At 65.9% G+C, this 55141-nt stretch carries 57 protein-coding genes (1 of these 57 cut by a window edge); 31 read left to right on the plus strand and 26 right to left on the minus strand.

Features of this window, described 5'->3' with window-relative positions:
- On the plus strand, positions 1–364 hold a 364-nt coding region (locus DKT77_RS12790; RefSeq protein WP_238547666.1), incomplete at its 5' end, for a cobalamin biosynthesis protein.
- Positions 365–380: 16 nt separating this feature from the next.
- Here DKT77_RS12790 and glmS read toward each other — a convergent pair.
- The 5 genes from glmS to regB form a co-directional block, all read right to left on the minus strand.
- Positions 381–2201 (minus strand): glutamine--fructose-6-phosphate transaminase (isomerizing), encoded by a 1821-nt coding sequence (gene glmS / locus DKT77_RS12795; protein ID WP_109810047.1) that lies wholly within the window; start codon positions 2199–2201, stop codon positions 381–383.
- Positions 2202–2205: 4 nt separating this feature from the next.
- Positions 2206–3570 carry a bifunctional UDP-N-acetylglucosamine diphosphorylase/glucosamine-1-phosphate N-acetyltransferase GlmU gene (gene glmU / locus DKT77_RS12800; RefSeq protein WP_109812096.1) on the minus strand — a complete coding sequence of 455 codons (1365 nt, stop codon included), beginning with the start codon at positions 3568–3570 and terminating at the stop codon, positions 2206–2208.
- A gap of 116 nt (positions 3571–3686) precedes the next feature.
- Positions 3687–4628 carry a YihY/virulence factor BrkB family protein gene (locus tag DKT77_RS12805; protein ID WP_109812097.1) on the minus strand — a complete coding sequence of 314 codons (942 nt, stop codon included), beginning with the start codon at positions 4626–4628 and terminating at the stop codon, positions 3687–3689.
- Between the two features lie 74 nt (positions 4629–4702).
- Positions 4703–6397: a PAS-domain containing protein gene (locus DKT77_RS12810; RefSeq protein WP_109812098.1), complete on the minus strand. Its 1695-nt coding sequence runs from the start codon at positions 6395–6397 to the stop codon at positions 4703–4705.
- Positions 6398–6484: 87 nt separating this feature from the next.
- Complete coding sequence (gene regB, locus DKT77_RS12815) at positions 6485–7879, minus strand: sensor histidine kinase RegB (RefSeq protein WP_109812099.1); 1395 nt, start codon at positions 7877–7879, stop codon at positions 6485–6487.
- A gap of 134 nt (positions 7880–8013) precedes the next feature.
- On the opposite strand from regB, the gene DKT77_RS12820 reads away from it, so the two are divergent.
- Together DKT77_RS12820 and DKT77_RS12825 are read left to right on the plus strand one after the other, a co-directional pair.
- On the plus strand, positions 8014–8631 hold the full coding sequence (locus tag DKT77_RS12820) for an SCO family protein (protein ID WP_109812100.1): 618 nt from the start codon (positions 8014–8016) through the stop codon (positions 8629–8631).
- A gap of 69 nt (positions 8632–8700) precedes the next feature.
- Positions 8701–9255 (plus strand): ActR/PrrA/RegA family redox response regulator transcription factor, encoded by a 555-nt coding sequence (locus tag DKT77_RS12825; RefSeq protein ID WP_109812101.1) that lies wholly within the window; start codon positions 8701–8703, stop codon positions 9253–9255.
- A gap of 4 nt (positions 9256–9259) precedes the next feature.
- On the opposite strand, the gene DKT77_RS12830 is transcribed toward DKT77_RS12825, so the two are convergent.
- Positions 9260–10138 (minus strand): LysR family transcriptional regulator, encoded by an 879-nt coding sequence (locus DKT77_RS12830; protein ID WP_109812102.1) that lies wholly within the window; start codon positions 10136–10138, stop codon positions 9260–9262.
- A gap of 107 nt (positions 10139–10245) precedes the next feature.
- Between DKT77_RS12830 and DKT77_RS21025 the strand changes: the two genes are divergently transcribed.
- Positions 10246–10404 (plus strand): hypothetical protein, encoded by a 159-nt coding sequence (locus DKT77_RS21025; protein ID WP_238547873.1) that lies wholly within the window; start codon positions 10246–10248, stop codon positions 10402–10404.
- On the opposite strand, the gene DKT77_RS12835 is transcribed toward DKT77_RS21025, so the two are convergent.
- Together DKT77_RS12835 and DKT77_RS12840 are read right to left on the minus strand one after the other, a co-directional pair.
- Positions 10387–10983: an HD domain-containing protein gene (locus tag DKT77_RS12835; protein ID WP_109812103.1), complete on the minus strand. Its 597-nt coding sequence runs from the start codon at positions 10981–10983 to the stop codon at positions 10387–10389. The genes DKT77_RS21025 and DKT77_RS12835 overlap by 18 nt on opposite strands.
- A 19-nt stretch (positions 10984–11002) precedes the next feature.
- Positions 11003–12226 carry an argininosuccinate synthase gene (locus DKT77_RS12840; RefSeq protein WP_109812104.1) on the minus strand — a complete coding sequence of 408 codons (1224 nt, stop codon included), beginning with the start codon at positions 12224–12226 and terminating at the stop codon, positions 11003–11005.
- Between the two features lie 164 nt (positions 12227–12390).
- On the opposite strand from DKT77_RS12840, the gene DKT77_RS12845 reads away from it, so the two are divergent.
- The 4 genes from DKT77_RS12845 (at position 12391) to ilvA (ending at position 15717) form a co-directional block, all read left to right on the plus strand.
- Positions 12391–12831: an acyl-CoA thioesterase gene (locus tag DKT77_RS12845; RefSeq protein ID WP_238547874.1), complete on the plus strand. Its 441-nt coding sequence runs from the start codon at positions 12391–12393 to the stop codon at positions 12829–12831.
- A gap of 101 nt (positions 12832–12932) precedes the next feature.
- Entirely contained in the window at positions 12933–13865 is a 933-nt protein-coding gene (locus DKT77_RS12850) for a hypothetical protein (RefSeq protein ID WP_109812106.1), read from the plus strand.
- 76 nt (positions 13866–13941) lie between these two features.
- Positions 13942–14406 (plus strand): hypothetical protein, encoded by a 465-nt coding sequence (locus DKT77_RS12855; RefSeq protein ID WP_109812107.1) that lies wholly within the window; start codon positions 13942–13944, stop codon positions 14404–14406.
- A gap of 63 nt (positions 14407–14469) precedes the next feature.
- Positions 14470–15717 carry a threonine ammonia-lyase IlvA gene (gene ilvA, locus DKT77_RS12860; RefSeq protein ID WP_109812108.1) on the plus strand — a complete coding sequence of 416 codons (1248 nt, stop codon included), beginning with the start codon at positions 14470–14472 and terminating at the stop codon, positions 15715–15717.
- On the opposite strand, the gene DKT77_RS12865 is transcribed toward ilvA, so the two are convergent.
- Positions 15714–16043: an Hpt domain-containing protein gene (locus DKT77_RS12865; protein WP_109812109.1), complete on the minus strand. Its 330-nt coding sequence runs from the start codon at positions 16041–16043 to the stop codon at positions 15714–15716. The two genes, ilvA and DKT77_RS12865, sit on opposite strands and share 4 nt — an antisense overlap.
- Positions 16044–16198: 155 nt before the next feature.
- On the opposite strand from DKT77_RS12865, the gene DKT77_RS12870 reads away from it, so the two are divergent.
- The gene (locus DKT77_RS12870; RefSeq protein WP_109812110.1) at positions 16199–17485 is read left to right on the plus strand and encodes a PP2C family protein-serine/threonine phosphatase; all 1287 of its coding nucleotides are present in this window, start codon (positions 16199–16201) and stop codon (positions 17483–17485) included.
- A 287-nt stretch (positions 17486–17772) separates the two neighbouring features.
- On the opposite strand, the gene DKT77_RS12875 is transcribed toward DKT77_RS12870, so the two are convergent.
- From DKT77_RS12875 to DKT77_RS12885, 3 genes are all read right to left on the minus strand, one after another.
- Positions 17773–18369 carry a cupin domain-containing protein gene (locus DKT77_RS12875; protein ID WP_109812111.1) on the minus strand — a complete coding sequence of 199 codons (597 nt, stop codon included), beginning with the start codon at positions 18367–18369 and terminating at the stop codon, positions 17773–17775.
- Positions 18366–18995, minus strand: a complete 630-nt coding sequence (locus DKT77_RS12880; RefSeq protein WP_109812112.1) for a VOC family protein — start codon at positions 18993–18995, stop codon at positions 18366–18368. The genes DKT77_RS12875 and DKT77_RS12880 overlap by 4 nt, the downstream gene beginning before the upstream one ends.
- A 308-nt stretch (positions 18996–19303) precedes the next feature.
- Positions 19304–19744, minus strand: coding sequence for an NUDIX domain-containing protein (locus DKT77_RS12885; RefSeq protein ID WP_109812113.1), 441 nt, complete (start codon positions 19742–19744; stop codon positions 19304–19306).
- Positions 19745–19813: 69 nt separating this feature from the next.
- On the opposite strand from DKT77_RS12885, the gene hslO reads away from it, so the two are divergent.
- The 9 genes from hslO (at position 19814) to DKT77_RS12930 (ending at position 29838) form a co-directional block, all read left to right on the plus strand.
- Positions 19814–20827 carry an Hsp33 family molecular chaperone HslO gene (gene hslO, locus DKT77_RS12890; protein WP_109812114.1) on the plus strand — a complete coding sequence of 338 codons (1014 nt, stop codon included), beginning with the start codon at positions 19814–19816 and terminating at the stop codon, positions 20825–20827.
- On the plus strand, positions 20808–21428 hold the full coding sequence (locus tag DKT77_RS12895; protein ID WP_109812115.1) for a CoA pyrophosphatase: 621 nt from the start codon (positions 20808–20810) through the stop codon (positions 21426–21428). The genes hslO and DKT77_RS12895 overlap by 20 nt, the downstream gene beginning before the upstream one ends.
- A complete protein-coding gene (locus tag DKT77_RS12900) occupies positions 21425–22576 on the plus strand; it encodes a CCA tRNA nucleotidyltransferase (RefSeq protein ID WP_109812116.1) in 1152 nt (383 codons plus the stop codon). The genes DKT77_RS12895 and DKT77_RS12900 overlap by 4 nt, the downstream gene beginning before the upstream one ends.
- Before the next feature lie 73 nt (positions 22577–22649).
- Positions 22650–23315 (plus strand): VPLPA-CTERM sorting domain-containing protein, encoded by a 666-nt coding sequence (locus DKT77_RS12905; protein WP_109812117.1) that lies wholly within the window; start codon positions 22650–22652, stop codon positions 23313–23315.
- Between the two features lie 113 nt (positions 23316–23428).
- Positions 23429–25279: an ABC transporter ATP-binding protein gene (locus tag DKT77_RS12910; RefSeq protein WP_109812118.1), complete on the plus strand. Its 1851-nt coding sequence runs from the start codon at positions 23429–23431 to the stop codon at positions 25277–25279.
- Positions 25276–27147: an ABC transporter ATP-binding protein gene (locus DKT77_RS12915; protein WP_109812119.1), complete on the plus strand. Its 1872-nt coding sequence runs from the start codon at positions 25276–25278 to the stop codon at positions 27145–27147. Before DKT77_RS12910 ends, DKT77_RS12915 begins: the two co-directional genes overlap by 4 nt.
- 41 nt (positions 27148–27188) lie before the next feature.
- The gene (locus DKT77_RS12920) at positions 27189–28412 is read left to right on the plus strand and encodes a class I SAM-dependent RNA methyltransferase (RefSeq protein WP_109812120.1); all 1224 of its coding nucleotides are present in this window, start codon (positions 27189–27191) and stop codon (positions 28410–28412) included.
- A gap of 67 nt (positions 28413–28479) precedes the next feature.
- Complete coding sequence (locus DKT77_RS12925; RefSeq protein ID WP_109812121.1) at positions 28480–29268, plus strand: ion transporter; 789 nt, start codon at positions 28480–28482, stop codon at positions 29266–29268.
- Between the two features lie 66 nt (positions 29269–29334).
- Positions 29335–29838, plus strand: coding sequence for a L,D-transpeptidase family protein (locus DKT77_RS12930; protein WP_109812122.1), 504 nt, complete (start codon positions 29335–29337; stop codon positions 29836–29838).
- A 47-nt stretch (positions 29839–29885) separates the two neighbouring features.
- Here DKT77_RS12930 and DKT77_RS12935 read toward each other — a convergent pair whose 3' ends face one another.
- Positions 29886–30410 (minus strand): CAP domain-containing protein, encoded by a 525-nt coding sequence (locus DKT77_RS12935; protein WP_109812123.1) that lies wholly within the window; start codon positions 30408–30410, stop codon positions 29886–29888.
- Between the two features lie 144 nt (positions 30411–30554).
- On the opposite strand from DKT77_RS12935, the gene DKT77_RS12940 reads away from it, so the two are divergent.
- Positions 30555–31154 (plus strand): L,D-transpeptidase, encoded by a 600-nt coding sequence (locus DKT77_RS12940; protein ID WP_109812177.1) that lies wholly within the window; start codon positions 30555–30557, stop codon positions 31152–31154.
- 148 nt (positions 31155–31302) lie between these two features.
- A complete protein-coding gene (locus tag DKT77_RS12945) occupies positions 31303–31482 on the plus strand; it encodes a hypothetical protein (protein WP_109812124.1) in 180 nt (59 codons plus the stop codon).
- A 133-nt stretch (positions 31483–31615) separates the two neighbouring features.
- Here the strand turns inward: DKT77_RS12945 and hemH are convergent, their stop codons facing one another.
- Both hemH and DKT77_RS12955 read right to left on the minus strand, forming a co-directional pair.
- Positions 31616–32659 (minus strand): ferrochelatase, encoded by a 1044-nt coding sequence (gene hemH, locus DKT77_RS12950; protein ID WP_109812178.1) that lies wholly within the window; start codon positions 32657–32659, stop codon positions 31616–31618.
- Positions 32660–32767: 108 nt separating this feature from the next.
- A complete protein-coding gene (locus tag DKT77_RS12955) occupies positions 32768–33613 on the minus strand; it encodes a methyltransferase domain-containing protein (protein ID WP_109812125.1) in 846 nt (281 codons plus the stop codon).
- Positions 33614–33650: 37 nt separating this feature from the next.
- Here DKT77_RS12955 and DKT77_RS12960 point away from each other — a divergent pair, with 37 nt between their 5' ends.
- From DKT77_RS12960 to DKT77_RS12970, 3 genes are read left to right on the plus strand one after another with little or no spacing between them, the layout of a single operon-like run.
- On the plus strand, positions 33651–34376 hold the full coding sequence (locus DKT77_RS12960) for a ComF family protein (protein ID WP_109812126.1): 726 nt from the start codon (positions 33651–33653) through the stop codon (positions 34374–34376).
- A gap of 34 nt (positions 34377–34410) precedes the next feature.
- Complete coding sequence (grxC, locus tag DKT77_RS12965; RefSeq protein ID WP_109812127.1) at positions 34411–34668, plus strand: glutaredoxin 3; 258 nt, start codon at positions 34411–34413, stop codon at positions 34666–34668.
- 1 nt (position 34669) lies between these two features.
- A complete protein-coding gene (locus DKT77_RS12970) occupies positions 34670–35518 on the plus strand; it encodes a carbon-nitrogen hydrolase family protein (RefSeq protein ID WP_109812128.1) in 849 nt (282 codons plus the stop codon).
- 119 nt (positions 35519–35637) lie between these two features.
- Here DKT77_RS12970 and ubiG read toward each other — a convergent pair whose 3' ends face one another.
- Entirely contained in the window at positions 35638–36402 is a 765-nt protein-coding gene (gene ubiG / locus DKT77_RS12975) for a bifunctional 2-polyprenyl-6-hydroxyphenol methylase/3-demethylubiquinol 3-O-methyltransferase UbiG (protein ID WP_109812129.1), read from the minus strand.
- A 65-nt stretch (positions 36403–36467) separates the two neighbouring features.
- Here ubiG and pip point away from each other — a divergent pair, with 65 nt between their 5' ends.
- The 5 genes from pip to infB all read left to right on the plus strand — a co-directional run bounded on the left by pip (position 36468) and on the right by infB (position 43033).
- Complete coding sequence (gene pip, locus DKT77_RS12980; protein ID WP_109812130.1) at positions 36468–37457, plus strand: prolyl aminopeptidase; 990 nt, start codon at positions 36468–36470, stop codon at positions 37455–37457.
- A 186-nt stretch (positions 37458–37643) separates the two neighbouring features.
- Positions 37644–38258, plus strand: a complete 615-nt coding sequence (gene rimP, locus DKT77_RS12985; protein ID WP_109812131.1) for a ribosome maturation factor RimP — start codon at positions 37644–37646, stop codon at positions 38256–38258.
- A gap of 1 nt (position 38259) precedes the next feature.
- Positions 38260–39885, plus strand: coding sequence for a transcription termination factor NusA (gene nusA, locus DKT77_RS12990; protein WP_109812132.1), 1626 nt, complete (start codon positions 38260–38262; stop codon positions 39883–39885).
- A 23-nt stretch (positions 39886–39908) separates the two neighbouring features.
- Positions 39909–40544 carry an RNA-binding protein gene (locus DKT77_RS12995; RefSeq protein ID WP_109812133.1) on the plus strand — a complete coding sequence of 212 codons (636 nt, stop codon included), beginning with the start codon at positions 39909–39911 and terminating at the stop codon, positions 40542–40544.
- Positions 40541–43033: a translation initiation factor IF-2 gene (gene infB / locus DKT77_RS13000; protein ID WP_109812134.1), complete on the plus strand. Its 2493-nt coding sequence runs from the start codon at positions 40541–40543 to the stop codon at positions 43031–43033. Before DKT77_RS12995 ends, infB begins: the two co-directional genes overlap by 4 nt.
- Positions 43034–43267: 234 nt before the next feature.
- On the opposite strand, the gene DKT77_RS21360 is transcribed toward infB, so the two are convergent.
- The 4 genes from DKT77_RS21360 to DKT77_RS13015 all read right to left on the minus strand — a co-directional run bounded on the left by DKT77_RS21360 (position 43268) and on the right by DKT77_RS13015 (position 46188).
- Positions 43268–43396 (minus strand): hypothetical protein, encoded by a 129-nt coding sequence (locus tag DKT77_RS21360; RefSeq protein ID WP_274520084.1) that lies wholly within the window; start codon positions 43394–43396, stop codon positions 43268–43270.
- 185 nt (positions 43397–43581) lie between these two features.
- Positions 43582–43980, minus strand: a complete 399-nt coding sequence (locus tag DKT77_RS13005) for a (deoxy)nucleoside triphosphate pyrophosphohydrolase (RefSeq protein ID WP_109812135.1) — start codon at positions 43978–43980, stop codon at positions 43582–43584.
- A complete protein-coding gene (argJ, locus tag DKT77_RS13010) occupies positions 43977–45275 on the minus strand; it encodes a bifunctional glutamate N-acetyltransferase/amino-acid acetyltransferase ArgJ (RefSeq protein ID WP_420798316.1) in 1299 nt (432 codons plus the stop codon). Before argJ ends, DKT77_RS13005 begins: the two co-directional genes overlap by 4 nt.
- Before the next feature lie 58 nt (positions 45276–45333).
- Complete coding sequence (locus DKT77_RS13015) at positions 45334–46188, minus strand: peptidylprolyl isomerase (RefSeq protein ID WP_109812136.1); 855 nt, start codon at positions 46186–46188, stop codon at positions 45334–45336.
- A 182-nt stretch (positions 46189–46370) separates the two neighbouring features.
- On the opposite strand from DKT77_RS13015, the gene secA reads away from it, so the two are divergent.
- Positions 46371–49094 (plus strand): preprotein translocase subunit SecA, encoded by a 2724-nt coding sequence (gene secA, locus DKT77_RS13020; RefSeq protein WP_109812137.1) that lies wholly within the window; start codon positions 46371–46373, stop codon positions 49092–49094.
- Positions 49087–49713: a hypothetical protein gene (locus DKT77_RS13025; RefSeq protein WP_109812138.1), complete on the plus strand. Its 627-nt coding sequence runs from the start codon at positions 49087–49089 to the stop codon at positions 49711–49713. Before secA ends, DKT77_RS13025 begins: the two co-directional genes overlap by 8 nt.
- On the opposite strand, the gene DKT77_RS13030 is transcribed toward DKT77_RS13025, so the two are convergent.
- From DKT77_RS13030 to fliF, 6 genes are all read right to left on the minus strand, one after another.
- Positions 49710–50183 carry an RNA pyrophosphohydrolase gene (locus DKT77_RS13030; RefSeq protein WP_109812139.1) on the minus strand — a complete coding sequence of 158 codons (474 nt, stop codon included), beginning with the start codon at positions 50181–50183 and terminating at the stop codon, positions 49710–49712. The genes DKT77_RS13025 and DKT77_RS13030 overlap by 4 nt on opposite strands.
- A gap of 3 nt (positions 50184–50186) precedes the next feature.
- Positions 50187–51221 carry a LacI family DNA-binding transcriptional regulator gene (locus DKT77_RS13035; RefSeq protein WP_109812140.1) on the minus strand — a complete coding sequence of 345 codons (1035 nt, stop codon included), beginning with the start codon at positions 51219–51221 and terminating at the stop codon, positions 50187–50189.
- A 376-nt stretch (positions 51222–51597) separates the two neighbouring features.
- Positions 51598–52284 carry a flagellar type III secretion system pore protein FliP gene (gene fliP / locus DKT77_RS13040; protein WP_109812180.1) on the minus strand — a complete coding sequence of 229 codons (687 nt, stop codon included), beginning with the start codon at positions 52282–52284 and terminating at the stop codon, positions 51598–51600.
- Between the two features lie 79 nt (positions 52285–52363).
- On the minus strand, positions 52364–52663 hold the full coding sequence (locus tag DKT77_RS13045; RefSeq protein WP_109812141.1) for a FliM/FliN family flagellar motor switch protein: 300 nt from the start codon (positions 52661–52663) through the stop codon (positions 52364–52366).
- A complete protein-coding gene (locus tag DKT77_RS13050; RefSeq protein ID WP_109812142.1) occupies positions 52656–53267 on the minus strand; it encodes a flagellar biosynthesis protein in 612 nt (203 codons plus the stop codon). Before DKT77_RS13050 ends, DKT77_RS13045 begins: the two co-directional genes overlap by 8 nt.
- Positions 53264–54958: a flagellar basal-body MS-ring/collar protein FliF gene (gene fliF, locus DKT77_RS13055; protein WP_238547875.1), complete on the minus strand. Its 1695-nt coding sequence runs from the start codon at positions 54956–54958 to the stop codon at positions 53264–53266. The genes DKT77_RS13050 and fliF overlap by 4 nt, the downstream gene beginning before the upstream one ends.
- 116 nt (positions 54959–55074) lie before the next feature.
- Here fliF and DKT77_RS13060 point away from each other — a divergent pair, with 116 nt between their 5' ends.
- A protein-coding gene (locus DKT77_RS13060) for a flagellar basal body-associated FliL family protein (RefSeq protein ID WP_109812143.1) crosses the window boundary here: on the plus strand, positions 55075–55141 show its start. 419 nt of this gene lie beyond the right edge of the window; the window shows 67 of its 486 coding nt (coding positions 1–67); its start codon is at positions 55075–55077; its stop codon lies beyond the right edge, outside the window.

The raw sequence follows: 55141 nt of genomic DNA on the forward strand, positions 1-55141 counted from the left end.
GTTCGGTTTTTTTGCTGCGCGTTTGGATGATGTTCTGAACTGGTTTCCTTCGCGTCTGAGTGCGCTGGTTCTGAGTGCGGGGTTCCGGCGCGGGCCCGACATGGCCGCGCTGCGGCGCGATGCCGGGCTGCACCGGTCGCCGAATGCCGGCTGGCCCGAGGCGGCGATGGCACAGGGGCTGGGCGTGGCGCTGTCGGGTCCGCGCAGCTATGACGGGCGGATGCGGGACTTTCCCTTCGTCTGGCCGCGGGGCGCGCGCAGCCCCGGCCCGGCCGAGATCGACCGCGCCGCCGACGCGCTGTGGCGGGGCTGGAAGGTGCTGGCCGCCGCCGTGCTGCTGCTGGCCGTGCCCGCTCTGTTCTGAGCGCGGCGCCGGCCGGTCACTCCACCGTGACGGATTTCGCGAGATTGCGGGGCTGGTCCACGTCCGTGCCCTTGGCCACCGCCGTGTGATAGGCCAGAAGCTGCACCGGCACGGCATAGGCGATGGGCGCGAAGACCGGGTCCACCTGCGGCATCCGCAGCCATTTCCAGACCCCGTCGCTGGCGCGTTCCAGCCCCGGCCCGTCCGAGACCAGCAGCACCTTGCCGCCGCGCGCCATCACCTCCTGCATGTTCGACACGGTCTTGTCGAACAGCCGGTCCATCGGTGCCAGCACCACGACCGGCACGTTGGGATCGATCAGCGCGATGGGGCCGTGCTTCAGCTCGCCGCTGGCATAGCCCTCGGCATGGATGTAGCTGATTTCCTTCAGCTTCAGCGCGCCTTCCAGCGCCATCGGGAACAGCGCGCCGCGCCCCAGGAACAGCACGTCCTGCGCTTCGGCAAGCTCGGCCGCGATGCCCGCGATGTCCGAGGCCAGCGACAGCGCCTGGTTGACCGCGCCCGGCACCGCGCGCAGCGCCGCCATCACCTGCGCCATCCGGTCCTCCGTCAGCGTGCCGCGATCGGCCGCCGCGCGCACCGCCATCGCCGCCAGAACGGTCAACTGGCAGGTGAACGCCTTGGTGGAGGCCACGCCGATCTCCACCCCCGCGCGGGTCGGCAGGACCACGTCGCTTTCCCGCGCGATGGAGCTTTCGGGCACGTTCACCACCGAGGCGACCTTCACCCCCTGCCCGGCGACATGGCGCAGCGCGGCCAGGGTGTCGGCCGTCTCGCCCGACTGGCTGACGAACACCGCGAGGCTGCCCTCGGGCATCGGCGGTTCGCGGTAGCGGAACTCGGACGCGATATCGACCTCGACCGGCAGGCGGGCCAGCTGCTCGAACCAGTATTTCGCGGTCAGGCAGGCGTAGTAGGCCGTCCCGCAGGCCACCATCGTGATGCGCGACACGGCGGAGAAATCCAGCCCCTCGGGCAGGGTCACGCCCGGCGTGCCCTCGCGCAGGTATTCGGCCAGCGTGTCCCCGATGGCCAGCGGCTGTTCGCCGATCTCCTTGGCCATGAAGTACTTGTGGCCACCCTTGTCCACGAAGCTGGTGTCGGGCGCGAGGGTGCGCATCTCGCGCGCCACCGGGGTTCCGGCGGTATCCGTGATCTCGACGCCGTCGCGCGTCAGCACGGCGAAATCCCCTTCCTCGAGATAGGTCAGCCGGTTGGTCAGCGGCGCCAGCGCGATCGCGTCCGAGCCGACGAACATCTCGCCCTCGCCATGCCCGATCGCCAGCGGCGAGCCGCGCCGCGCCGCGACGATCAGGTCGGGATGCCCGTCGAACAGGAAGCACAGCGCGAACGCCCCGTCGAGCCGGTCCACCGTGCGCCGCGCGGCGGCGACCGGATCGAGGCCCTGCGCCATGTGGTGCTGCGCCAGGAGCGCGACGGTTTCGGTGTCGGTGTCGGTGCTCGAGGTCAGGCCGACCGCCGCGAGTTCGGCCCGCAGGTCGCGGAAGTTCTCGATGATGCCGTTGTGCACGACCGCCACCGGCCCGGCCCGGTGCGGGTGCGCGTTGCCCACCGTGGGCGCGCCATGCGTCGCCCAGCGGGTGTGGCCGATGCCGATCTTGCCGGGCAGCGGATCGTGCACCAGAAGGTCCGACAGTTCGACCAGCTTGCCCGCGGCGCGGCGGCGGTCCAGCCGGCTGTCCTGCAGCGTGGCGATGCCCGCGCTGTCATAGCCGCGGTATTCCATGCGCCGCAGCGCCTCGACCAGCATGGGGGCGACTTCGTGCTGCCCCAGAACGCCCACGATTCCGCACATGTCCCTACTCCGCCTTGCGGGCCAGGCCCGCCTTGATTGCCAGCAGCCGCGCGCGCAGCTTCACCGCCAGGCCCGGCTTGTTCTGCTGGCGCGCCCGTGCCAGCGCCAGCGCCTCGGCCGGCACGTCCGCGGTGATGACCGACCCGGACGCGGTCATCGCCCGGTCGCCCACGCTGACCGGCGCGACCAGCATCGTGTTCGAGCCGATGAAGGCCTCCGTCCCGACCACGGTCCGGTGCTTGAGAACGCCGTCATAGTTGCAGGTGATCGTGCCCGCGCCGATATTCGTGCCCGCGCCGATCTCGGCATCGCCGACATAGGACAGGTGGTTGACCTTCACCCCGTCTCCCAGCGCGGCGTTCTTGGTTTCCACGAAATTGCCGATCCGCGCGCCCGCGCCCAGCCTCGTGCCGGGCCGCAGCCGGGCATAGGGGCCGGCCACCGCGCCCGCGCCCACCTGTGCCCCTTCGAGATGCGAGAACGCCCGGATGCGCGCGCCCTCCGCCACCCGCACGCCGGGCCCGAACACCACGTTGGGTTCCACCACCACGTCGCGGCCGAACACGGTATCGGCGGCAAGGAACACGGTGTCCGGCGCGACCAGCGTGACGCCCGCCGCCATCACCTCGGCCCGGCGCCGGGCCTGGAACACCGCCTCGGCCCCGGCCAGTTCGGCGCGGGTGTTGATGCCCAGCGTCTCGGCCTCGTCGCAGGTGACCGCGCCGCAGCGCAGGCCGCGCGCATTGGCGATCTGCACGATGTCGGTCAGGTAGTACTCGCCCGCCGCGTTGTCGTTGCCGACCGCCGCCACCAGGTCGAACAGCGTGGCGGCGCGCGCCATGACGACGCCCGAATTGCACAGCCGCACGGCGCGCTCCGTCTCGGTCGCGTCCTTGAATTCCACGATCCGGTCCAGCCGGTCGCCATCGGTGATCAGGCGACCGTAGCGGCCCGGCTCCCGCGCCTCGAACCCCAGCACGACCACGTCGTTTCCGGCCGCGCGCGCCTCGGCCATGCGGCGCAGGGTCTGCGGGGCGATGAAGGGGGTGTCGCCGTACAGCACGACCGCGTCGCCGCCGAAATCCGCGAGCGCCGGACGGGCCTGCGCGACGGCATGGCCGGTCCCGAGTTGCCGGTCCTGGCGCACCGTGACCGCGCCCGGCGCGATGGCGCCGACCGCCGCTTCGACCCGCGCCGCGCCGTGGCCCGTCACCACGACCACCCGCTCGGGATCAAGCGCCGCCCCGGCACCAAGCGCATGCGCCAGAAGCGGCTGCGCCCCAACCTCGTGCAGAACCTTCGGAAGACCCGACAACATCCGGCTCCCCTGCCCCGCAGCAAGAACGATCAATGCCGTCCCTAGTGTCATGTCCTGCCTGCCCCGGTAACTTTCCGAGCGTTCTAAGCAGGTGGCTGCGCGGCGCAAGGGCCGGCGGGGTCACGTTGTCTTACCGATCGTTTCAGCCAGGTTGCCTGAAGGCCGGGTCAGAGGCCGGTGGACGCCGCCGCCACCGACGCCGCGTCGCGCAACCCGCTACCGCTGCCCGCCGCCGTATCCCCCGACACCGCCCCGGTCGCGGTTTCGCCTGCGGCTTCGGCCTGGCGGGTGCGGAACAGCTCGGCGTTCAGAGTGGCGCCCAACAGCACGACGAAGATCGTGATGTAGAGGAACATCAGGAGTGCGATGACCGCCCCGATGGACCCGTAGATCTGGTTGTAGTTGCCGAAATTCGCCAGGTAGTAGGTGAAGGCCCACGACCCGGCCGCCCAGACCAGCACTGTCAGCACCGCACCGGGATTGAGCCAGCGCACCTTCGCGCCGGCGCAGTTGGGCGCGAACCGGTAGAGAACCCAGATACCCGACAGCACGACCGCCAGCGCGATCAGCCAGCGCGCCACTTCCAGCGCGAAGCCGGTATAGGGCCCCAGCGGCAGGAACGCGACCACGACGGGCAGCACCAGCATGGTCAGGATCGCCACCGTCACAACCAGGATCAGCGCGAGTGTGATCATCACCGCGACGCCCGCTGCCCGCACCCCGCCCCGGATCGGCGCATCATAGACCGTGTTCACCGCCTTTATGACCGCATCCGTGCCGCGCCTGGCCGACCACAGCGCCGCAAGCGTGGAGATCGCAGTTGCCCAGCCAAGGGTGGAACTGTTGGTCCGCACCAGCCGCGTCACCTGGGTTTCAATCAGCGCGAATGCATCGGGCGGCATGAAGTCCTGCAGCAGGATCAACCCTTCCTGAACGGTTTCGGGCCGCGCGAGAAACCCCAGCAGCGCGATCACCGCCGCAAGGCCCGGAAACAGCGAGAGCATCGCAAAGAACGCCCCCCCCGCCGCCACAAGCGATAGGTTAGCCCGATCGATCCGGCGTTTCATGCCGAGGGCGTGCTGGAATGTCGTCTTCAAGTGCTGCTTCATGCGGCGTGCCCGATCGCTTCATCTTCACAGCACGTTAACGGGATTTGTCCGCGAGTGCGAGGGCGGCGTCCGGATCAGGACGCAATGGCGCGCCGACGAGGCGGGTTCGGCGCATCTTCCGGGCAGGCCTTGCCGCTTTGCGTTGCACCCACGCCCGGCTCTGCAGATACGTCAGTGGCTTCGTCGATGGTGCGCGGCGCAACCTGTGCGGCTCCACGGGAAAAAGTGACCATCGTGGCCCCACCCGCGATTCTGCGCACATCACAGACCAGCGGCGTTCCGTCCAGAAGCTCGAGCGGTTCGGACCATCCCATACGGTCAGAGGCGCGCAGCACCCGCGCACGGATGGCCGCCCAGTCGGGGCCCGGCTTGGAGCGCGCCTCCCAATGGCCGGTGGCAGCGGTGATCCCGGTTTCGGTGGCGAAAGCCGAGTGGGGCAGATCCCAAAGCGCCGCATAGGCACGGTTGGCAAGCGTGAGAGTTCCGGTGGGCGAGAAGGCGGCGATCGGCATTTCCAGGGTGTCCACCACGGACTGGCTGAGTTCGATCTCGGACCTGTAGGTCCGCGTCATCGACACCTCCGATGAAATGTCCTCGAACAGGTAGGCGACCGCACCGTCAGGATGCGGCCGCCCACTGACGCGGAAGGTCTGGCCATTCGACAGGTACCAGGTTTCCTCGAACGTGCCGTCGGCGGCTCCGGCCTCAAGCTGGGCAATCTGCATCCGCCAGCTTTTGTAGTCCTTCGGTTCGGGGATCTTCTGGGCATCTCGCAGCGCATCGAGAAAGGCATGCAGCGTCGGTCGCGCGCTCAGATGCTCCGCAGGCAGGCCGGTCAGATCGACCAACGCCGGGTTGAACAGCGCCAGACGTCGCTTCTGATCGAAGATGGCAAGACCGATGCGCAGATGCGCGAAAGTCTTGGTCAGGGTTTGCATGAATTCCGTCAGCGCGTTCTCGGCGCGCACCAGCTTGTCGATGGGCAGCGCGAAATACAGCGTCTCGATCTCGCCCGGCAACGCGATCAGGTCGAACCACAGCGCGCCCCGGCGGCCGTGCTCCACGGCGACGCTGACCCGCTGCTGCGGCACCGACGCTTCGGCGTCTGCGGGAACCGAGGCGACATGCGAGAACACGTCCGGCGGCGGCCAGCCGATCAGCGACTCCGCGCCGGCGATGGAACTGGCGAGGCTCATGTAGGTGCCGTTTGCCCAGATGATCGTGCCATCATTGCGCCGCTTCCACGTCGGGATCGGCGAGCGTTCGGCGATCGACCGCAAGGTGAACAGCTCCGCCCGCAAGGCGGCAAGGCTGTAATGCGCAACCATCTCCGACCGGCTGTCGCGCAGCGGGTCGGTCACGGCAATACGGATATGTCCTGCCCGGTTCTCGGCGATCAGGCGAAGGCTGTCCGGATCGTCCGGCATTTCGGCAATCTCGAAACGGTCGCCCGTCGCGAAACCCTCCAGCCGCTCCGCCAGTCCTTCGAACCGCTGGCAGAATGCGATAACCAGCCGCGCCAAGTCATCCGCATGGGCCGGATCACGCGGCAACTGGTTGCGCGCCGCCGGGGTCGCGTCGATCAGGGTACCTCCGTTGAACAGGAAGACGACATCCTCGTCGCGCTGCTCGGACAAGGCGGCACCAGGCTGGCCGTGCCGCACCGCCGGGCGGCGCATCAGCACCAGCATGGCGATGGCGGTCACGAGGCTGCTGATCGCGCCCGCCGCGACGGCTGCCCAAATCCCCAGCAATCCGAACTGGTCCAAGGTAAACTCCGCTATTGCCCCGGCCCGTTGTCACCCATTTGGATTAACACTTGATTAAACCATGTGAACAACCCGTGAACCTCACTGTCAGGGCAGGATCGGCTGGTTCAGCCCCAAGGCCCCGATCTTGCCGTCCCGCGCCGTGGAAATGCGCTCTCGCGGCCACGTGACCTGGACCACCGCGCCGGATCGCACCGGCTCTTCCTCGCTCGTCAGGAAAGGATCGCTTCCGTTGGAAAAACGCACCGACGCACCCGACCGCTCCAGCAGCGTCTTGGCGATGAACAGTCCCAGCCCCATGCCTTCGTATTCCGGCCGCTTCGCCTTTTCCTCGTCCGAACGGCGACGCCGCAGGAAAGGGTCGCCCAGCCGCCCGATCACCTGCGGCGGATACCCGGGCCCGTCATCGCTGATCGTGATCAAGATCGAGGCCGCGTTCCACGATGCGTCGATCCAGACATTGCCACCCGCGAAATCCACGGCGTTCTGAACCAGATTGCGCAGCCCGTGGATCACCTCGGGCTGACGCTTGATCAACGGCTGCTCCGTCTCTCCGTCGGCATCGGGTGCCACAAGATAATGGATGTCCTTGCCCCGCAGCGTGTGCGGTTCGGCCGCCTCGCGGATCACCGTGTCGAGCGGCGCGTGCTGCATGTGCTTGTCGTCCTTGCCGACCCGCCCCATGGACCGAAGGATGTCTCGGCATCGGTCCGCCTGGTCGCGGATCAGGCAGGCGTCCTCGCGCTGGTCAGGGTCCTCCAGTTCGCTCGCCAGTTCCGAACTGACCAGTTTGATCGTCGCCAGCGGCGTACCAAGCTCATGCGCCGCCGCCGCGACCACTCCGCCCAGATCGGTCAGCTTCTGCTCGCGTACCAGTGCCATCTGCGTGGCCAGCAGGGCATCCGACATGGAATGGATCTCGATACTGATGCGCCGTGCATAGCCCGCGATGAACCCCAGCCCGATCACGATCGCAATCCAGAACCCGAACAGGAAGTCATGCGGCATCTGCATGATGAACCCCTCGCGGGTGCGCAATGGAACGTGGAAAAGCGCAACCGCGGTCAGCAGCACGAACGCCGCCCCGCCCAGAAGGATCGTCGATTTCAGCCGCAGCACCGAAGCCGAGATCGTGACAGGAGCCAGCACCAGAAGGGCGAACGGGTTGTTCAGCCCGCCGGTCAGATAGAGAAGGAAACACAGTTGCGCGATGTCGAACAGCAGCATCGACACCACTTCAGCCTCGTTCAGCCGCTTGTTCTCGGGAAAGGCGAAGATCGCGATCAGGTTCGCCGCGACCGCCGCCGTCACAGCCAGGAAGCAGAACCCGAGCGGCAGGCTGAGCGAGAACGCGCTTTGCGCCACAGTGATCGCGACGACCTGTCCGCAGATCGCGATCCAGCGCAGCACGATCAGCGTGCGCAGCCGGATCCAGTGGCTGCGCGAGGCGGTCTTGAACATGTCCATGCCGGTTTCGGCCATCTCGTCTGCACCTCTGTTCTGGCCGGCGTCGGCGCAGCCCGCTGCCGTGGCATCACCGCCAATTGATTGATACGCCGCCGGGGCATAGATGCAACCTGCCAAAGTCAAAGCCCGACAGACCCGAAGGTGCCCACATGATCCGTTTCCTTGCCATTCTCGCCGCCGTGACCGCCGCCGTTCTGCTGGGCATCGGCCTTGCCATTTCCATGCGCGGTCCGCAGCAGGACGCCTTCGCGCAGTGTCGCGCGGGGCAGGTGGCGGGCGGCGACATCGGTGGCCCGTTCGAACTGGTCAACGCGGAGGGAGAGACGGTGACGGATGCCGACGTGATTACCGAACCGTCACTGGTTTATTTCGGCTATACCTTCTGCCCGGACGTTTGCCCGCTCGACGTGGCCCGCAACGCGGTCGCGGTGGACATCCTCGAAGAGATGGGTGTGTCGGCCACCCCGGTCTTCATCTCGATCGATCCGAACCGAGACACACCCGAGGTGGTTGGCCAGTTCGCGGGCAACATGCACGAGAAGATGATCGGGCTGACCGGCAGCGACGAACAGGTGCGCGCCGCCAGCCAGGCGTATCGGACGTTCTACAGCATCGCGGGCGATCCGGAGGACCCCTATTACCTCGTGGATCACTCCACGATGACCTACCTCGTGCTGCCCGAACACGGCTTCGTCGACTTCTTCCGGCGCGACGCCGATGCCGACCAGATCGCCGAGACCGTGGCCTGCTACGCTCAAAACATGTAGGCGCAAGTGACAAATTGACGGCTCACTGAACTGTCGCTAATCCTTCCTGAACGGGGACGAGGGAGTGGCATGGCGGAACAAGCACTTAGAGAAATCGGTGAAGACAATTCACTTCTTCTCGTGGACGATGACGAACCGTTCCTGCGGCGGTTGACGAAGGCGATGGAGAAGCGCGGCTTCGCCCCTGAAATGGCTGGCTCGGTCGCGGCGGGCAAGGCGATCGCCACGGCGCGCCCCCCGGCATACGCGGTGATCGACCTGCGGCTGGAAGACGGCAACGGGCTCGACGTGGTGGAAGTGCTGCGCGAGAAGCGGCCCGATGCTCGCGTCGTCGTGCTGACCGGCTACGGGGCCATCGCAACGGCGGTCGCCGCAGTCAAGATCGGCGCAACGGACTACCTGTCCAAGCCGGCCGACGCGAACGACATCACCTCGGCGCTGCTCGCGTCAGATGACGAACTGCCGCCGCCGCCGGACAACCCGATGTCGGCCGATCGCGTGCGGTGGGAGCATATCCAGCGGGTCTACGAATTGTGCGACCGCAACGTCAGCGAAACCGCGCGGCGCCTGAACATGCACCGACGCACGCTTCAGCGGATCCTCGCCAAGCGCAGTCCACGCTGAGCGGTCAGTCGGTGCCCTGGCGCGACAGCCATTGCACAAGTGTCCTGACCCGCGCTCCCATCAGCGGCGCGGGGGTCAGAACGTAATAGGCAAGGCGGCCGCTTTCGCCTTCCAGAAGCGACATCATCCGCCCCTCGGCAAGATCGCGGTCCACGATGCTTTTCAATTGCACCGATAGCCCGTAGCCCGCGCGCACGGCGGCATGAACAAGCGTTGTGGTCGGCATCTCGGTCACGCGCATCGCGGCCGTGTCCAGCCCGAGTGACCGGCCCCAGACAAGTTGTTCGTTCGACGCTGCGGTAAATACCCATTTCTGCGCCGAAAGGTCGCCCAGTTCATGAAGGTGCCGCGCGGACCCGGCATAGTCCGGCCCGGCGACCACCACGAAGGGCGATGCCAGCACCGCCTGGACATGGGTGCCCGCCCAGTCGCCCTGCCCGAACCGGATCGCCACGTCGAACCCCTCCCGGCGCAGGTCCACCACACCCGGCGAGGGCAGCAGCGCCAGCTCGATCTCGGGATGCTCGCGCCAGAAGCCGCCCAGCCGGGGCATCAGCCAGATCTCTGCAAAGCTGGGCGTTAGGCTGATCCGGAGCGGCTGGGCGGCCTTGTCCTGCCGCAACTCGCGCACCGCGCCAGCGATGGTGGCAAACCCGTCCCCAAGCCCGGTTGCCAGCCGCAGACCGGCATCGGTCAGCCCCATGCCCTGCCCCTGCCGCTGCACCAGCGCCGCGCCGAATTCCGCTTCCAGCGCACGGACATGCTGCGCGATGGCGGCATGGGTCACGTTCAACTCGCGCGCGGCTCCGGAAAATGAGGCGTGCCGGGCCGTTGCCTCGAAGGCGCGCAGAGCGGAAAGCGAAGGGATGTCGCGCCAGTCCATCAGGCCATCTTGTAACGTGAACTTACATTTATGAAATTATCGGAACTTCGGGAAAGGCGCAATTGCGAATAGTTTCCGACTATAGCGACACCCGAAGGAGAAGCACGATGTTAGGAATAATCGCAAGAAGCCTGAACACCGCCGCGCGCGGTTCAGCGTCTGTTCGCACGCAGGCACAGGACCGTGCCGCACTGGAGATGGAGGCCCGGCGCCACACGCTGTTCCTTGGCCGTCCCGTCCTGCCCCGGTCAGAACGCCGCGAGTAATGACGCGTGCCGCGCGGTGAAAGCCGCGCGGCTTTCCAGCGGCGGGCGCAGCTGCACCGACAGCCCCTCCATCAGGGCATCAGGTGGGCGGCGGAAATGCCTTGCCGCCTCGGTTTCGGAGAAGCCGGCGATGCGGGTCGCCTCCATCCAGGCGGAGACGCGGTCGGCGCGCTTGATTTGTTTCCTTACGCTGTCGGGAAGGATCGCGGGCAGCCCGAAACGGGTGTGGATCGCTGCGGACAGCCGCGATTCCAGCGCTCCGTAGCCCGGCCCTACGGCTGCCTTCACGGGCGAGATCATGTCCCCGATCACGTATTCCGGCGCGTCGTGCAGCAACGCGGCCAGTCGCCATTTCGCATTCGATTTCGGAGCGATGCGGCAGAAGATCTGTTCCACCAGAAGCGAATGTTCCGCCACCGAGTAAGGGTAGTCGCCGATGGTCTGCCCATTCCAGCGCGCGACGAAGGCAAGCCCGTGCGCGATGTCGGACACTTCGACATCGACCGGGGTAGGGTCCAGCAGGTCCAGCCTGCGGCCCGACAGCATCCGCTGCCAGGCGCGCGCGGCGGGTTTCGCCATCGGCCCCGGCCCCCTCCGGTCAGCCCAGGCGGCGGTTGCGGTTCGCCAGCAGGCGCAGGCGCAGCGCATTCAGCTTGATGAAGCCTGCCGCGTCCTTCTGGTCATAGGCACCGGCGTCATCTTCGAAGGTGACATGCGCCTCGGAATAGAGCGAATGGTCGGACCAGCGCCCCACTGTCCGCGCCAGACCCTTGTAAAGCTTGAGCCTTACGGTGCCAGTCACATGCGCCTGACTGTGGTCGATGGCGGCCTGCAGCATCTCCCGTTCGGGACTGAACCAGAACCCGTTGTAGATCAGTTCGGCGTAGCGGGGCATCAGGTCATCCTTGAGATGCGCCGCGCCGCGGTCGAGCGTGATCTGTTCGATGCCGCGATGCGCCTCCAGCAGCAGGGTGCCGCCGGGCGTTTCATAGATTCCTCGGGATTTCATGCCGACGAAACGACCCTCCACAAGATCGAGACGACCGCAGCCATGGCGACCGCCGATCTCGTTCAGCTTCGTGAGCAGTTCGGCGGGGCTCATCGCGACGCCGTCGATGGCGACCGCATCACCTTTTTCAAACGTGATTTCAACGTATTCCGGGGCATCCGGCGCATCCTCGGGATTGACCGTGCGCTGATACACATAGGCCGGGGCGTCCTCGGCCGGGTTTTCCAGAACCTTGCCTTCGGAGGAAGTGTGCAGCAGGTTCGCATCGACCGAGAACGGCGCCTCACCACGCTTGTCCTTGGCAATTGGGATCTGATTATTCTCTGCGAATTCAAGGAGTTTGCTGCGGCTGGACAGGTTCCATTCGCGCCACGGGGCGATCACCCGGATGTCGGGGTTCAGGGCATAGGCCGACAGCTCGAACCGGACCTGATCGTTGCCCTTGCCGGTCGCGCCGTGCGCCACGGCATCGGCACCGGTTTCGGCCGCGATCTCGATCAGGCGCTTGGAGATCAGCGGCCGCGCGATGGAAGTGCCGAGCAGGTAGAGCCCTTCATAGACCGCGTTGGCACGGAACATCGGGAACACGAAATCGCGCACGAATTCCTCGCGCACATCTTCGATATAGATATTTTCCGGTTTTATTCCAAGAAGTTCCGCCTTCTTGCGCGCCGGTTCCAGTTCCTCGCCCTGGCCAAGATCCGCGGTGAAGGTCACGACCTCGCAGCCGTATTCCGTTTGCAGCCACTTGAGGATGATGGAGGTGTCGAGACCGCCGGAATAGGCCAGCACGACTTTCTTGGGATGGGACATTGGGCAACTCCGAAGCCGGGATTGCGCGCGGTTTACCCGTGATCCGGTGGCGGGGCAAGGCGAGCCGAAACGGCGAAACAGGAGGTATGACTCGCATATGAATTGCGTATGACTCCCATATGACCCGGAAATGCCGCCATGGCACGAAAGCAAGGAAGCCGCCCATGACAGACTCGACCCGGATGGAACTGCTGCGCGGCGTGATCCACCCCTGGCACCACGACCATTTCGGCCATATGAACGTGCGCCACTACGCGCCGTTCTTCGACGATGCGTGTTACCACCTGTGGGCCGCGCTCGGGATCGCCTACGAGTCGATGATGGCAGAGCATGGGGTGCATTGCGTGACCGCGCAGGCCAGCACCGGTTTCGTGAAGGAACTGGTGGCGGGCGACCTGATCGTGATCGACGGCGCGGTGACGCGGGTCGGCGGCAAGAGCGCGTCGTTCCACCTGCGGATGCTGCATGCCGAAACGGGCGCCCTGCACGCGACCTGCGACGTGGTGGAGGTGTTCTTCGACCCGAAAACACGCAAGGCGGCGGCGATGCCCGACGCGGTGCGCGCAGTGCTGGAGGCGCGGTCGATCACGGAGGACACGCCATAGTGCGCCAGCGCACGGAAATGTCGGCCGCGCGGCGCGATTTATCTTTGTGAACAGGGCAGCCATGCTAGGCTGCCCCTGCGTCAGAACAGGGATAGCCGCCTATGAGCACCACGTCCGACTTCTTCGCCGACCCGCTGGGGTTCGCCCAGATCTATTCCATCTGCCCGGTGAACAACATCGCGGGATACAAGGGAAAGCTCGCGACCGATCTCGACACCAGCGGTTATAGCGGCGTCGGGCCAGACCCGGCCGTGCCGATAACGTCGATCAAATACTCGCGGGTCATGCAGTCCAAGAAGGTTGGCTATGTGGAACTGTTCAAGGATGAACGCGCGCAGTTGACCGATGGCAATCTGGAAGGCGTGGACGTGACACGGATGCGTGCAGGCTTCGCGCCGTTCGGTGAGGCGGAGCCTGTCTATTTCCTGCCCTGGGACGAGGCCGGAGCGATCGTGAAGCTGCATATTCCGCCCAAGGGCACGCACAACCCGGACCCGGACATCTTCTTCACCGCGGCGATCAACGGATGCAGCGTGTTCGTGCAAGGCACCCCGGACGACCCCACCGTCTATCACGCGGGTGGCAGCACGAACCGATCCGACAAGAACGATGCCGCCCGTTTCTGGCGGGTGGCATTGCGCAACCACATCCGCAATTCGGCGACGGCGCAGGCGCGCGGCCAGATCAGCGGCGAGATCAACAAGACCCACTATGTCACGACGCCGGGTACAAGTAACGACTCGAGTACCCCTACAGCCGAAAAGTACGAGAAGCTCCTCAAGGACAAGCTGAACAAGCAGGGATCGTTTGAGGTGCGCGAGGTCAGCCCGTGGGGCTGCGTCTTCGGCATCCGCACCGGCGACGACTGGGCGTTCTATCTTCAGGAAAACGCGACGGTGATCTGCAATTACGTCAGGCCAGCGGGCGTTCGCACCGTGTGCTACGCGCGTCCGATGAAGATCAACCAGATCTTCCCCGGCGGCTCTTCGCAGATTTCGGCGATGAACCACATCGTGCCGATCAGCGTGACCTGAGGCGCGAAGCCGGGCACGCGACAAACGAGGCATGGCGCCGCAAGGTGCGCCCTAGACGGAAGATGGAAAGTCAAGGATGCAGTACACGAACCTGACCGCGGGCAACCGAGCACGCATTACGTACCTGGACGGGTTGACCGGCACGCAGCGAAAGGCAGCATCACGGAAGTACGACGTGAACGGCCAGCGGAAGCCGAAGCAGCACGTGACCGACCCTGGCACGGGAAAGCCGCGCGCGCAGAACGTATCGGTCTGGGAGTTCGAGAGCGCGCAGGACACCCCCAACCGTACCCGCTATCGCCTGATCCGGCGCAGCAAGCTGGGCGCGACGACTTGGTACTGGGCCGAACATCTGCCCGGCAACACCTTCCGGTACATCGAGATTACGGGGTATCCGCCGATCATCCCGGCCGTGCTTCCGCCGGCCGCCCCGGCCCCGGTTCCGGCCGCCCCCGTCGTCCCGCCGGCCCCTCTTCAACTGGAGGCCGAGGAGTCCGACAGCGAGGAAGAGGTTATCCCCGAAAGTTGGGAAGACCTCTAGGCCGGCCGCCGCCCGGTGACCGCCGCCCTTGCCAAGGGCGGGCGTCTCGCCCACTAATCGCGCATGACCAGCTTTGCCGATGCCGCCCTTGCCGCGACCGCCCGGATGCGCGCGGTGTTCCCGCCCACGCCCTGCGCGCGCAACGATTTCCTGTCGGAGAAGTTCGGCGCGGAGATCTGGCTCAAGCGCGAGGACCTGTCTCCGGTCCGCTCCTACAAGATCCGGGGCGCGTTCAACGCGATGCGCAAGGTGCGCGCGGCCGACCCCGATCAGGTCCAGTTCGTCTGTGCGAGTGCCGGCAACCACGCGCAGGGGGTTGCCTATGCCTGCCGCCATTTCGGGGTGCGCGGCACGATCTTCATGCCGATCACCACGCCGCAGCAGAAGATCCACAAGACCCGGACCTTCGGCGGTGACGCGATCGAAGTGCGGCTGACGGGCGACTATTTCGACGAAACGCTGGCCGCCGCGCAGGGCTATTGCGCCGAGGTGGGCGGGCATTTCCTGGCCCCGTTCGACGACGACGACGTGATCGAGGGGCAGGCGTCGGTGTCGGTGGAATTGCTGGACCAGTTGGGGCGCGCGCCCGACATGGTGATCCTGCCGGTGGGCGGGGGCGGGCTGTCGGCGGGCGCGCGGCGTTACCTTTCCGAAGTTGCGCCCGAAGTGGCCTTGCGGCTGGTTGAGCCGGAGGGCGGCGCGAGCCTGACCGCGGCGCTGCGCGCGGGCGCGCCCGAGACGCTGGCGCGGGTGGACAATTTCGTGGACGGCGCATCGGTGGCGCGGATCGGCGCGCGGACCTTCGCCGCACTGGTCGGGACCGATCCGCATCACGTGCTGGTCGCGCCCGAGGACCGGATCTGCGTCACGCTTCTGGAGATGCTCAACATCGAGGGCATCGTGCTGGAACCCGCGGGCGCGCTGGCGGTGGACGTGCTGCCCGCGCTGGCGGGCGAGATCGCGGGCAAGACGGTGGTCTGCGTCACCTCGGGCGGGAATTTCGACTTCGAGCGTCTGCCGGAGGTGAAGGAACGGGCGCAACGCTATTCGGGGCTGAAGAAGTACTTCATCCTGCGCCTGCCGCAACGCCCCGGCGCGCTGCGCGATTTCCTCGAGATGCTGGGGCCGAAGGACGACATCGCGCGGTTCGAGTATCTGAAGAAATCGGCGCGCAACTTCGGGTCGGTGCTGATCGGGATCGAGACCGACGATGCATCGAATTTTCAGCATCTTTTCGGGCGGCTGGATGCGCGCGGCTTCGTCTATCAGGACATCACGCACAACCCCACGCTGGCCGAATTCCTCGTCTAGCCGGTCATCGCGCGGGGCGTATCGGCCAGCAATTCGCGGCGCGAGCTTGCATAGGCCTCCAGCAGCGCGTGAAGGTCCACCGCGCCTGCCCCCGCGCCGCGCAACGCGCTTTCGGCGGCGGCACAGGCGGCGGCCAGTTCATCGAACCCCAGGTTCAGCGCCGCGCCCTTCATGAAATGCAGATCGCCCCCCAGCGTGGCCGGGTCCACGCGCGCGGCAAGACGGCCCGCCATGCAATCGGTTTCCTCGAGAAACAGCGCGACCACCTCGTCGAAGGCATCGTCCCCGACTTCCGATCGCAATTCGTGTACCCTGTCCCAGTTCATGTCACCTCTTCCTTCGCCATTTCCGGCGAGCCTCGGGGATCAGCTAGCAGCCCCGGATTAAGCTTCGATTAGCAAATACAAGGCGATTTTAGCTTTCACCGCGCATTAACCGCGGCGTGCCACTGCTGAACCCTGTAGCTTGGGAACGACAGGACATGCAGAGCATCGCAAAACCGGCCGCGCCGCCCCCTTCCACGCGCACGGCCCCGCTGGACCAGCGCATCCTGGTGGTGGACGACAGCCGTGCCCAGCGCATGGTGCTGGCCGCCACGTTGCGGCGCAGCGGCTATGACGTGATGGAGGCCGACTGTGCGGAGGTGGCGCTGGAACTGGCGCAGGCGCACGATCTGCGGCTGGTCCTGAGCGACTGGATGATGCCGGGCATGAGCGGGCCGGAGCTGTGCCGCGCGCTGCGGGCCCGCGAGGGTGGCGACTATGTCTATTTCATCCTGCTGACATCGAAGAACGAACAGGCTGAGATCACCGAAGGGCTGGAGATGGGGGCCGATGACTTCCTGACCAAGCCCGTCAGCGGCGAGGAGCTGCGCGCCCGCCTGAAGGCCGGCAAGCGCATCCTCGACATGCAGGCCGAACTGACTGCCAAGAACCGGCTGGTGGAGGACACGCTGACGGAGTTGCAGCGCCTTTACGACCTGGTGGACAGCGACCTGCGCGAGGCGCGCAAACTTCAGGACGCGCTGGTGCGGGACCGTTTCCACGACTTCGGCACAGGTCAGGTGTCGCTGCTGCTGCGGTCCAGCGGGCATGTGGGTGGCGATCTGGTCGGCTTCTTCCGCGCAAGCCAGACGCAGGTCGCGCTCTATTCCATCGACGTGTCGGGGCACGGCATCACATCCGCGCTGATGACGGCGCGGCTGGCCGGGCACCTGAACACGGCCTCGCCGGAATACAACATCGCGCTGCGCCACACCGCGGCGGAGTTTTATCGTGTGCTGCCCACCGATGTCGTTGTCACCCGGTTCAACGAGTTGATGACGAGCGTGATCGAGACGGAGCACTATTTCACCATCGCCTTCGCGATCGTGGACCTGACCAGCGGCGAGGTGCAACTGACGCAGGCCGGCCATCCGCACCCCGCAGTGCAGCGGCTTGGCGGCGCGGTGGAATTCCATGGCGATGGCGGCTTGCCGGTGGGGCTGATCGACGGCGCGCGCTACGAGCGGGTGAAGCTGCGGCTGGATCCCGGTGACCGGCTGCTGCTGTGCTCTGACGGTCTGACCGAATGTCCCGCACCGTCAGGCGCGCTGCTGGACGAGGACGGGCTGGCCGCGATGATGCAGCGGCACCGGGATACGCGGGGCCCGGCGCTGCTGGAAGCAATGGTCTGGGACCTCACCGACTTCCACGGCAGCGACGGGTTTCCCGACGATCTGTCGGCAGTGCTGTTCGAGTATGGTGGCCCGCCCAGCGCCGAGCTTTGACACGGGAGGAATCGGACAACCGGGATGCAGCAATAGCGGGGGGGGCCGGACGGCCGCTGCGCCTGGCCCATGGGGCTGCCGCAGCGGCACGGGTCGGCCAAGCCCCTCGCATCGCTGCGAGCGGGCGCCGTGGCAAGGTACCGGCAAGACCCGGCCTTTGCCGGCCACTTGTGAGAATGGCGCCTGTCGCAGCGGGTTTACAGGACACAGCGCACACCGCCCGGCATACCGGTGCGACGGCGGCTTTGGTCAGCGCGCAGGGGCGCAATGCTTCGGGCCGCGGCGGATCAGGCCAGGCCGAAGAAGGGCGCCGCGCGGACAGGCAGGCGCGCAAGATCCACCTTCACGCCATACTCGGCCGCCGTCTCGGCAAGCAGGCGCATCCGCGCAGCCGCATCACCCGAACTGTCCGAGCGCGCCCACCGGGCAGCAGCGTCGAAGAAATGCTCGTACCGGGTATGCTGCGAGAGGAGCACGAGGCACCGCACCGGTACGTCGCCCTCGTTCCAATTGGCATGCCACTCACCGCGGGGCAGCAACACCGTGTCACCCGGCCCGGCCGCCTCCACCCTCTCGCCCAGCAGGAAATGCACGGTTCCGTCAAGAACGTGGCAGACTTCGTCCTCGTTGTCGTGGCGATGGGGAGGGGCAGCGCCCGACCGGGGCGGAATCACGACATGAAACAGCGACATGTTCGCCGGGAGCGCGTCACCGCCAAAGATCTGCCGCAAGCCAAGGGGCGGAAAGGCGATCTCGCGCTGGGCGGCGACCGGGACGATCCGCGGAGGCGGAAGCTTCGGTTGCGCATCCGCGCTGCCGGACCGGTCCGACACCAGCCGCAGCCTGCCTGAATTCGGGCTTTGTTCCTTGCGGCGCCGGTTCATCGTGTCGCCGGACCCAACCCGGCAACACGCGCTTCAAGGCGGTCGTTCCATAGCGCGGCAGGCAATTCTGTCCATTGCGCGGAGAGCCGGTTGACCGCGGCGGTTACATGAGCCGGTTCGATGCTGCGCGCGCCTTCGGATGCACGGACATGATGCGCAGCGATCATCACGTCCGCCACGGTGTAGCCATCGGGAACCGCGAAACTGTAGCGGGCCAGTTCGATCAGCATTCCAAGCGGATCCTCGAAATAGATCGACTCGGTGAAGCCGCGATGCCTGCGCCCGGAATGGGCGATGCCGCGCTCATCGAGCCGCGCCTCGATTTTCGCCAAGCTTTCCGCGCTGACCGACAAGGCAATGTGGTGCACGGCCCCGGTTTCGGTAGAGGTTCGCGCGCTGTTGCGTTCGCGATCCTCGTTGGCGAAAATCGTGATCATCCGACTATCGCCCGGATCGAAATGCAGATGCGATTCGGCGGGGTTGTCTTCATTCGGCTCTTCGTGGACGAGGGGCATCCCCAGCAAACCGCTCCAGAAATCGATGGACACGTCGCGCCCGGCGCCGACCAGGGTCAGATGATGCAGCCCTTGTGTCCAAAGCGCTTCGCTGGTTGCATGTAACGCCATGAGCTTGCTCGCTTTTTCAATGTTCTCGATCTGCTTTTATGCAAGACGCATTGCTTGGGGAAATGTTCATAGGCGCACGCGCGCCGTTCTTCGGGATGGGCCGATTGCGCGATAGTCCACTGGAAGTCACGAAGGACGCCCCCAAGTACCAAATGTATTGGCCCAAGATTTTCGCGGCCCGGCGGCTGCGACGGGCTTGGGGTGCGGTGGGTAAGGCACGGTCATGGTTCGGGGCCCCGGCATGGGGACGGGCGCCGACCGGACGCTTGGTGCGCGCTTGGCGGGCGGGGCGGGCCTGTGCAGGGGCGTCAGGCCGCGCCGAGCACCTGTATCAGCGCTGCGCGGTCGCCGGGGCTGGCCACCAGATCGGCCGCCGCCGCCGCGGGCACCCAGACCTCGGAGTGGCCCGTTTCCAATGGCGGGCCGAGCCGCAGCGCCGGGCGCGCGAGATAGATCGTACAGATCTTCTCGGCCCAGAGGTCGTATTCGGGCATGTAGGTGAAGCGCCGGTGGACCTGCACCCGGCGGGCCGCGCCGATACGCCACCCGGTTTCTTCGAACACCTCGCGATGCAGCGCATGCAGCGGATTCTCGCCCGGGTCGATGCCACCGCCGGGCAACTGGTGTTCGGGCCAGGGCTCCTGCTGATGGGTCAGCAGCACACGCCCGGCCCGCAGCAGGATCGCGTAGACCCCGGGGCGCGGCGTGTAGCGCTGTCCGGCAAGCGGCGGGGTTCCGTATCGGCGCATCGGTTGGACCTGAGGTTGTGGACCCTATATTGGCGCGGTATGCCCAACCAAGCGGGCGAAGGGAACCCCATGACACTTGGATCGATGATAGCCTGGGACGACACCGTCCTGCCATTCCAGCTTGACCGGAGCGATATTCGCGGGCGGGTCGCCCGACTGGACGGGGTGCTGGACCGCATCCTGGCCCAGCACGACTACCCGCCGCAGATAGAGGCCCTCGTCGCCGAGATGGCGCTGCTGACCGCGATGATCGGGCAGACGATCAAGCTGCGCTGGAAGCTGTCGCTGCAAGTGCGGGGCGATGGCGGCGCGCGGCTGATCGCGACCGACTACTATGGTCCAACCGAGGACGGCGCGCCCGCCCGCATCCGCGCCTATGCCAGCTTCGATCCGGACAAGCTGACCGACGGGCCCGCCTTCGACCAGATCGGCAAGGGGTATTTCGCGATCCTGCTGGATCAGGGCCAGGGCACGACGCCCTACCAGGGGATCACGCCGATCGCCGGGTCTTCGCTGTCGGCCTGCGCGCAGACCTACTTCGCCCAGTCCGAGCAGTTGCCCACCCGATTCGCGCTGTCCTTCGGCAGCGCGCGCGCGCCCGGCGCACCCGAGCAGTGGCGCGCCGGCGGGGTGATGCTGCAGATGATGCCCAAGTCCTCCATCCCGACGCCGGACCGGGGCGGCTCAGGCGAGGGCGGCCTGCTGGTGGCGGACGACTTGCTGGATGACGAGGGCAGCGAGAACTGGGACCGCGCCAACATCCTGCTCGACACGGTCGAAGACCTGGAACTGATCGGCCCGCATGTTCAGCCCACGGACCTGCTGGTGCGTCTGTTCCACGAGGAAACGCCGCGCGTCTTCGACCCGCAGCCGGTGACTTTCGGCTGCACCTGCAGCGCCGACCGGGTGCGCGAGAGCCTGTCGATCTATTCGGCCAAGGACATCGCCCACATGACCACCGAGGCCGGGATCGTCACCGCGGACTGCCAGTTCTGCGGCGCGCATTACGAGTTCGACCCGGCCACCCTGGGGTTCGAGGCGACGCGCCCGCCGGAGGGCACGGATGACGGCGGCGCGGCCTGATCCCGCCCCGGAGCTGGAGGCAAGGCTGCGCGCGGCGCTGTCTGCGCCCGCGCGGCCCTCGTCGGATTACGACCTGAACCCCGGCACGGTCCTGCCCGAGGGCCGCAAACTGCGCCCCGCCGCCGTGCTGGTCGGGGTGATCGGTCCGGAGCAGGCGCCCGAACTGGTGCTGACCAAGCGCTCTTCGCGGCTGGAGCATCACCCCGGCCAGATCGCCTTTCCCGGCGGCAAGCAGGACCCCGGCGACGACGGCCCCACCGGCACCGCCTTGCGGGAGGCCCGCGAGGAGATCGGCCTGCCCCCGGCGCTGGTGCGGGTGCTTGGCCACCTGCCACCGCACGAGACCGTCACCGGCTTCACCGTGACCCCGGTCGTGGCGCGGATCACCGGCCCATTCGCGCCCGTGCCCGAAGCCGGCGAGGTGGCCGAGGTGTTCCGCGTGCCGTTGCTTCACGTGCTTGATCCCGCGCGCTTCCGGATCGAGGGGCGGCGCTGGCGCGGACAACGGCGGCAGTACTACGCGGTGCCCTTCGGTCCCTACTACATCTGGGGCGCGACCGCGCGCATCCTTCGCGGGCTGGCCGACCGGATGGCCACGTGACCCGCATCGCGGCAGACTGGCTGGACGCGCCGGCCACGCGGGCGGTGTTCCGCGCGCTGACAAACCGGGGCCACGCGGTGTTCGCTGTGGGCGGCTGCGTGCGCAACACGCTGATGGACCGGCCGGTGGCGGACGTGGACATCGCCACCGACGCCCGTCCGGACCAGACGACCGAGGCGGCACAGGCCGCCGGGCTGAGGGCGATCCCCACCGGCGCGGCGCATGGCACGATCACCGTCGTCGCGCAGGACGTGCCGTTCGAGGTCACGACCTTCCGCCACGACGTGATCACCGACGGGCGGCACGCGCTGGTCGCGTTCTCGGACCGGATGGAAGACGATGCGGCCCGGCGCGACTTCACCATGAACGCGCTCTATGCCGCGCCGGACGGGCGGCTGCACGACCCGGTGGGCGGGTTGGCCGACCTGCGCGCGGGACGGTTGCGGTTCATCGGCACGCCGGACGCGCGCATCGCCGAGGATTATCTGCGCATCCTGCGCTTCTTCCGCTTCCATGCCTGGTATGCCGATCCGGCGGGAGGGATCGACGCCGAGGGGCTGGCCGCCTGCGCCGCAGGGCAGGACGGGCTTGCGCGGGTGTCCGCCGAACGGATCGGGCACGAGATGCTGCGCCTTCTGGCCGCGCCTGACCCAGCGCCCGCCGTGGCCGCGATGGCGCAGACCGGCATACTGGCACGACTGCTGCCCGGCGCGTCCTCGAACGAGCTGGCCCCGCTGGTGCTGCTGGAGGCAGACGCGGCGCCGGACCCGATACGACGGCTCGCCGTTCTGGGCGGGGCGGATCCGGCGGCCCGGCTGCGCCTGAGCCGTGCGCAGGCACGCCGCATCGCGCTTCTGTCGGACGCGGCGCGCGGCGCGACCGGCGCGGGCGAGCTGGCCTATCGCCACGGCGCACAGGACGCCCGCGATGCGATGCTGGTACGGGCGGCCCTGCTGGGCGCCCCGCTGCCGGCCGACGCGGCGCAGGCCATCGCACGCGGGGCGGCGGCGCGTTTTCCGGTGACAGCCGCCGACCTCACGCCCGCGTTGAGTGGCCGCGCGCTGGGCCGCGAACTGGCACGGCTTGAAAACCGCTGGATCGCATCGGATTTCACGCTGGACCGCGCGGCATTGCTTGACGGTGGTTAACCCTACTTTCGGCACTCATTGACGAAAGGTAAACAATGCGGAAGTATTCAGTAAACATTTCCGGAGTTGTCCCATGTCTCTTCGTTTCGTTCTTCCATTTCTCGCCTGCGCCGCGCTTGCAGTGGCTGGCACCACCGCTTCGGCCGCGCAGGTTACCCCCGTCAGCTATGACATGCTCAACGGCGGGACCGGCAGCTTCGTGTATCGCGACGAAAGCTACACCGGCGGGACCGGCAATCCGGCTGTGAGCTACGCGCAACTTACCGGCGGGCTTGGTGATTTGACCGATGGGGTGATCGCGACGCAGAACTGGAACGCGGGCGGCGGCGCGAACCTGCCCTATGTGGGCTGGTTGAACACCAGCGCGCCCAACCCGACAGTGACCTTCCGCTTCGACCAGGTCTACGATTTCTCGGGCATCGTCGCGCATGTGGACGATTCGAACGGTGCGGGCGGCGTCGCGCCGCCTCAGTCCATCGGTGTCGCGGGTGCGGGCACGTTCAACGTGGCCGACCCGGCGAATGGCGCGCCGTTCTCTGTCACCATGGTGCTTGGCTCGCTCGTCACCGACACGATCGATGTGACCTTCAACCACCGCATTGGCTGGATCATGGTGAGCGAGGTGCAGTTCTTCGGCACGCCGACCAGTGCCGTTCCGGTGCCCGCCGCGCTGCCCCTTCTGGGGGCCGGGCTTGGCGCGCTGGGCTTTCTGCGCCGCCGCAAACGCGCGGTGGCCTGATCCGCGACGGGCCGGACGCGCCCGGGCGCACAGCGCGGCCGCCGCACGGGTTGGGCAAAGCGGTGTTTCGGGTTAGGTAGTGGTCCAGAGCCCCATCAGGACCATTCAGCCCCGTGTTCCGTTTCTTCGAAACTCTCGTCGATCCCTATGTGCCCTACCCCGAGACGGACGTACCGCCGCGGCGCCTGTGGCCATTCCTGCGCGCCTATGCGCGCCCGTTCCGCGCGGTCTTCGCGGTAGCCGGGGTCATGTCGATCCTCGTGGCAGCGGTCGAAGTCGGATTGATCTGGTACATGGGTCGGCTGGTCGACGTGCTGTCCGACCTCGACCCGGCAGCCGTCTGGCAGGAGCACGGGACGGAACTTGTTCTCGCCGGGGTCTTCCTGCTGCTGCTGCGTCCTGCCATCCAGGCGTTCGACGTCCTGATCCTGAACAATGCCATCCTGCCGAACTTCGGCACGCTGTTTCGCTGGCGCGCGCACCGCCATGTGCTGCGCCAGTCCGTCGGCTGGTTCGAGAACGATTTCGCCGGCCGCATCGCCAACCGGATCATGCAGGCCCCGCCCGCCGCGGGCGACGCTGTGTTCCAGGTGTTCGACGCGCTGACCTTCTCGGTCGCCTACATGATCGGCGCTGCGATCCTGCTGGCGGAAGCGGACCCACGCCTTGCGCTGCCCCTGATCGCCTGGTTCGCAGCCTATGCCGCGCTGGTGCGCTGGACGATACGGCGCGTCGGCCCGGCCTCGCAGGCCAGCAGCGACGCGCGGTCCATGACGACCGGTCGCGTGGTGGACAGCTATTCCAACATCCAGTCGGTGAAGCTGTTCGCCCATCACGACCGCGAGATCGAGTATGCCCGCGAGGCGATCGAGACGACCCGCCAGACTTTCGCGCGCGAGATGCGCATCTTCACGCTGATGGACATCTGGCTGACCGCGCTCAACGGCGCGCTGATCGTCGGCGTTGTCGGCTGGGCCATCGCGCTATGGATGCAGGGCGGTGCCAGCGTGGGCGTGGTCGCCGCCGCGACCGCCCTGACGCTGCGGCTGAACGCGATGACCGGCTGGATCATGTGGTCGGTCAGTACCTTCTTCCGTTCGCTCGGCGTCGTGAAGGAAGGGATGGAGACAATCGCCCAGCCGATCGACCTTCTGGACCGGCCCGATGCGGCCCCGCTGCGTCTGACAGCCGGCGCGATCACCGTCACCGACCTGTCGCACCATTACGGGCGCGGCGCGGGCGGTCTGGACCGCGTGAGCTTCGCCCTGCGCCCGGGCGAGAAGATCGGGCTTGTCGGGCGCTCCGGCGCGGGCAAGTCCACCCTCGTGAAGCTGCTGCTGCGCTTCTACGAAGCCGAGAACGGGCGGATCGAGATCGACGGTCAGGACATCGCGGGCGTGACGCAGGACAGCCTGCGCGCACAGATCGGCATGGTCAGCCAAGAGGCGTCGCTGATGCACCGGTCGGTGCGCGACAACATCCTTTATGGCCGCCCCGACGCCACCGAAGCCGAGATGATCGCCGCCGCCCGGCGGGCCGAGGCGCATGACTTCATCCTCGATCTCGCGGATCCGCAGGGGCGGCGCGGCTATGACGCCCATGTGGGCGAGCGTGGGGTGAAGCTGTCCGGCGGGCAGCGCCAGCGCGTGTCGCTGGCCCGCGTTATCCTGAAGGACGCGCCCATCCTGGTTCTGGACGAGGCGACCAGCGCGCTCGACAGCGAGGTAGAGGCGCAGATCCAGGCGACGCTCTATGACATGATGGACGGCAAGACGGTGATCGCCATCGCCCACCGACTGTCCACCATCGCCGCGATGGACCGCATCCTCGTGCTGGAGGACGGCCGCATCGCCGAGGATGGCCCCCATGCCGATCTGCTGGCGCGCGGCGGGCTGTACGCCGGCTTCTGGGCGCGCCAGTCCGGCGGCTTCATCGGCACCGACGACGTGGCGGCGGCGGAATGACGGCGCCGCCCGGCATCGACCGCGCCGCGCGGCGCATCGGGCTGACCTGGCTGGGCAGCCGGATCGACCCGTTCGCCGCCGCGGACAGCCCGCCGCCCGACCGGCTGTGGCCCTTCCTGCGCTGGTGCCTGCGCGGGTCCGAGCCGATGCTGGTCCTGGCCGGCCTTGTCGCCGTGGTCACCGGATCGCTGGAAGTGGTGATCGCGCTGCTGCTGGGGCAGGTGGTCGATCTTGCGCTGGCCTCGGGGCCGGAACAGGTGTTCAGCGCCAATGGCTGGATTTTCGCGGGAATGCTTGCGCTCGTCGTCGTGCTGCGCCCGGTCAGCATGGGCCTGTCCGCCGCCATGCAAAGCGTGGTGATCGGCCCGAACGTGAACACGCTGACCCTGTCGCGCCTGCATCGCTGGACGCTGGGCCAGGCGGTGACCTTCTTCGACAACGACTTCGCCGGCCGCATCGCGCAAAAGGAGATGCAGACCAGCCGCGCTGTCATGGACATCACGGTCGAGGGGCTGAACACGATCGTCTTCGCGCTGGCGTCCATCGCGGCGTCGGTGGTGATGCTGGCCACGATCGACTGGCGCATCGCCGCGCTGCTGCTGGTCTGGCTGACCGGTTACCTGTGGTTCATCGCCACCTGGCTGCCCAAGGTGCGGTCCCGCGCGGCGGGCCGGGCCGGTGCCCGCGCCGCCGTGTCAGGGCAGGTGGTGGACACCGTGTCGAACATGCGGACCGTCAAGCTGTTCGCCAATGACGGGCTGGAGGATGACAAGGCGCTGGACAGCATGGGCAGATACCGCGCCCGCGCGATGGAGTTCGGCCATGTGACGACCTTCTTCCGCTTCGGGCTGATGGCGGTGGCAGGGCTGGTGCCCGCGTTGCTGGTCGGCGCGACGTTGTGGTTCTGGCAGGCGGGGATCGCCAGCACCGGCGACATCGCCGCAACCGGCGCAATCGCCATCCGAATCGCGCAGATGACCGGCTGGGTCAGCTTCACGCTGATGAGCATCTATGCCAGCCTCGGCGAGGTTGAGGACGGGATGCGCACCCTGTCGCCGGCGCATACCTTGCGCGACGCGCCGGACGCGGTGCCGCTGGCCCCCGGCGCAGCGGATATCCGTTTCGATGGCGCCGGCTTCGCCTATGGCCGCGAAAGCGGCGGGGTGGAACATATCGACCTGACCATCCGCGCGGGCGAGAAGCTGGGCATCGTCGGGGCGTCAGGCGCAGGCAAGTCCACGCTTGTCAGCCTGCTGCTGCGCCTGCACGACGTGGAACAGGGCCGCGTGCTGGTCGGAGGGCAGGATGTGCGGGACGTCACGCAGGCAAGCCTGCGGCGCCAGATCGCCATGGTCACGCAAGAGACCGCGATGTTCAACCGCTCGGCCCGCGACAACATCCTTTACGGCCGCCCTGACGCCACTGATGCCGACCTGCAGGCCGCCGCCCGCAAGGCCGAGGCGGACGGTTTCATCGCCGGGCTGCGGGACCATGCCGGGCGCATCGGGTATGACGCGCATCTGGGCGAGCGCGGGGTCAAGCTGTCGGGCGGGCAGCGCCAGCGCATCGCGCTCGCGCGCGCCATCGTGAAGGACGCCCCGATCCTCGTTCTGGACGAAGCGACCAGCGCGCTCGACAGCGAGGTAGAGGCCGCGATCCAGGCCGCGCTGGAGCGGGTGATGGAAGGCAAGACCGTGCTGGCCATCGCGCATCGGCTGAGCACGCTGGCGCGGATGGACCGGATCGTGGTGATGGATGCGGGCCGGATCGTCGAACAGGGCACCCATGACGCGCTTCTGGCACGCGGCGGGCTTTACGCGCGCTACTGGGACCGGCAGTCGGGTGGGTTCATCGCCGCCGCGGAATAGCCGGGCTTGCCCGCACCCGCGCCGGATTGTAACGGCGGGGCATGAACGAAATCACGATAGAACGGCTGGGCCACCAGGGCGACGGCATCGCGACTGGGGCGGACGGCCCGGTCTATGCCGCGCGCACGCTGCCCGGCGAGACGGTCGCGGGCGAGATCGCATCGGGCCGGATTGCCGCACCGCGCATCGTGCACCCGTCGGCCCACCGGGTGCGCCCGCCCTGCCCGCATTACGCAGCGTGCGGCGGCTGCGCGCTGCTCCATGCCGATGACGGGTTCGTTGCGAACTGGAAACAGGGTGTGGTGCGTGCCGCTCTCGCCGCGCAGGGACTGGAAGCGCCTATCCGGGGCATCGCGACATCGCCGCCGAACACCAGGCGCCGCGCTGCGCTGTCGGGGCGGCGTACCAAAAAGGGCGCCGTCGTCGGGTTTCACGGCCGCGCGTCTGGCACGCTGACGGCGGTGGATGGCTGCCGCGTGCTGACCCCGGCGATCCTCGCGGGCCTGCCCCTGCTGGAAGAGATCACCCGCACCGGTGGCTCGCGCAAGGGCGAGATGACCTTCACCGTGATCGACACGCCCGCCGGGCTGGACATCGCCGCCGCCGGTGGCAAACCGCTGGACCGGACGCTGCTGCCCGCACTGTCTGCGCTGGCCCAGCGCGGCATCGCACGGCTGAGCTGGGACGGCGAGATCGTGGTCGCCCCGGCAGCACCCGCGCTGGTGATGGGCGCGGCGCGCGTGGTCCCGCCGCCCGGCGCATTTCTTCAGGCCACCGCGCAGGGCGAATCCGCGCTGCTGACCGCAGTCCGCGAGGCGGTGGGCGATGCCCGCAATGTGGTGGACCTGTTCGCCGGTTGCGGCACCTTCGCGCTGCCGCTGGCCGCGCGGGCCGAAGTCACGGCAATCGAGAGCGACGGCGCGATGCTGGCCGCGCTGGAGGCCGGCTGGCGCCATGCGCAAGGGCTGAAGCCGGTTCACGTGCGCACGCGCGACCTGTTCCGCCGCCCCCTTCAGCCGGACGAACTGGCCGGGTTCGACGCCGCGGTGATCGACCCGCCGCGCGCAGGCGCCGCCGCGCAGACCGCAGAACTGGCCGCGGGCGGGCCGCCACGCATCGCCGCGGTCAGCTGCAGCCCGGCCAGTTTCGCGCGCGATGCCGCCGTGCTTGTGCGCGCAGGCTACCGGATCGACTGGATCGACGTGATCGACCAGTTCCGCTGGTCGCCGCACGTGGAACTGGCGGCACAGATCCGCCGGGACTGATTTACGGTCTTTTCGCGCGCCAGCGCGGTCCCTAGATCGGGAGGGCTCAGCAATAGGAGATCATCGTATGACACGACGCGAGGCGGTGGACCGCTGGCTGGACACCCCGAAGGTGCGCAACACGATCCTTGCCGTGATCCTGTTCAATGCCGTCGTGCTGGGGCTGGAAACATCCGGCCGGGTGATGGCGGCGGCGGGCCCACTGGTGACCGCGCTGGACCGCGCGTGCCTTGGCGTGTTCGTGCTGGAAATCGCGCTGAAGCTTTACGCGCGCGGCGGGCGATTCTTCCGCGACGGCTGGAACCTGTTCGATTTCACCATCGTCGGCATCGCACTGCTGCCCGCGGCCCAGGGCCTGTCGGTGCTGCGCGCGCTTCGCATCCTGCGGCTGCTGCGGGTCGTGTCAGTGGCCCCTGCGCTGCGCCGGGTGGTCGAGGGGTTCATCACCGCCCTGCCCGGCATGGGGTCGGTATTCCTTCTGATGGGGCTGATCTTCTACATCGCGAGCGTAATGGCGACCAAGCTGTTCGGTGGCGCCTTTCCCGACTGGTTCGGCACGCTGGGCCTGTCGGCCTATTCGCTGTTCCAGATCATGACGCTGGAAAGCTGGTCGATGGGCATCGTGCGCCCGGTAATGGAGGTCTACCCGCTGGCCTGGCTGTTCTTCGTGCCCTTCATCATGGTCACGACCTTTGCGGTGGTGAACCTGCTGGTCGGCCTGATCGTCAACTCCATGCAGACCGCGCATTCGGCCGAGGAGGTCGCGCTGACCGAAAGCTACCGCGACGAGGTGCTGGATCGATTGCGCAAGATCGAGGCAACTCTGCAGAAAGGTGATCGAGGCCCGCCGCAATAGCGCTTTTCGCAAAGCCCGGTTTGGCGTAGCGTCTTGCACAGCGTGAACCAAACCCAGAGCAGAAAAATGCGCGCCCTATCCTTGCTTCTTTTGATGCTGTCCCTCGCCGGGCTGGCATCTTGCGGTCGTCCGGCCGATCCAAAGTTCCTGAACTACGACGGCCCCGAGATCACCCAGCTTCACGTCGCCAAGGAGCGTCGCAAGCTGTACCTCATCAGCGGGACCGATGTGGTCGCGTCGTATACCGTCGATCTCGGCTTCACCCCGGAGGGCCACAAGCGCCAGAGCGGCGACGGACGCACGCCGGAGGGGCTGTATTTCATCGACCGGCGGAACCCCAACAGCGCCTACCACCTGTCGATCGGGATTTCGTATCCGAACCGGGCGGACATCGCGGCAGCGCGCGCGGCGGGCGTGGAGCCGGGCGGCGACATCTTCATTCACGGCGCGTCGCGCAACCCGGGCGACGGGCGCGATTGGACGGCCGGCTGCATCGCCGTCACCGATGAGGAGATGGAACAGATCTACGCTATGGTGCGGGACGGCACGCCGATCATGATCACGCCCTGACGGGGGTCGGGGCCGCAGCGGCCCCGTCGCCAAGGCTCAGCGCGGGCCTAGAACACGGGCGCGGCAGATGCCGCGTCACCGTTACCAAGCACGATCACCCACCACAGCAGCCCCGTCGAATCCTGCTGCCACGCGAAGCCCATGTCGGTCGCTTCCGGGTTCAGGATCTCGTCGCCCCAGGCACCGTCATCGACCCATGCCGCCAGCGTGTCGAGTTCCGTTTCGAAGGTCTGCGCGTACATCTCGGCCACCAGGGCGCCCTGATAGCCGGACCGCGCAACCCGGTCATAGGGCGAGGACCCGTTGGACCCGAAGGGCCAGGCACGCTGCTGGCGCGACATGTCCTGCGCATGGGTTTCCGCAGCCGCGGTCAGCCGCGCATCGAGCGCGACAGGCGCAACGCCGGCGCCCGTGCGCAGGGCATTGACGGAGTCGAGCATACGGTACTGTACATCGGCTATATCATCGGCTCGGATCCGGTAGACACCGTCCGAGGTGACCGATGGCCCGGTCGGGGCGCAGGCGGAAAGGCCGATAAGAAAAACGGTGAGAAGGCCCGGAATGCGCGACATGGCTGCCCCTTTTGCTGTCCAATCGGACTTAGCCGACCGCGCAACGAGTTTCAAATACACACATGCGGCATGACGCCGACTTGAATTGCCACTGCGGCATCCGCGCCATATAGTTGCATCTTGATCCATATCGGAGAGTTCATGATGTCCGACCGCACCGACCATCTTCTCGGACGCCGCGCGTTCCTGCGCAGCGGGGCCGCCATCGCCTGTGCCGCGGCCGCTCCGGCCTGGGCCCAGGACAGCACCGCGTTTCCCGAAGACGACGCGCCCGAGATCGTCAAGCGCAACATCGCCGGGTTCCGTGCCCATCGCTGGCAGCCGCATTTCGACACCCTTCGCGGCGGTGCGATTCTCGTCGATACCAAGGCCCGCAGCCTGCATTACTGGTCCGAGGACGAAAGCGTTTTCAAGATCTACCCGACCAGCGTGCCGCTGTCGCCCGAACTGACGCGGCTGGGCCGGACCAGCGTGACCCAGAAGGTCGAAGGACCGAGCTGGGCGCCCACACCGTCGATGATCAAGCGCAATCCCGAATGGCCGCCCTTCGTGCCACCGGGGCCGGACAACCCGCTTGGCACCCACGCGCTTTACCTTTCGTGGAAGTACTACCGCATCCACGGAACCCATGATGTACGCAAGATCGGACGGCAGTCCTCGAACGGCTGCATCGGCCTTTACAACGAGGATATCCAGGAGCTGTTCGAACTGGCGAAAGTCGGCACCCAGGTCCTACTGATCTGAGGCGGAATTGCATCACTACACCCGTAACTTGCAAGATATGTTGCGTTTTCGGCAGCACGGCAGCTATAGGAATCATACGAGGTACAGTCATTCCGCCGTCCGTGGTCCTCACCCAAATGCACCGGGCGGCACCTACTGGAGGTCAAACATGAAGAAATTCGCTCTCGCCGCCATGCTTTCGGTCGCAGCTTCCGCCGGTATCGCCGGTGGCCTGGAAGAGCCGATTGTCGAGCCCGTCATCATCGAAGAAGACACCTCGGGTTCGAACGCAGGCTGGGTCATTCCCGTGATCCTGCTGGCACTCATCGGCGCAGCTGCAGCAAGCTGATTGCGCGCACGAGACATATGGAAAAGGGCGGCCCGAAAGGTGCCGCCCTTTTTCTTTTTGATCTACCGTCTTTTGATCCGCAGATAGCCGACCCCCGACCTTCCCAAATCGCGGGCGCGCCCGGGGCGGTCGCTCAGGTCCAGCCCTTGAGGTTGTCTTCGATCACCTCGACCAACGCGTCCACATGTGCCGGATCATCATTGAGGCACGGGATGTAGGTGAAGTGCTCGCCGCCCGCCTCCTCGAAGCTTTCCTTGATCTCCTCGTTGATCTCTTCCAGCGTCTCGATGCAATCGGCGGAAAAGGCCGGTGCGATCACGGCAATGTTCTTCTTGCCCGCCTCGGCAAGGCGCGCGACCTCCTCCACAGTGTAAGGTTTGAGCCATTCCTCGGGGCCAAAGCGCGACTGGAACGTGGTGACGATATCGGTGTTGGTCCAGCCCAGCCGTTCCTTGAGAAGGCGCGTCGTCTTCTGGCACTGGCAGTGGTAGGGATCGCCTTCCATCAGGTACCGCTTCGGCACCCCGTGGTAGGAACACACGAGGATATCGGGCTTCGTTTCCATCGCCTCATAGGCGCGTTCCACCGACTGCGCCAGAGCTTCGATATAGCTGGGCCGGTCGAAATAGGCCGCCACGGTTCGTGTCGCGGGCTGAAATTTTTCCTTCATGAGCGCGCGGAAGAACTGGTCGTTCGCAGTCGCGGTCGTGGCCCCGGCGTATTGCGGATAAAGCGGGAAGAACAGGATCTTGCGGCACCCCTTCGCGGTCATCTCGGCCACTTTCTTGAGCGTCGACGGATTTCCGTAGCGCATGCAGAAATCGACCTCGACCTCGGCACCGTAGCGCTTTTCAAGCTCGGCCTTGACCGCGGCGGTCTGCGCCTTGGTGATGGTCATGAGCGGGCTTTCGCCCGCTTCTTCGTTCCAGATCGACTTGTAGGCGGCCCCCGACTTGCTGGGCCGCGTGGACAGGATCACCAGTTGCAGAAGCGGCTGCCAGAGCCACGCGCTGTAGTCGATCACGCGGCGATCGGACAGGAATTCGTTCAGATACCGGCGCATCGACCAGTAATCGTAGTTGTCGGGCGTGCCCAGATTGGCCAGCAGAACGCCGATCTTCGGCTTCGGGACCGGCGGATGGCTCACGGGCAGATGCGCTGCGTGGTCTGACGACATCTCGGCCACCTGTGTCGGGGTCAGCGATTTGGTGTCGAGCATAGGCGTCATCCCATTCTGTGCAAAGCATATGTGAAGTCTGGTCAGATAAGCGAAATTTCTACCCGGTCAATCTCCGGGACGGTCCGGAAGCGGTGTTTCCCGCGAACCGAGCGCATCGGCCAGGCGGACCGACGCGCTTCCCGGGCGTTTCGGCTGCGGCTGGTCCGGCCCCGGCGCCCAGCCGGTCAGGCTGATCAGGTCGAAGCGTGCGCCGACGCGGCCGTCCGGCAGCGCATGGGTGCGATCATGGATTTCCGCCGCGCGCATCAGCACGTCGCGCCGGGTGAAATGGCGCGCCCGGCCGGCGAGTGCGTTCGCCTCGCCCATCGCGCGCAGGTCCCGCATCAGGTGCAGCGTGTTTTGATAGCTGACGGTCCGTGTGAATACGTCAGCCACCGGCATCACGAGGCCGGCGCGCTGTACCAAAGCACCAAGGTCGCGAATCTCGCCCATCGGCAACACGCGCGGCGAAAGCCCGCCCCGCAGCGCCGCCTCGGCCTCGGCAAGCGCGGCGCGCAGCCCGGCCAGCGTCTGACCGCCCAGCGTGAACCCCAAAAACAGACCGTCCGGCACCAGCGCACGACGCGACTGGACCAGTTGGCCCACCGGGTCGTCCGCCCAGTGCAGCGCCAGCGCATGAACGACAAGGTCATGTGCCCCTTCGCGCAGGTCCAGCGTTTCTGCATCGTCCACGATTCGGGCAGATGGCAGGGTTTCCGCCCAGAAATCGGGATGGCCCGTTACAACCGCAGGTCGTGTAAAGCTTCTTTTAACGTCGCTCAGCCTTTCCTGAAGCTCTGCGGCCGTATCCTGAAGAAGGAACAGCGCCGGGTCCGGCGCGCGCCGGGCACGGCGGCGGTTCGCGGCAAGGGCGGCACGGTCGGTCAGACGCGGGCGATCATCGGGTGTCATGGCGGTTCGGTAACTCAGGCTTGGGAGGGCGGCAACAATGGGACTGCATCATAGGGCGCTGCAACTGGTTTTCCCACCGCAATGCCTTCAATGCGACGGGCTAGTGCTTCAGGAGGGCGGGCTGTGCGGCCCGTGCTGGCGGGATACGCCCTTCATCCTCGGGCTGGGCTGCGATCTGTGCGGCGCGCCGCTGCCGGGGGTCGAGACAGACCATGCCATTCACTGCGACGACTGCCGCGACCGGGCGCGCCCCTGGGCGCGCGGGCGGTCGGTGATGCTGTACAGGGACGGCGCGCGGCGGCTGCTACTGGCGCTGAAACATGGCGACCGACTGGATCTTGCGCCGGCGCTGGCGGGCTGGATGGCGTCGCGGGCCGAGCCGCTGCTGACGGAGCGGACGCTGGTCGTGCCGGTCCCGGCGCATTGGTGGCGGCTGTTCCGCCGCCGATACAATCAGGCCGCGGTTCTGGCGACGGGACTGGCGCGGCGTTTGGACCAGCCGGTCTGCCCGGACCTTCTGATGCGTCGACGCCGCACGGACACGCAGGACGGCAAGTCACCCGACGCGCGCTTCGCCAACGTGGACGGCGCCTTTGCCGTCGCGCCGCGCCACCGCGCGTTGCTGCAGGGGCGCGACATCCTGCTGATCGACGACGTGATGACATCCGGCGCGACGCTGGACGCCTGCGCCCGTACCTGCCTTTCCGGCGGGGCGAGACAGGTTTCCGTGATGGCTCTGGCACGGGTGACGCGCGATGGTTAAGTTCTGGCTCAAAGACAGAGGATATTTCGACCCGATGCAGCCCGTTGAAATCTACACATCGCCGACCTGCGGCTTCTGCCATGCCGCCAAGCGCCTGCTGAACCAGAAAAGCGTGCCGTTCACCGAGATCAACATCGCCCGCGACCCGGCACGGCGGCCGGAGATGATGCAGCGCGCGCACGGACGGCATACCGTTCCGCAAATCTTCGTGGGCGAGACACACGTGGGCGGCTGCGACGACCTGTTCGCGCTGGAGCGGGCGGGCAAGCTCGACGCGCTTCTGAAGGGCTGAGATGCGCGCGGCACTGGTGCAGATGACAAGCGGCGACAGCCCGCCCGAAAACCTCGCTGCTGCGCGGGCCTACGTCGCGGAGGCCGCTTCAGGCGGGGCGGACATCGTACTGACACCGGAAGTGACCAATTGCGTGTCCTCCAGCCGCGCGCACCAGAACGCCGTGCTGAGCCCAGAGGCGGAGGATCCGACGCTTGCAGGGCTGCGCGCCGCCGCTGCGGAACACGGAGTGTCGCTGCTGATCGGATCGCTTGCACTGAAGACGGGCGATGCCGATGGACGCTTCGCCAACCGGTCCTTTCTGATCGGCCCGGACGGCGCGATCGCGGCGCGCTACGACAAGATCCACATGTTCGACGTGGTGCTGTCGGAAACCGAGGCGTACCGCGAATCGGATGGGTTCCGACCCGGCGATGCGGCGGTGCTGGCCGATACGCCGCTGGCGCGGATCGGCATGACCGTGTGCTACGATCTGCGCTTCGGATACCTGCATCGGGTGCTGGCACAGGCCGGGGCACAGATCCTGACGGTGCCTGCGGCCTTCGCGGTGCCGACCGGCAAGGCGCATTGGGAAGTGCTGTTGCGCGCCCGCGCGATCGAGACCGGGTGCTTCGTGCTGGCACCGGCCCAGACCGGGCGCCATACGGGCAGCGACGGGCGACATCGGGACACTTGGGGGCACGCGATGGCGGTGGACCCGTGGGGACGTGTGATCGCCGACGCGGGCACGGCGCCGGGCGTGACACTGGTCGACCTCGATCTTGGCGAGACCGACAAGGCGCGCGGCAGGGTTCCGTCGCTGCGCCATGATCGGGAGTTCACCCCGCCGACAGTTCCCGGAGCGGGCTGAGAGGCCCGATCCGGCGGAGGCGTGCTACGCACGCCACGCGATGTCCCCACACCCGCCTTTGGCGACTGCGGGTCCCGCCGCCCCGCCCGCAGCGTAGCGCATCGCACATGACCAAGATGTCAGGCCGGTTTGCGGCTTGCCGTGACGTAGTTCACCGACAGGTCGGCATCCGAGATCGAGAAGGTCCAGCGCACCGGGTTGAACACGAAGCCCTTGCGGTCCACCGGGTCGAGCCCGGCCTTCTTCAGCAGTTCGAACAATTCGTCGGGGGTGATGAATTTCCGCCATTCATGCGTGCCCTTCGGCAGCCACCGCATGACATATTCCGCCCCTACGATACCCATGAGGAAGCTCTTGGGATTGCGGTTGAGCGTGGATGCGACCATCAGCCCGCCCGGAACCAGCAGGGTCTGGCAGGCGGTCAGGTAAGCCAGCGGGTCGGCGACGTGTTCGACCACTTCCATGTTCAACACGACATCGAACGCCTCGCCCGCCGCGGCCATGTCCTCGGCCGTGGTGTGGCGATAGTCGATGTCCAGCCCCGATTGATCTGCATGGACCTTTGCCACCGGGATATTGCGCGCCGCGGCGTCCGCCCCGACCACTTCGGCCCCGAGCCGCGCCATCGGTTCGCACAACAGCCCACCGCCACACCCGATGTCGAGGAGGCGCAGCCCGGAAAACGGGCGCTCCGCCATCAAATCGCGGTCGAATTCCGCGGCAATCTGGCGCGTTATGTAGTCGAGCCGAACCGGGTTGAGCATGTGCAGCGGCCGGAACTTTCCGGCCGGATCCCACCAGTCGGCGGCCATCGCTTCGAATTTGGCGATCTCTGCGGGATCGACCGTGCTCTGCGCAGCCGGGCCGTCCTGTGACTCGGGCATCGTATGTTCCTTTTTTCTCGGCAGTTCGTATGGTCGCGGCGTCTGACGCGTTATATAGTCTGCTCATGGAGCAATTCGCAGGGCATAAGACCGCGTCACAGGTGCTTTATCCGCCGCTGGACCCGTTTGACCAGCGGATGCTGGAGGTCGGCGACGGGCATCGCATCTATGTCGAGCAGTGCGGCAATCCCGACGGGATTCCGGTCGTCGTGGTGCATGGCGGCCCGGGTGGCGGCTGCAGCCCTACCATGCGGCGGTACTTCGACCCCGCGCTTTACCGGATCGTGCTGTTCGACCAGCGCGGCTGCGGGCGGTCACGGCCCCATGCCAGCGTCGAGGCGAACACGACCTGGCACCTTGTCGCTGACATGGAGTGCATTCGGAGCACGCTGGAGATCGGGCGCTGGATCGTGTTCGGCGGCAGCTGGGGCGCGACGCTGTCGCTGGTCTATGCGCAGGCGCATGTAAAGCGTGTCGCCTATCTTGTGCTGCGCGGTGTCTTCCTGATGACCCGGTCCGAACTTGACTGGTTCTACGGCGGCGGCGCGGGAATGTTCTGGCCGGACGTCTGGCAGCGGTTCACCCAGCTGATTCCCGAGGACGAGCGCGGGGACCTGATCGGCGCTTACCACAAGCGTCTTTTTTCCGGCGACCTGGTGCTGGAGACACGGTATGCCCGTGCCTGGGCCGCTTGGGAGAACGCGCTGGCATCGATCCGTAACGACGGTGCGAGCGGCGAGAGCCCGGCGGAATATGCGCGCGCCTTCTCGCGGTTGGAGAACCACTATTTCATCAATGGCGGATTCCTGGAAAGCGATGGTCAGATCATCGCCAACATGCCCTGCCTTGCGGACACGCCGGGCACCATCGTTCAGGGCCGGTACGACATGATATGCCCGCCGGCCTCGGCCTGGCGGCTGTCGCAAGTCTGGCCCAAGGGCGAGTTGAAGCTGATCGGACAGGCCGGGCATGCGCTGTCGGAGCCGGGCATCAGCGCCGAACTGGTGCAGGTCATGCGGCGCGTTGCACGCCAGCGGCGCAGTTTCGGGCTTTAGCGCGCGCGAAAGGCCCTGCGGGCGCTGCGGCGTTTGGCCCTTGCAGTCGCCGTGCAGGGGGCGTATATGCCCCTTATCAGCGGCGCGCCGGTCACGACCGAAGCTCCACCGGGAAATATCGACGGGCCGCGCGCCCGTTTTTTTGTGCCCATCCGCCCGACACCTTAGCAGTCCGAAAGAACGACCATGAGCGACCTTATCGCCAAAGCGGCCATCGACCAGCGCATGGCGGGTATCCTGACCCCCGTGATCGAGGACCTGGGCTACGAGTTGGTGCGTGTGCGCCTGATGAGCGGCAAGAGCAAGACGTTGCAGATCATGGCGGACAAGCCCGAAGGCGGGATCGAGGTGGACGACTGCGCGAAGATCTCCACAGCCGTGTCGGCCGTGCTGGACGTGGAAGACCCGCTGGAGGATGCCTACACGCTGGAAGTGTCGAGCCCCGGCATCGACCGCCCGTTGACGCGGCTGAAGGACTTCGAAACGTGGGCCGGGTACGAGGCGAAGATCGAGACGACCGAGTTGATCGACGGGCGCCGCCGCTTCAAGGGCGTTCTGGTCGGCATCGAAGGAGACGAGGTGCTGGTCGAGATAGAGGAAGGCACGATCGGCCTGAAATTCGACTGGCTGAGCGATGCCAAGCTGCTGCTGACCGACGAGTTGATCAGCGAGATGCTGCGACAGCGCAAGGCGTCCGGCGCGGTCGATCCCGCGGAGTTCGACGAGATCATCGAAGACGACATGACCCCATCCAACAGCGCCGCGGCGCCCGCAACCGCCCCCCAAGAGGAGGACCGATAACATGGCCATCACCAGTGCGAACCAGCTGGAACTGTTGCAGACAGCCGAGGCCGTGGCCCGCGAGAAGATGATCGACCCCGGTCTCGTGGTCGAGGCGATGGAAGAAAGCCTCGCCCGGGCCGCGAAGTCCCGCTACGGCGCCGAAATGGATATCCGCGTGAGCATCGACCGCAAGACGGGCGTTGCGACCTTCACCCGTGTGCGCACCGTGGTCGAGGACGAGGAGCTTGAAAATTATCAGGCCGAACTGACTGTCGCGCAGGCGAAGGAATATCTGGAAGACCCCAAGGTCGGCGACGAGATCGTGGACGAGGTTCCGCCGGTGGAACTGGGCCGCATCGCCGCGCAGTCGGCAAAGCAGGTGATTCTGCAGAAGGTCCGCGAGGCCGAGCGTGAGCGGCAGTACGAGGAATTCAAGGATCGCGCTGGCACGATCATAAACGGCATCGTGCGCCGCGAAGAATATGGCAACATCATCGTCGATATCGGCCGCGGCGAGGCCGTTCTGCGCCGGAACGAGAAGATCGGCCGCGAAAGCTATCGTCCGAATGACCGGATCCGCGTGTTCATCAAGGACGTGCGCCGCGAAGTGCGCGGCCCGCAGATCTTCCTGTCGCGCACCGCGCCGGAATTCATGGCCGAGTTGTTCAAGATGGAAGTGCCCGAGATCTACGACGGAATCATTGAGATCAAGGCCGTGGCCCGCGACCCGGGCAGCCGTGCCAAGATCGCCGTGATTTCTTATGACAGCAGCATCGACCCAGTCGGCGCCTGCGTCGGGATGCGCGGCAGCCGCGTGCAAGCGGTGGTCAATGAACTGCAGGGCGAGAAGATCGACATCATCCCGTGGAACGAGGATCAGCCGACCTTCCTTGTCAACGCCCTTCAGCCGGCCGAAGTTTCGAAGGTTGTTCTGGACGACGACGCCGAACGGATCGAGGTCGTGGTGCCGGACGAGCAACTCAGCCTTGCCATCGGACGCCGCGGCCAGAACGTGCGCCTTGCCAGCCAGCTGACCGGGCTGAACATCGATATCATGACCGAAAGCCAGGAAAGCGAACGCCGTCAGGCGGAGTTTGCCGAACGCACGCAACTGTTCATGGATGCGCTGGATCTGGATGAATTCTTCGCGCAGCTCCTGGTGTCGGAAGGCTTCACCTCGCTCGAGGAAGTGGCCTATGTCGAGGTCGACGAGCTGCTGGTGATCGATGGCGTGGACGAGGACACGGCGGGCGAATTGCAGGCCCGGGCGCGCGACCATATCGACGCGCTGAACCGGGCCGCGCTTGAAAAGGCTCAGGAACTTGGTGTTGAACAGTCGCTGTTCGACTTCGACGGCCTGACCCCGCAGATGATCGTGGCGCTGGCCGAGGACGGCGTGAAGACGCTGGAAGATTTCGCCACCTGTGCCGACTGGGAGTTGGCCGGCGGCTGGACCACGGTCGGCGGCCAGCGTGTGAAGGACAACGGCGTGCTGGAACCGTTTGACGTCAGCCTGGAAGAAGCGCAGAACCTCGTCATGACGGCGCGCGTGCAACTGGGTTGGGTTGATCCGGAAGAACTGGTACAAGACGGCGCCGACACGGAAGAGACGGCCGACGCGTCGGAAGACGAGGCCGAGGCCTGAGGCGCGACAACGGACCCTCTGGAATGACCCGTGGCGGCGCGGATAAGAACCGGGATGCGCCCGAGCGCCGGTGCCTCGTCACCGGCACGCGAGGCGGCAAGGCGGGATTGGTCCGCTTCGTTGTCGGGCCGGGCGATGTAGTCGTTCCCGATATACTGGGGCGACTTCCGGGCCGGGGGATGTGGCTGACGGCGGACCGTGAGGTTCTGGAGACGGCGGTGCGCAAGCGAGCATTCTCGCGCGGGGCGAAGAAACAGGTGGCCCCGCCCGCCGATCTGGCCGACATGGTCGAGGCGGCACTGCTGCGCCGGGTGACCGACCTGCTGTCGCTCGCCCGCAAATCGGGAGCCGCGGTGGCGGGTTACGAGAAGACGAAGGCCTGGCTGGTGTCGGGCGAGGCAGAGGTGCTGCTGCAGGCCGCCGATGGATCGGAGCGGGGCAAGGCCAAGCTCAGACCACCGGACGGGCCGGACAGCCTGATCGGAATTATGACCGCGTCCGAACTGGGTTTGGCCTTTGGACGTGAAAATGTGATACACGGCGCGCTTGCGGGTGGCGGACTCACAACGCGTGTTGTAGAGGAAGCCGCACGTCTGCAAGGCATGCGCGCACAGCACGTCGGGGACCGCCCCGTCGGAAAGGGTACGACGACCATATGAGCGATAGTGACGGCAAAAAGACTCTCGGCGTTCGCGGTGGACCGCGTTCAGGGCAGGTGAAGCAGAGCTTCAGCCACGGACGGACGAAGAACGTCGTGGTTGAAACCAAGCGCAAGCGCGTTGTGGTGCCCAAACCGGGTGCGGCCAAGAACCCGTCGGTCTCCGGTGGGGACCCGTCCCGTCGTCCCGCCGGGATAAGCGATGCCGAGATGGAGCGCCGCCTGAAGGCGCTGCAGGCCGCCAAGGCCAACGAAATGCAGGAAGCCCGCGATCGCGAGGCCGAAGAACGGCGCCGCGCCGAGGAGCGTGAACGGCGCAAGGCCGAGATCGAGGCCAAGGAGCGCGAAGAACGCGAGCGCGAGGAAGCGCTGAAGGCCAAGGAAGAGGCTGAGGAATCCGCCCGCAAGGAAGAGGCCGCCCGCAAGGAGGCCGCGGCCCGTGCCAAGGCTACGCCGCAGGCGACCCCGGCCGATGCGCAGGCCGCCGAGGCGCGCGCCACGCCCACCAAGTCTGGCGCGCCGACCCCGCGCAAGCAGGACAACAAGGACCGCGACACCGCCCCGTCCAAGGGCAAAGGCATGGGCGACGGTCGCCGGTCCGGCAAACTGACACTGAATCAGGCCTTGTCGGGCGGCGAAGGCGGGCGGCAGCGCTCGCTTGCGTCGATGAAGCGCAAGCAGGAACGCGAACGCCGCAAGGCCCAGAGCCAGGAATCGCGTGAGAAGGTCGTGCGTGACGTGCAGCTTCCGGAAACCATCGTGGTGTCGGAACTGGCCAACCGAATGGCAGAACGCGTGGCCGATGTGGTCAAGGCGCTGATGCAGAACGGCATGATGGTCACCCAGAACCAGTCGATCGACGCAGACACCGCCGAACTCATCATCGAGGAATTCGGCCACCGCGTGCAGCGCGTCTCCGACGCCGACGTGGAACAGGTTATCGACATGGTGCAGGACGATCCGGGCAAACTGAAGCCGCGCCCGCCGGTCATCACCGTGATGGGTCACGTGGATCACGGCAAGACCTCGATCCTCGACGCGATCCGCAATGCCAAGGTGGTTGCGGGCGAAGCCGGCGGGATCACCCAGCATATCGGCGCTTACCAGGTGACCACGGACAGCGGACAGCTCCTGACGTTCCTCGACACGCCGGGCCACGCCGCCTTCACCTCCATGCGTTCGCGCGGGGCACAGGTGACGGACATTGTGGTGCTGGTGGTGGCCGCGGATGACGCGGTGATGCCGCAGACCGTCGAGGCGATCAACCACGCCAAGGCCGCCAAGGTCCCGATGATCGTGGCGATCAACAAGTGTGACAAGCCGTCGGCCAACCCCGACAAGGTGCGCACCGACCTGCTGCAACACGAGATCATCGTGGAAAAGCTGTCGGGCGACGTGCTGGACGTGGAAGTGTCGGCGCTGACCGGCAAGGGTCTGGACGACTTGCTGGAAAACATCGCGCTGCAGGCCGAACTTCTGGATATCCAGGCCAACCCCGACCGCAGCGCCGTAGGCGCGGTGATCGAGGCGCAGCTCGACGTGGGCCGCGGCCCTGTCGCGACGGTTCTGGTACAGAACGGCACATTGCGCCAGGGCGACATCTTCGTCGTCGGCGAGCAGTGGGGCAAGGTCCGTGCCCTGATCAACGACCAGGGCGAACGCGTGAAGGAAGCCGGACCATCCGTTCCGGTGGAGGTGCTGGGTTTGAACGGCACGCCCGAGGCCGGCGACGTGATGAACGTGGTCGAAACCGAGGCGCAGGCCCGCGAGATCGCCGAATATCGCCACCAAGCCGCGAAGGACAAACGCGCCGCAGCCGGTGCCGCCACCACTCTGGAACAGCTACTGGCCAAGGCCAAGGCGGACGAGGACGTGGTCGAACTTCCGATCCTCGTGAAGGCCGACGTGCAGGGATCGTCCGAGGCGATCGTTCAGGCGATGGAGAAGATCGGCAACGACGAGGTGCGCGTGCGCGTGCTTCATGCCGGTGTGGGTGCGATCACCGAAAGCGATATCGGCCTTGCGGAAGCTTCCAACGCGCCGGTCTTCGGGTTCAACGTACGGGCCAACGCTTCGGCCCGGAACACCGCGAACCAGAAGGGTGTCGAGATCCGCTACTACTCGGTGATCTACGATCTGGTGGACGATGTGAAAGCGGCGGCTTCGGGCCTGTTGTCGAACGAGATCCGCGAGAAGTTCATCGGCTATGCCAACATCAAGGAAGTCTTCAAGGTGTCGGGCGTCGGGAAGGTTGCCGGCTGTCTCGTGACCGAAGGCATCGCGCGCCGTTCGGCGGGTGTGCGCCTTCTGCGGGACAACGTGGTGGTCCACGAAGGCACTCTGAAAACGCTCAAGCGCTTCAAGGACGAGGTGGCCGAGGTCCAGTCCGGTCAGGAATGTGGCATGGCTTTCGAAAACTACGAGGACATCCGGCCAAACGACGTGATCGAGATCTTCGAACGCGAAGAGGTCGAACGCACCCTGTCCTGAAGGTTCAATCCCGAAGCATCGCACGCCCCGGCCTGTCCGGGGCGTGTTGCGTTATGGGGCCGCCCCGCCCTCGCGGGGCTTGATGACGGCATCTACAACGCAGAACAAAATAAGCCGCGAACACTGGGTTCGCGGCTTACGTCTGTCAAGCCAGAGCAGTAGGAGTTGGGAAACACAGTTGGCCCGCCCTGGACCCGACCGGCGTTCACATGGCCGCGGCGGCGGCCGAAAGGGTCAGGATCCGACGAGCGTTCCTTCAAACACGCGGGAGCCTACCTGCACGGCGACTTTCCCGTTGTTGAGCACCTGCACGAAGGTTCCCTGAACCGATATGCAGGTTCCGATCATGATAGTCTTGAGCATCTGCTTCTTCCCCAAAGCTGAATTTCACACATTCGTTATAGTTAATTCGCGTACATAGTTCACCAATAAAAGCTTCATAAATCTGAAAAACAGCTTAATTTTGCATCATTCTGGTAACAAATTTTCGGCAAACTGCGACGTCTTGGCGCGAAATATTGTTTCACAGCATGACGCAGCGCAGCAACTCACACCCACTCGCGAATCACGGGTATCAGCGGAAGGTCAGCTGCCGCCATCGGATAATCGCGCAGCAAGGCCGGTTTCACCCACTTGAGCGCCTGCCCCTCACGCGCGACAATGACGCCCTGCCACTTGCGGCAGATGAACACCGGCATCAGCAAGTGAAACTCATCATAGCCATGTGAGGCGAAGGTCAGAGGGGCAAGGCAGCTTTGCCACGTGTCGATGCCCAGTTCTTCATGCAGCTCGCGGATCAGCGCCGCCTCGGGCGTCTCGCCGGGTTCCACCTTGCCGCCCGGAAATTCCCAAAGCCCCGCCATCGCCTTGCCCGCCGGGCGCTGCGCCAAAAGCACGCGGCCGTCCGGGTCCACCAGGACGACAGCCGCCACGAGAACCAGTTTCACGACCGGTAATCCGCGTTGATGCGGATGTAGTCGTGGGTCAGATCGCAGGTCCAGACAGTGGACGTGCCACTGCCAAGTCCAAGATCGACACGCAGCACAAGCTCGGCCTGCCTCATGTAGGCCGCGCCGGTTTCTTCACGGTAGTCGGGCGACACCCAGCCGTTTTCCGCCACGATATGCGGCCCGAACCAGATCGACAGGCGGTCACGGTCAGCCGCCGCGCCGGACTTGCCGACGGCCATCACGACGCGGCCCCAGTTCGGGTCCTCTCCCGCAACAGCGGTCTTGACCAGCGGTGAATTGGCGATGGCCAGCGCAACGCGGCGCGCATCGGCGTCGTCTGCCGCTCCTGTAACCTGCACTTCGAGGAACTTCGTCGCACCTTCGCCGTCGCGCACGACCTGCTGCGCGAGATCCAGCATCACGTCCTTCAGCGCCGCGCGGAACATCTCCGCCGCCGCGCTGCCCGAAGCGATCTGCGGTCCGGCCTGCCCGGTCGCCGCAAACAGCAGCGTGTCCGACGTGGAGGTGTCGCTGTCCACCGTGATCGCGTTGAAGCTGGTGTCGGTCAACTCGCGCAGCATCGCCTGAAGCTGCGGCTGGTCGATCCGCGCATCGGTGAAGATGTAGACCAGCATCGTGCCCATGTCGGGTGCGATCATACCGGATCCCTTGGCGATGCCGGCGATCCGCACCGATGCTCCGTCAAGAACCACCTCGGCGCCCGCGCCCTTCGGGAACGTGTCGGTGGTCATGATCGCGCGGGCAGCGTCCGCAAAGACGGCGGGCCTCAGCCCGGCCACCAGACCGTCCAGCGCGGCGACGATCCGGTCATGGGGCAGCGGTTCGCCGATCACCCCGGTCGACGAGGAAAAGACCCTCGCCTCGGGCACGCCGGTCCGCGCGGCGACCGCGCCAGTCACGGCAGCGACAGAGGCCCGCCCACCCGCCCCGGTGAAGGCGTTGGCGTTTCCCGAATTCACGACGATCGCCGCGCCCGCATCCGAGGCGGCGGGGCGCGCCAGCTTGTCCTCGCAATCCAGCACCGGCGCGGCACGCGTTGCGGAACGCGTCGTCACGCCCGCCATCACGGTGCCCGGTGCCAAAACGGCCAGCATCACGTCGGTCCGGTTGCGATAGCGAACACCGGCCGAGCCGGCCGCCAGCGTCACCCCGGCCACGTCCGGCAGCGCCGGAAATCCGCCCGCCGGCGCCAGCGGCGAAACCGCGGCGGCTTTCCCAGCGGCCCTGGCCACCCTTGCGGCACGCATCTGTGCCCGCCGCTGCGCCTGCATGCGCACCACAGCGCGGCGTTGGCGCCGCATCTCAGACGCCGTGTCGATCATGGCCGCCTCAGTTCTGCAGAAGGTCGGCGTCGCTCAGGAACCCCGGAGCGATCTCGTCGGCGGACTTGCGGGTGATCTCGGCCGCGTCCTCCAGTTCGGTGAGCCGTTCGGACAGGATCTGCTGCTGCAGCTCCGTCACGATCTCTTGCCGGACCTCGTCGAGCGGCGGCGCTTCGGCAAGACGTTCCTCATTCAGGCGGATCACGTGCCAGCCGAACTGCGTCTCTACCGGCGCGGACACCTCGCCCGGCGCCAGCGCGACCACGGCCTGTTCGAACTCCGGCACCATCATCCCCGCGCCGAACCAGCCAAGGTTGCCGCCGTTCGGGCCGGACGGGCCGGTGGACCGCGCGCGTGCCGTCTCGGCGAAGTCGGCGCCGCCCGCGATCTCGGCGACTACCGCCTCGGCGTCTTCGAGGCTTTCGACGAGGATATGCGAAGCGTTGTATTCGGTGCCTTGTGCCGCATCGGCATAGCGCGCGTCATAGGCGGCCTGCACCGCCTCTTCGGTCAGGCGTGCGTCGAAGAGGCGCTGCGCCTCGCTGTTCGCGCGCATGTTGCGCTCCTGATTGTCCAGCGCCAGTCGCGAGACACGGTCGAGCGCGGCGACCTCGCCCGCCAGAAGCTGCTGCTGTACCGCCTGGTCCACCAGCCCGTCGAACAGCGCCTCGTCCGGAAGCATCTGGTATTGCTGGGGCAATTGCGCCCGCATCATCAGAAGGTGGCCTGCCGTGATGTCCACGCCGTTGACCGTGACGATAACGGTGTCGGCGGTGGCCTGCTCCTGTGCCTGCGCGGATGCACCGCATATCGCGGCGGCAAGGCAGAGAGGGGACAGCCAAAGGCTCGGACGGATGGGCATGAAACTTCCTTCGGATTGGGCCGCGCTGTGCCGCGACGTTGACACTCAAGATGCCGCCCCTTACATCGCGACAGGTCTGCAATGCGGGGCGTCCTGGCCGCTGTTGTAGGATGAGTGGTGGTGCGGGGCAACCCGTGCACTGGCCGCCTCGCACCAGGGTAGCGCAAGCGGAGAAGTGACACGTGCTGGGTATCGGAACACTCGCGAAGAAAGTCTTTGGCACCCCCAACGACCGCCTGGTCAAATCGGTTCGCCCTCTTGTTGCGAAGATCAACGCGCTGGAACCCGAGTTCCAGGCGCTTGACGATGATGGCATCAAGGCGCGCACAGCGAATTTGCAAAAGCGCGCCCGCGAGGGCGCCGACCTTGACGATCTTCTTCCCGAAGCGTTCGCCAACTGCCGCGAGGCCGCACGCCGCGCGCTGGGTCTGCGCGCATTCGACACGCAGTTGATCGGCGGCATCTTCCTGCACCGCGGCAACATCGCCGAGATGAAGACCGGCGAAGGCAAGACACTGGTCGCAACCTTTCCGGCCTACCTGAACGCGCTGTCCGGCGAAGGCGTGCATATCGTCACCGTGAACGATTACCTCGCCCGCCGTGACGCCGACTGGATGAGCAAGGTCTACGGTGCACTTGGGTTGACGACCGGCGTGGTGTACCCACAGCAGCCCGAAGACGAGAAGAAGGCGGCCTATGCCGCTGACGTCACCTACGCGACCAACAACGAGCTTGGTTTTGACTACCTGCGTGACAACATGAAGGCTGACCTTGCTCAACTCAGCCAGCGCCCGCACAACTTCGCCATCGTGGACGAGGTCGACAGCATCCTGATCGACGAGGCGCGCACGCCGCTCATCATCTCGGGGCCCAGCCAGGACCGCAGCGACCTTTACAAGGCAGTCGATGCCTTCATCCCCGAAATGGCCGAAGACCACTTCGCGCTGGACGAAAAGACCCGCAACGTCACTTTCACCGACGAAGGCAACGACTTCATCGAACAAAGGCTGATGGCAGCCGGGCTTCTGCCCGAGGGCCAGACGCTCTATGACCCGGAAAGCACCACGCTGGTGCACCACGTCACGCAAGCGCTGAAGGCGCACAAGCTGTTCCAGAAGGACAAGGACTACATCGTGCGCGACGGACAGGTCGTGCTGATCGACGAATTCACCGGCCGCATGATGGCCGGGCGCCGCCTGTCGGATGGCCTGCACCAGGCGATCGAGGCGAAGGAGGGCACGTCGATCCAGCCCGAGAACGTGACGCTCGCCTCGGTCACGTTCCAGAACTATTTCCGCCTCTACAGGAAGCTCTCCGGCATGACCGGCACCGCCGCCACGGAGGCCGAGGAATTTCAGGAGATCTACGGGCTGGGCGTTGTGGAGATCCCGACCAACAAGCCGATCGCACGAGTCGACGAAGACGATGCGGTCTACCGCACCGGCCGCGAGAAATACGCCGCCATTGTGGAAGAGATCCGCACCGCCCACGCAAAGGGCCAGCCGGTCCTTGTCGGCACGACCTCCATCGAGAAATCCGAGGCCCTGTCGGATCTCCTCAAGAAAGCGGGGGTGCCGCACAACGTCCTGAACGCGCGCCAGCACGAGAAGGAAGCGCAGATCGTCGCTGACGCCGGCAAACTTGGCGCGGTGACCATCGCCACAAACATGGCGGGTCGCGGGACCGACATCCAGCTTGGCGGGAACGTGGAAATGAAGGTGCTGGAGGCGCTGGCCGCCGATCCGGACGCCCATCCCGACGAATTGCGCGCCCGGATCGAAGCCGAACACGCCGACGAGAAGGCGAAGGTGCTGGAAGCCGGTGGCCTCTTCGTGCTCGCCACGGAACGCCATGAAAGCCGCCGCATCGACAACCAGTTGCGCGGCCGCTCCGGGCGCCAGGGCGATCCGGGCCGGTCGTCCTTCTTCCTGTCGCTCGAAGACGATCTGATGCGCATCTTCGGGTCGGACCGACTCGACAAGATGCTGTCACGTCTCGGCATGAAGGAAGGCGAAGCGATCGTGCACCCTTGGGTGAACAAATCGCTTGAGAAGGCGCAGGCTAAGGTCGAAGGGCGGAACTTCGACATCCGCAAGCAGCTGCTGAAATTCGACGACGTGATGAACGACCAGCGAAAGGTCATCTTCGGCCAGCGCCGCGAGATCATGGAAGCCGCCAACGTGGCCGAGATCACCCGCGACATGCGCCACCAGGTGATCGAAGATCTGGTCGAAACGCATATCCCGCCCAAGACCTATGCCGACCAGTGGGACGGGCCCGGCCTTTATGCCGCCGCGCTCGAGAAGCTTGGGATCGACGTGCCGGTGACCCTCTGGGTCGACGAAGAAGGCGTCGACGACGAGGTGATCCGCGACAGGCTGACCCGCGCCGCAGATGAACTGATGGCGAAGAAGGCCACCGATTTCGGCGCCGAGAACATGCGCACCATCGAAAAGCAGCTTCTGCTTCAGACCATTGATGCGAAGTGGCGCGACCACCTGCTGAAGCTGGAACACCTGCGTTCGGTCGTCGGCTTTCGAGGCTACGCCCAGCGCGACCCGCTGAACGAATACAAGAACGAAAGCTTCCAGCTGTTCGAAGGGCTGCTGAACGGGCTGCGCGAAGAGGTCACCCAGAAACTTGCGATGATCCGCCCCCTCTCCGAGGAAGAGCGCAACGCGATGATGCAGCAGATGCTTGCGCAACAGCAAGCCGCACTCGGAGCCCGTGCAAGTCAACCTGCCGCCGAAGCCGTAGCGGCAGGGGCCGATGCCGCCCCTGATGCCGAACTTGCACCAGACTTCGATGAATCGGACCCAGCGAGCTGGGGCAATCCCGGCCGCAACGAACCCTGCCCCTGCGGCTCGGGCAAGAAGTTCAAGCATTGCCACGGACGGCTTGCCTGACGCCGCGCTGGTTGCCCGCAGCCTGTGGCTGCTGTGCCTCGGCCTTGCCGCATCCCCGGCAGCGTCGCAGGACTGCACGCCCCGGATTTCATTGAGCGGACCGACTGGTACGGGTTTTGCGCTCGCACTGACGGCGCCGTGCAATCCCTACGGACGGGTCGGTGTCGCGCTCGGTCCGGTCATCGCCTTCGGCGAGGAGACCGATGCCGACGGGCGCCTTGAACTCTCGCTCCCCCCGCTACCACAAGGCACGTCCTTGACGCTCGCCATCGGCGCGCACCGTCTGACACCCGACCTTCCCGGGGAGCCCACCGGCACGGCCAGCCTCTCCGCGGTGATCTGGCCGGATGGCACGGCGTGGGGGATGCCGGGGGTCACGTTTGCCGAGTCCGGCACCGGAGCCGTGCAATACCGGCTCGGGTTTCCCGGGCTCGGCCCTATCGCCGACATTCGCGTCGGCGCAGTTCCGGATCGTCTCGATATTCCAGTGACGCCTGACAGTTGCGGCCGCGCCGTCACAGCAAGCGTCGTGACCGGGGGGCAGGCTGAAACACTGTCCTTCACTGTGCCCGCCTGCGACGGGGTGCCAGGCATCCTGCGGATTCCGCTTGACGGCTAGAGCTGCGGGCCCAGTTCCGCGAAGACCTGCTCGTAGACGCCGCGCTTGAACGGCACGATGGCAGCGATCAGCGCCTCCGGTTTCATCCACTGCCACACGGAGAATTCAGGGTGCGCGGTTGCGATCGTGATATCCTCGTCTGCCCCCGCAAAACGCAGCAGGAACCACTGTTGCTTCTGCCCCCTGAAACGGCCCTTCCAGACCCTGCCTTGCAACTCGGGCGGCAAATCGTAAGTCAGCCAGTCCCGCGTCTGCGCCTCGACGGTCACCAACGCGCCGGAAACGCCGGTTTCCTCCTCCAGTTCCCGCAATGCGGCAGCGCGCGCGCTCTCGCCCGGATCGATCCCCCCCTGTGGCATCTGCCACGCGCCCGGCGTGTCGATTCTCTGCCCTGCAAAGACGTGCCCGTCCGGGCGGGCAAGCACGACGCCGACACACGGGCGATAGGGCAAGTCGGTCCGATCCTGCATGGCTCAAGCCTCCGCCGGACGGCGCAATGTGTCCCCGTAGGTGATCTCGGGCACGAGTGTGACAACCTCGCCGCCGCCTTCGGCACCCCGCAGAGTGCGTGCCGCGATGATCTCTGCGGCCTTGCGGCCGATCTCCGACCGGCAGGCATCCATTGTCGCCAGATGTTTCGGCAGACCCTGCAGCAAATTGACCCCGTTGAACCCCGCAAGCCCGATCGTGCCGGGAATGTCCATGCCGCGCTCGAGGCAGTAAAGCAGCCCGCCGGCCCCGATCATATCGTTGGAATAGTAAAGGAAATCCACATCCGGCGTTCGGGCGAGCATCGCCTCGGTCATTTCCCGCCCTTTCATCAGCGCGGACCCGCCCGCATAGAACTCCTGGTCCGCGATTTCTAACCCGGCCCGCGCAAGCGCCTGCGTGAACCCCTCGAACCGTTTGCGGGCGCGGAAATCAAGCGGCATCTTCGTGCCAAGGAACCCCACGCGCCGGTAACCTGCCCTGACGATCGCCTCGCCCATCTCGCGCCCGGCGCGGCGGTGAGAAATGCCGACCATGGCATCGACCGGCTCGCCGTCGGTGTCCATGATCTCCACGATCGGGATGCCGGCATTGGCCAGCATCGCCCGCGCGGGGTCGGTATGCTCCAGCCCGGCAAGGATTACGCCGGCGGGCCGCCAGGACAGCATCTCGTACAGCACGGCCTCTTCGCGTTCAGGGCGGTAATGGCTCAAACCGACAACGGGTTGCAATTCCGTGTCATCAAGGATCTCGGAGATGCCCATCATCACCTCCGGGAATACCATATTCGACATGGACGGAATGATGACCGCAACGAGGTTGACACGCTGCGAAGCAAGGGCGCCGGCAATCTTGTTGGGAACGTAACCAAGGGTCTTGGCAGCTTCCAGGACCCGGGCCCGCGTCTTCTCGGAAACGTCGCCGCGATTGCGCAGAACGCGGCTGACAGTCATTTCGCTCACGCCCGAAGCCTCCGAGACATCACGAAGCGTCAGCGGGCGGCGCGGTGGATTTGGCATCTGAAGTCCTTCCGTTCAGTGCACGGATCATACGAAGAAAAATCGCGGGGCTGCAATCGCCCTCGGACCGACGACAGTGTCGCGGTCTGCCCGGTCCGCGTGCCGTGATCGCGCCGGGCGGAGAGGCCGCCCCACAGGTCAACACCGGCTCCGGAAAGCAACCCGGCGCATCAAGCAACCGCGGCGCGGCACGGGAAAAGCATGACCCGCGCCGAGTGCCACGCCTTGCCGCAGATGACTCTGTCCGATCAGCCAGATTGACCATGTTTGAAAAAGACGGCGTGGGTCCGCGCAGCGGCAGCCCAGCTGATAATGGTCAGCACGAGCGTGGCGGCAACGTCATCGGCTGTGCGAAAGCGCGGAAGCGTTCGGCACGCTATACGTAGCCCCTGACAAGGGCGTCCGCGATCAGCGTCCAGCCATCGGCCACCACGAAGAAGGCCAGCTTGAACGGCAGCGAAACGATCGCGGGAGGCACCATCATCATACCCATCGACATGAGGATCGCAGCGACGACGAGGTCGATGATCAGGAACGGCAGGAATATCAGGAAACCGACCTCAAAGGCCCGCGAGAGTTCCGAAAGCATGAAGGACGGGACAAGCACTGAAAGGCTGGAGCCATTGTTCATCCCGGCTTGCGGCAGACCGCGCAGGTCCGACAGGCTGTCGAAGGTAGCCGGGTCGGTGCGACCGATCATGAAATCGCGAAATGGCGCAATGGCGGCGTTGAAGGCCGCCTCAATGGGCAATTCGCCCCGCACCAGCGGTCCGCCTCCTTCGGCCCAGGCAATCAGAAAAACCGGCTCCATCACGTAGTAGGTGAGAAACAGGGCCAGACTGACAATCAGCATGTTCGGGGGAGATTGTTGCAACCCAATGGCCTGCCGAAGGATCGCAAGAACAGTCACGATGAACGGGAAGGCCGTGATCATTATGGCAATCGCCGGAGCAAGGCTGAGTACGGTGACCAGCAGAAAGATCTGCAGGACGCGCCCCGACATCTCGCCAGACCCGGCAAAGACCTCGTCCAGCCCCTGTGCCGCAACGCCACGCGCCGTCATCGAAAGGCAGATCACCGCGACCAGAACCGAAATGCCTAGGACCCGAACGCATCTCGGCCCTGACGCCCATGATAGGCAGTCAGAGGCTCGCAGACTCATCCGAAACATCCAAAATTCGCACCGCCAGTTGTCCGTCGGTGCTCCCTTCGATTTCTTCCAGGACACCCCGCGCAATCAGTCTATCTCCAACATAGAGTTCGACCGGATCCGCGAGGTTCTTGTCGAGCGGCAGGACGGAACTTTTTTCAAGCGATAGCAATTCTTCGACCTTCAGCCGCGCGCGGCCGACGACGATACGAACTTCGACCGGCAAACGGGTGAACGGGTGCCGACCACCTTCGAAGGATCGATCGTTCAGAACTGTATCCGGCTCATCCATGTGCTTTCAGGGCCTCCTGTTCGAAACCTGCGAAGAATTCCCGGACAGCCGTATCGATTTCGAAAATTGCCGTCGTCATGTCCACGGCCTTCTCCTCTGCGCCGACCTTCACGAAAATCTGGTCCCCGACCAATGTCGTCTCTTCCTTGATTACGACCGGAAAACCGAGATCCTCGGGCAACAGGCCTTCCAGAACCTCACGGTTCTTAGGCGCCACCAGCAGGGTGATCGGCTGCGAGGACGCCTCGTGAGCAAGGCTGCTCATCTGCTCCCAGATCAACTCGGGGAGCGCAGTGCGGGCGATCTTCGGCAGCACACCTTCCACGGCACTCTTGACGAAACCCTCCACGCCCTTGAGCACATGCACGCGGGCCTCGTGATAGGTGAAAGACAGGTCCGAAAGGTTGGCCTTCAGGGCGGAAGAAATCTTCGACTCGTCCGCGGCGATCGTATTGGTCGAATCGTCCCAACCAGCCTTGTATCCGTTCTCGAACGCGAGGAGCCTTTCCGCCTCCCGCTGTTCGAGGCCAACAGCGCCGTCCTGACCCGGACCTCCTGGCTCGCCCAGATCGAAATCTTCAAGACTCAGACTGACTGTTTTCACACCGCGTCTCCCGATTTCTCATCCTCGATCCAGTTCCGCAGGATTTCGACGGTATCCATTTGCCGTTCCTCGACCATTTGGCGCAGGCTCGACACCATGTGGCCGAGCCGGTCGCCCCGGGACCCGGCGGGTTGCTCCATCTCCGCGGAATAAACCGTGGGCAGGTCCGCCGGACCGCTGCGGTCTGCGCTTTCCTGTAGTGGGTTCGAAACAGCCCGGATGTCCTGCGGAGTTCCGGCCTCAAGACGCTGCACGCCAATGTCGGCCTCGGCCAGGGCAGGGATCCCGGCTTCTCCGGACACGCCATCCGGCACCACCTGTTCCCGCGAGGCCGTCAAGACGGGGCGCACAACGAACAGGCCAAGAGCCAACACAACCAGTGCAAGAGCTGCGAACTGCACCAGCTTCACTGGGTCCGCCACCAGACCGGCGAACCAAGGCGCCTCTTGCGCCATGACACCCACGTCCGCGTTCGGCCCGAACGGCATGGCCTTTACGGAAACCCGATCACCGCGCGCATCGTCCAGTCCGACCGAAGCGGAAACAAGGTCGCGGATATCCTCTATTTCCTTGCGAACCAGTTCTTCCAGTTCCTCTGCGCTCAAGTCGGCCTTGTTACCCGAAACCAAAGCGTCCCGGTTTAGGAGAACCGCGACCGTCATGCGCTTCACTGCGCCAGGCCCGCGCTCCAGGTCACGCGTCACCTCCGATATCTCGAAGTTCGTCACGGTGCGTGATTCGGAGTTTTGGCTTTGTGAGCCTTGTGCGGCCTCTCCCGCATCGCCGTTCGGAAGGTTGCTGGCGACGGTTACAGCGTCCCCTCCACCGTTCTTTTCAGAACTGACCTTTTCCTGCACATCGGTGCTGACCGCGACCCTCGACTGGGGATCTATCCGCCGCTCGATGATCCGTTCCGTTTCGGTCACCGGCTCGACCGACAACTCGACGATCGCATTGCCAAGACCCAGACGCGCGTCCAGAAGCCGCTCGACACTCTGCTTGAGAGCCTTTTCCTGAGCTATTGCACTTGCGGCTGAGTGATCGTCCCCGCGCCCGCCGATGACCCGGCCGGATTCGGCGTCGATCACCGTCACCCGGTCCGGGTTTAGGCCCTGTACCGCAGAGGCGACAAGGAAGCGCAACGCATCCGCAACCGCGCTGGACACGGCCCCCGAACGCGCTGTCAGCATCACGGAAGCCGTTGTGTCAGCATCGCGCCGAAACGAGCCGCCGACCGGGTTTCCGATATGCACGCGCACCTGCCGGACATCGGGGCTGGACAGGATCGTGCGCGCCAGTTCACCCTCCTTCGCACGCCAGTAGGCAGCGTCGAACATCTGGGAGGTCGTGCCAAACCCGGAAAGCCCGTCCAGGATCTCGTATCCGGCACCGCCAGCCATGGGGATGCCCCTCGTCGCAAGCCGCATGCGCAGCGCATCCCGCTCCATTTCGGGGACGAAGATCGCTTCTCCCCGAATTTCATAGGGCACGCCCTGACCTTCCAGAGCCTCGATCACCTCGCCCGATTGAGTGGCATCGAGCCCGGAGTACAACAGCGCGAGTTGCGGTGTTGCAGCGATTCGGGCCAGGGCCAGGACCGCCGCGAAGACCCCGAGCGTCGCGGCAATGACGACAGCCTTCCGGCGCAGATCAAGCGCAGACCAGATAGCAGCCAGATCGTTCACATCCATGTCCTTTCCGTTTTGGTCCAGCACCAAGCCTTGGGCTGACAATGCCCCGGCCGACTTAACAATCGGTTAGCCAGCTTAATGGTAGGCATTGGCTCGAACGGAACGTGGAGAGAGCTATGGCAGAGCAACAGGAAGAAGAGGTGAAGAAGTCAAAGAAACCTCTTCTTTTCGGGGCTTTGGCTG

This window comes from Meridianimarinicoccus roseus (assembly GCF_003172915.1).
Classification (GTDB): Bacteria; Pseudomonadota; Alphaproteobacteria; order Rhodobacterales; family Rhodobacteraceae; genus Meridianimarinicoccus; species Meridianimarinicoccus roseus.

Bases quoted from the DNA above. Each gene is read 5' to 3' on its own strand.
- glmS (WP_109810047.1), bottom strand. From the start codon at position 2,201: ATGTGCGGAATCGTGGGCGTTCTGGGGCAGCACGAAGTCGCCCCCATG.
- glmU (WP_109812096.1), bottom strand. From the start codon at position 3,570: ATGACACTAGGGACGGCATTGATCGTTCTTGCTGCGGGGCAGGGGAGC.
- DKT77_RS12805 (WP_109812097.1), bottom strand. From the start codon at position 4,628: ATGAAGCAGCACTTGAAGACGACATTCCAGCACGCCCTCGGCATGAAA.
- regB (WP_109812099.1), bottom strand. From the start codon at position 7,879: ATGGCCGAAACCGGCATGGACATGTTCAAGACCGCCTCGCGCAGCCAC.
- DKT77_RS12820 (WP_109812100.1), top strand. From the start codon at position 8,014: ATGATCCGTTTCCTTGCCATTCTCGCCGCCGTGACCGCCGCCGTTCTG.
- DKT77_RS12825 (WP_109812101.1), top strand. From the start codon at position 8,701: ATGGCGGAACAAGCACTTAGAGAAATCGGTGAAGACAATTCACTTCTT.
- DKT77_RS12830 (WP_109812102.1), bottom strand. From the start codon at position 10,138: ATGGACTGGCGCGACATCCCTTCGCTTTCCGCTCTGCGCGCCTTCGAG.
- DKT77_RS21025 (WP_238547873.1), top strand. From the start codon at position 10,246: ATGTTAGGAATAATCGCAAGAAGCCTGAACACCGCCGCGCGCGGTTCA.
- DKT77_RS12835 (WP_109812103.1), bottom strand. From the start codon at position 10,983: ATGGCGAAACCCGCCGCGCGCGCCTGGCAGCGGATGCTGTCGGGCCGC.
- DKT77_RS12840 (WP_109812104.1), bottom strand. From the start codon at position 12,226: ATGTCCCATCCCAAGAAAGTCGTGCTGGCCTATTCCGGCGGTCTCGAC.
- DKT77_RS12845 (WP_238547874.1), top strand. From the start codon at position 12,391: ATGACAGACTCGACCCGGATGGAACTGCTGCGCGGCGTGATCCACCCC.
- DKT77_RS12850 (WP_109812106.1), top strand. From the start codon at position 12,933: ATGAGCACCACGTCCGACTTCTTCGCCGACCCGCTGGGGTTCGCCCAG.
- DKT77_RS12855 (WP_109812107.1), top strand. From the start codon at position 13,942: ATGCAGTACACGAACCTGACCGCGGGCAACCGAGCACGCATTACGTAC.
- ilvA (WP_109812108.1), top strand. From the start codon at position 14,470: ATGACCAGCTTTGCCGATGCCGCCCTTGCCGCGACCGCCCGGATGCGC.
- DKT77_RS12865 (WP_109812109.1), bottom strand. From the start codon at position 16,043: ATGAACTGGGACAGGGTACACGAATTGCGATCGGAAGTCGGGGACGAT.
- DKT77_RS12870 (WP_109812110.1), top strand. From the start codon at position 16,199: ATGCAGAGCATCGCAAAACCGGCCGCGCCGCCCCCTTCCACGCGCACG.
- DKT77_RS12875 (WP_109812111.1), bottom strand. From the start codon at position 18,369: ATGAACCGGCGCCGCAAGGAACAAAGCCCGAATTCAGGCAGGCTGCGG.
- DKT77_RS12880 (WP_109812112.1), bottom strand. From the start codon at position 18,995: ATGGCGTTACATGCAACCAGCGAAGCGCTTTGGACACAAGGGCTGCAT.
- DKT77_RS12885 (WP_109812113.1), bottom strand. From the start codon at position 19,744: ATGCGCCGATACGGAACCCCGCCGCTTGCCGGACAGCGCTACACGCCG.
- hslO (WP_109812114.1), top strand. From the start codon at position 19,814: ATGACACTTGGATCGATGATAGCCTGGGACGACACCGTCCTGCCATTC.
- DKT77_RS12895 (WP_109812115.1), top strand. From the start codon at position 20,808: ATGACGGCGGCGCGGCCTGATCCCGCCCCGGAGCTGGAGGCAAGGCTG.
- DKT77_RS12905 (WP_109812117.1), top strand. From the start codon at position 22,650: ATGTCTCTTCGTTTCGTTCTTCCATTTCTCGCCTGCGCCGCGCTTGCA.
- DKT77_RS12915 (WP_109812119.1), top strand. From the start codon at position 25,276: ATGACGGCGCCGCCCGGCATCGACCGCGCCGCGCGGCGCATCGGGCTG.
- DKT77_RS12920 (WP_109812120.1), top strand. From the start codon at position 27,189: ATGAACGAAATCACGATAGAACGGCTGGGCCACCAGGGCGACGGCATC.
- DKT77_RS12925 (WP_109812121.1), top strand. From the start codon at position 28,480: ATGACACGACGCGAGGCGGTGGACCGCTGGCTGGACACCCCGAAGGTG.
- DKT77_RS12930 (WP_109812122.1), top strand. From the start codon at position 29,335: ATGCGCGCCCTATCCTTGCTTCTTTTGATGCTGTCCCTCGCCGGGCTG.
- DKT77_RS12935 (WP_109812123.1), bottom strand. From the start codon at position 30,410: ATGTCGCGCATTCCGGGCCTTCTCACCGTTTTTCTTATCGGCCTTTCC.
- DKT77_RS12940 (WP_109812177.1), top strand. From the start codon at position 30,555: ATGTCCGACCGCACCGACCATCTTCTCGGACGCCGCGCGTTCCTGCGC.
- DKT77_RS12945 (WP_109812124.1), top strand. From the start codon at position 31,303: ATGAAGAAATTCGCTCTCGCCGCCATGCTTTCGGTCGCAGCTTCCGCC.
- hemH (WP_109812178.1), bottom strand. From the start codon at position 32,659: ATGTCGTCAGACCACGCAGCGCATCTGCCCGTGAGCCATCCGCCGGTC.
- DKT77_RS12955 (WP_109812125.1), bottom strand. From the start codon at position 33,613: ATGACACCCGATGATCGCCCGCGTCTGACCGACCGTGCCGCCCTTGCC.
- DKT77_RS12960 (WP_109812126.1), top strand. From the start codon at position 33,651: ATGGGACTGCATCATAGGGCGCTGCAACTGGTTTTCCCACCGCAATGC.
- grxC (WP_109812127.1), top strand. From the start codon at position 34,411: ATGCAGCCCGTTGAAATCTACACATCGCCGACCTGCGGCTTCTGCCAT.
- DKT77_RS12970 (WP_109812128.1), top strand. From the start codon at position 34,670: ATGCGCGCGGCACTGGTGCAGATGACAAGCGGCGACAGCCCGCCCGAA.
- ubiG (WP_109812129.1), bottom strand. From the start codon at position 36,402: ATGCCCGAGTCACAGGACGGCCCGGCTGCGCAGAGCACGGTCGATCCC.
- pip (WP_109812130.1), top strand. From the start codon at position 36,468: ATGGAGCAATTCGCAGGGCATAAGACCGCGTCACAGGTGCTTTATCCG.
- rimP (WP_109812131.1), top strand. From the start codon at position 37,644: ATGAGCGACCTTATCGCCAAAGCGGCCATCGACCAGCGCATGGCGGGT.
- nusA (WP_109812132.1), top strand. From the start codon at position 38,260: ATGGCCATCACCAGTGCGAACCAGCTGGAACTGTTGCAGACAGCCGAG.
- DKT77_RS12995 (WP_109812133.1), top strand. From the start codon at position 39,909: ATGACCCGTGGCGGCGCGGATAAGAACCGGGATGCGCCCGAGCGCCGG.
- infB (WP_109812134.1), top strand. From the start codon at position 40,541: ATGAGCGATAGTGACGGCAAAAAGACTCTCGGCGTTCGCGGTGGACCG.
- DKT77_RS21360 (WP_274520084.1), bottom strand. From the start codon at position 43,396: ATGCTCAAGACTATCATGATCGGAACCTGCATATCGGTTCAGGGAACC.
- argJ (WP_420798316.1), bottom strand. From the start codon at position 45,275: ATGCAGGCGCAGCGGCGGGCACAGATGCGTGCCGCAAGGGTGGCCAGG.
- DKT77_RS13015 (WP_109812136.1), bottom strand. From the start codon at position 46,188: ATGCCCATCCGTCCGAGCCTTTGGCTGTCCCCTCTCTGCCTTGCCGCC.
- DKT77_RS13030 (WP_109812139.1), bottom strand. From the start codon at position 50,183: ATGCAGGATCGGACCGACTTGCCCTATCGCCCGTGTGTCGGCGTCGTG.
- DKT77_RS13035 (WP_109812140.1), bottom strand. From the start codon at position 51,221: ATGCCAAATCCACCGCGCCGCCCGCTGACGCTTCGTGATGTCTCGGAG.
- fliP (WP_109812180.1), bottom strand. From the start codon at position 52,284: ATGACGGCGCGTGGCGTTGCGGCACAGGGGCTGGACGAGGTCTTTGCC.
- DKT77_RS13045 (WP_109812141.1), bottom strand. From the start codon at position 52,663: ATGGATGAGCCGGATACAGTTCTGAACGATCGATCCTTCGAAGGTGGT.
- fliF (WP_238547875.1), bottom strand. From the start codon at position 54,958: ATGGATGTGAACGATCTGGCTGCTATCTGGTCTGCGCTTGATCTGCGC.